The following is a 41,655-nucleotide window of genomic DNA, read 5'->3' as shown; positions in this document are numbered from 1 at the left end:
GCTGTCCTTAGTACGAGAGGACCGGGATGGACGTACCGCTGGTGCACCAGTTGTTCCGCCAGGAGCATGGCTGGGTAGCTACGTACGGAAGGGATAAGCGCTGAAAGCATCTAAGCGTGAAGCCCCCCTCAAGATGAGATTTCCCAATTMGTAAGACCCCTTGAAGACCACGAGGTAGATAGGTTGGAGGTGGAAGTGCAGCAATGCATGGAGCTGACCAATACTAATCGGTCGAGGGCTTATCCAAAACATATTTCAATGTGCTGCAARTTCGTTTCGTATCTAGTTTTCAGGTGATCAAGCATCTGAGCCGTTTGGTGGCGATGGCGGAAGGGTTCCACGCGTTCCCATACCGAACACGACCGTTAAGCCTTCCAGCGCCGATGGTACTTGGACCGAAGGGTCCCGGGAGAGTAGGACGTCGCCAAGCGGTACATATTCCCTGATAGCTCAGTTGGTAGAGCACTCGACTGTTAATCGAGTTGTCACAGGTTCGAGTCCTGTTCGGGGAGCCACTTGCTTCCATAGCTCAGTAGGTAGAGTGCATCCATGGTAAGGATGAGGTCACCGGTTCGATCCCGGTTGGAAGCTCCAGATTCGCTTTTGAATTGGACATGTATCATGAAATTGTGGCCCGTTGGTCAAGGGGTTAAGACACCTCCCTTTCACGGAGGTAACAGGGGTTCGAATCCCCTACGGGTCACCACTATCTTTAATGCATCAGGGGATGAGAATCCCGTGAGTTTATACGGAGGCTTAGCTCAGCTGGGAGAGCATCTGCCTTACAAGCAGAGGGTCGGGGGTTCGATCCCCTCAGCCTCCACCATTTAATGCATGATTCTAACGAGAATCGGCAAGATAAAAGTACTCATCGATTTTGGGGATTAGCCAAGCGGTAAGGCAACGGACTTTGACTCCGTCATGCATAGGTTCGAATCCTATATCCCCAGCCACTTCATCCTAAAAAGTGAAGTTAAGCTTTGAAGGTGATTCCGAATACTTTTCGGAGGCCTGAAATGCGAGCCATTAGCTCAGTTGGTAGAGCACCTGACTTTTAATCAGGGTGTCGAAGGTTCGAGTCCTTCATGGCTCACCATTGTTTCATCTTGTGCGCGTGTGGCGGAATTGGCAGACGCACTAGACTTAGGATCTAGCGTCTTTGACGTGGGGGTTCAAGTCCCTCCACGCGCACCATTATTTGCGGACGTGGCTCAGCGGTAGAGCATCGCCTTGCCAAGGCGAGGGTCGCGGGTTCGATTCCCGTCGTCCGCTCCATTTGCGCCCTTAGCTCAGCTGGATAGAGCGTTTGACTACGAATCAAAAGGTCGGGAGTTCGAATCTCTCAGGGCGTGCCATTTTTCAAAAAAGATTAATATCGGGATGTAGCTCAGCTTGGTAGAGCACCTGGTTTGGGACCAGGGGGTCGCATGTTCAAATCGTGTCATCCCGATTTGTTTAAGAGTAGGACTCCACAAAAGTAATCGGAATATGCTCCAAAGCATAGCGTCACTTTTGTGGCTTCATATGCGGGTGTAGTTCAATGGTAGAACTCCAGCCTTCCAAGCTGGTAGCGTGGGTTCGATTCCCATCACCCGCTCCATACATAAGCAGGACATCACCGTGTGTGATGTTTTTTTACATATTCACACGACTCTCCTGCGAAGTGTTAATGTACTAAAGAACATAGTTGGGTCAAGGTTTATAGGACTAATGTCCATGGTATATGGGTATATCAATATCATTAGTTTTGTCGATTTGGCTAATTTTTTCGCCTGGAAAATGCAGATTTTCATGCGCTTTTATTGTATGATGTTAGGAAGGCGTTACGTCCTATAGACAAACTGCTGAAACGGGTTGAGATGGGAGGAGTAGCATGACTGAACTTACAGTAACCGCAAAGAGCAATTCCAACAATCTGCTGCGGCGGGATGTACGGTTCCTTGGCAATATTCTTGGAGAAGTTCTGGTCCACCAAGGTGGCAATGAGCTTTTAGATATAGTTGAGAAAATTCGTGAAACGAGTAAATCGTTGCGATCCGTATTCCTGCCAGAATTGTTTGCAGATTTCAAAAGGATCATCAGCACATTGGAGCCCGACATTCGCCATCAGGTGATTCGCGCGTTTGCCATTTATTTTCAATTGGTTAATATCGCGGAACAGAATCATCGCATTCGTCGCAAACGCGATTACGAGCGTTCCGCCGGGGAGAGTGTTCAACCAGGTTCCATTGAAAGTGCGGTCCAGGATTTGAAAGAGCGCAATATTACGTTTGAAGAAGTTCAAGAAATTCTCGAAAGTCTATCCCTTGAGCTGGTAATGACAGCTCATCCAACAGAAGCGATGCGTCGGGCTATTCTGGATATTCATAAACGGATAGCGGACGATGTGATGCAACTGGACAACCCGACACTGACATTCCGCGAACGAGAGCAGCTTCGGGAGAAACTACTGAATGAAGTGATTACGCTGTGGCAAACCGACGAGCTTCGTGACCGTAAGCCGACGGTTCTTGATGAGGTTAGAAACGGTATGTATTATTTTCACGAGACCCTGTTTCACATTCTGCCAGAGGTTTATCAAGAACTGGAGCGCTGCCTAAGTAAATATTATCCGGGTCACCATTGGCACGTTCCAACCTATTTGCGTTTCGGTTCGTGGATCGGTGGCGATCGGGACGGAAATCCTTCAGTGACGGCGGACGTAACATGGAGAACGCTTGAAATGCAGCGGAAGCTAGCGATTCGTGAATACCAGCGGATTTTGCGTGAATTCATGAAATACCTCAGCTTCAGCTCATCCATCGTGAGCGTTTCGGATGAATTGCTTCAATCCATTGAAAAAGACCGCGAGCATGTAACACTGAAGAAGATGGAAATTTGGCACAATGAGAAAGAGCCTTATCGTGTAAAACTGGTATATATGTTGGCTAAAATGAGTCATATTCTTGATGAGAACATGACTGGTGGCGAGCGTTATCAGTCCCCTGAGGAATTTATCGAAGACTTGAATATCATTGATCGAAGCTTGCGTTTCCATTTTGCTGACTATGTTGCAGACACGTATATTCAAAAACTGATTCGTCAGGCGGAGTTGTTTGGTTTCCATACAGCAACGCTGGATATCAGACAGCATAGCCAAGAGCATGAAAATGCCATGGCCGAAATTCTTCGTAAAATGAACGTGACTCAGGATTATGCCCAATTAAGTGAAGATGAGAAGATCGAGCTGCTTAATAACTTGCTTAACGATCCTCGTCCGTTGACTACGCCTTATCAAGAGTACAGCGACAGCACCGAAGAATGCCTTGAAGTATACCGTACCGTCTTCCGTGCGCAGCAGGAGTTCGGCGTGAAATGTATTTCAAGTTATTTGATCAGTATGTCCGAGGGCGCAAGCGACATTCTGGAAGTGATGGTATTTGCTAAAGAAGTCGGACTTTTCCGCAAGGACAATGACGGTTCTGTAATAGCTACTTTGCAGGCTGCGCCATTGTTTGAGACGATCGAGGACCTGCATGCCGCACCTGATATTATGCGTAAGCTCTTCAGCCTGCCGATCTACCGAGAAGCGGTTAGCGCCATGAATGAGCTTCAGGAAATTATGCTGGGTTACTCTGACAGCAATAAGGACGGCGGAGCCATTACAGCGAACTGGGAGCTCCAGGTAGCACTCAAAGATATTACGGCTGCAGCCAATGAGTATGGCATCAAGGTGAAATACTTCCATGGACGCGGCGGATCGCTTGGGCGCGGTGGTATGCCTCTGAACCGCAGCATTTTGGCTCAACCGGCATCAACCATTGCGGGTGGCATCAAAATCACGGAGCAAGGCGAAGTTATTTCTTCCCGTTACTCCTTGAAGGGAATCGCCTACCGCAGTTTGGACCAGGCGACTTCAGCACTTATAACGGCTTCTCTTAATGCCCGTTACCTTGAAAAAGAATCGACTGAAAAAGAGTGGGAAGAGATTTCCTCGAGGATCTCGGCCGCTTCACAGAAAAAATATCAGGATCTGATCTTCCGTGATCCGGATTTCCTGAGCTTCTTCAAGGAATCCACGCCGCTTCCTGAGGTGGGAGAGCTGAATATTGGCTCCCGACCATCCAAGCGTAAGAACAGTGACCGTTTTGAGGACCTCAGAGCCATCCCTTGGGTGTTTGCGTGGACTCAGAGCCGTTACCTGCTTCCTGCATGGTACGCGGCTGGTACGGGCTTACAGAGCTTCTACCAGGGCAAGGAAGAGAATATGAAGGTGCTTCAGAAGATGTACACGAGCTATCCGTTCTTTACGTCGCTGATCGATACCCTTCAGATGGCTCTTGCCAAGGCTGATCTGATCATCGCCAAAGAGTATTCTTTGATGACGAAGGATGATCAAGCCCGCGAACGTATCTTCGGTCTGATTCAGGAAGAATTCAACCTGACGAAAGAGCTTGTTCTTAAGATTACGGGACAGCAGGATATTCTGGATAACCAGCCAGTCCTACAGGAATCGATTCGACTCCGTAACCCTTACGTGGATCCGCTCAGTTATTTGCAAGTCCAACTGCTTAACGAGCTGCGCGAGCTGAGGGAGCAGGAGCAGGACGATCCGGATCTGCTTCGGGAAGTGCTGCTGACCATCAACGGTATTGCAGCAGGGCTTCGTAATACAGGTTGATCCTTGCAGGATAACAAAGCTGTTAGAAAGGGATAGTATAAGGCGAGGTTCCCTAAAGGAGCCTCGTTTTTTTCATCTATGAGCAGCATAACCTCTGATGATTAGAGTATCGGCTGCAACGTGATGGTCTTTGATAGGGAAAAGGGATTCTTTTTGAATTATTGTTGATTTTTAGAAACAGTTGAATTACGATTTGAATGATGCTTTTTTAGACGTTACCCATCAGACCATTCTGGGGGAATTATGGTGGACAATTTGGATGTAAGACTGGCGAAGCTGGCCCGAAAAGGGGACCAAAGAGCTTTTGCTGAAATCGTAGAACTTTATAAAGATAAGATTTTTCATTTGGCTTACCGGATGCTGAGTAACCGTCATGAGGCGGAGGATGTCGTACAAGAGACTTTTTTGCGTGTATATAAAAACCTTGATCGATACGACGAGAATCAGAAGTTCTCCACTTGGATATACCGAATTGGTACAAATCTTAGCATTGATCGGCTGCGCAAACGCAAGCCGTCTTTCTCGCTGGACGCCGACCTGAATGAAAGCGAAGGAATGGACGGCTACTCCCTGATCCCGAGCGATAACCGTACACCTGAGAGTGAAATGCTGCTATCCGAGACACAGCGCATCATTCATACGGCGATTGACGGACTTCCTGCCAAGTACAAGACAATCATGATTCTAAGGTACATCCAGGATTTATCCCTGCAGGAGATCAGCGAGATTTTGGACTTGCCTGTAACAACGATCAAAACGCGAGTACATCGTGGACGCGAATTTTTGCGTAAAAAATTAGAGTACAAATTGTGAGGAAAAAACGCCTATCGCCGTTCTTTGAGGAAGAGAGACCGCGTTTAAGGGCGCTTTTTTCTTGCGATGCCAAAAAGTCAGTATCCGCAGTTTTTTTCTGATTTTCTTTAAAAAAAGTTGAAACATCCCCGATTCCGGCACGTATGAACAATAAGCAAGTCTTATGCCCCTACGTGGGAATAGACCCAGCAAAGAGATTGAATGAAAGGATTGGCTCACAAATGGATTGCAAATTAGCCGTCTCTTTGATGCATGATTATCTGGATAATGACTTGTCCGACCCACAACAGCTGGAATTGCAGAAGCATTTGCTGGATTGTGCTGACTGTCGGAATTACTTCGAGAAGCTGGAGCATACCGATATGCTTCTTTATTCCTTAACTCATCATGCGACCAAGCCATCCGATGATTTAACGGAACGTATAATGGGTATGCTGCCGCAGCCCAAGAGACAAAAGGCTTGGGTCAAATGGGTTAGGAATCATCCTGCGCTCACGGCTGCAGCTTTGTTTTTGGTTGTCATGCTCTTTAGCACAATCAGTTTCTGGAGTCAGGATACTCAGCTGGTTGTAAAGAGTGATGAATTCGAAAAGCTGGTGATTGAAGGAGATACCGTCATTATTCCTCCGGATCAAATCATCACGGGAGATATTACAGTCGAGAATGGAAAGACTAAGGTCTACGGTCAAGTGAATGGCAATGTGACCGTCATTGACGGAGAATTATTTCAGGCTTCCACCTCACATATAGCAGGTCAAGTGAAGGACATAGATCGGGCGATGGATTGGATATGGTACAAGATCTCCACTCTGTTTACAGATGCCGCTTACCGCTAGGTGAAACCTGAAGCCTACTGATAAAAGCGCCTCTTTTCAGTGAAAAGATGGCGCTTCTTTTGTTGATTTATGATCTTTTTCATGGAAAGCAGAGAGCGTCCGCTTGCATCGGAAAGATTAACGTTATAACCTAGAGAGTGTAGAGCACATACTACATATATGAGTCGCATGCGTTATTAAAAAGGAAGTTCAAAAAGTTCCCGTGTGATCAGAAGGAAAATGAAGAGCTGGTTCGGTAGTCGAATCGTTAAGCGTTCATTTTCGAGGAACCGGATTTTTTGGGCCCGCACTTAAAGGAAATGACGGGGGTTGCTGTATGGAGTATTTCACAGATATGACCTGGGGTGAAACCATTAAAGATATCATCGATATCCTTATCGTTACTTATATAATATACCAGATGATACTGCTCGTCCGCGGTACGCGGGCGGTCCAGCTCCTCAAAGGGATTTTGGTGCTGGTGGTCATCTGGGCGCTTAGCACCTGGTTTGATCTGTACACGCTAAAGTGGCTGATGAATCAGATTTTTACATTCGGGGTGTTGGCGGTCTTTATCATCTTCCAGCCGGAGCTCAGACGTGGTCTGGAGCAGCTCGGACGAGGTAAGCTGTTTGGGCGGACATCGGATATTGACGAGGAGACCAATAAGTTAATCAGCGAAACCATTAAGGCGGTTAATTATTTATCGCGGCGCAAAATAGGGGCTCTGATTGTCTTTGAGCGGACGACGGGACTGAATGAGTATGTAGAATCAGGAATTCCGATGAGATCAGTGATCAGCTCGGAATTGTTTATTAATATTTTTATACCGAACACACCGCTCCATGACGGAGCCGTCATTATTCAGAACGCTCAAATTGCAGCTGCCGGCTGTTATTTGCCGCTATCAGAGAACCCTTTTATCAGTAAGGAACTGGGAACAAGACACCGTGCCGCTATCGGAATCAGTGAGGTGGGGGATGCGATTTCAGTTGTCGTATCCGAGGAGACTGGGCAAGTATCGCTGGCCCTGAATGGACAAGTGGTTCGAGATATTAAGGAAGAGTCTCTCATCTCCAAATTGTATGAGGAGCTCAGGCCTGCCGCGTCCATCAAGGAGAAACGCACGTTCTTCTGGAAACGGAAGGGGGACGGCAGCAATGGATAAATGGATCAAGAACAACACGGCAAGCAAGCTCATTGCACTAGCTGTCAGTATTTTATTGTGGGCGATGGTTCATATGGACAGCGGAGCGCCTGCCCCGCCAACCACTTTTTATGATACCAAAGTCATTGCAGGCGTTAAGATTCAGACTTATGGATTTGATGACAGCGAATATGCGTTAACGGGTATTGATAAGGACCGCGTAAATCTCGAAGTTCGGGGAAAGAAATCCAATATCTCGCTTTTGACCGACGATTATAAGGTGAAGCTTGATTTGAGCAACGTCAGAGAACCCGGTACACACACACTTCCGCTAACTTACTCCATCCCGAGTGGCATAGAGATGGTATCGATGGAGCCATCTGCGGTTACGGTGACGGTTGAACCGAGAGTGTCGAAATCCGTGACGGTAAGTATTGGAACCAAAGGCGAGCCTGCTAAAGATTACCGTGCCGGAACACCCGTGCTGATTGACCCAAGGCAAGTCACGGTTACCCTGCCTGAATCGTCAATGGCGAATCTGGGGCAGGTCAAAGGTAATGTGGAGCTTGATGGTGCCAAAGAGAAGATTACGGAGAAACGAGTCAAACTTACAGCATATGATAAAGAAGGCAACGCCATGGAAGACGCTGTCATTGAGCCTGCTACAGTAGCAGCTGAAGTGCCGATTGAGCCTGCATTTGTCACCCTACCGCTGGAGCTTCAATACACGGGACGGCTGCCAGAAGGGTTTGTCCTATCCAAGGTGGAGCAGAAGGTAAAAGAAGTGAAGCTGTTTGGCAGTAAAGAGGCGCTGGCAGGAGCTGAGACCTATATCGAAGCTACGATCAATCTGGGAGAAGTTAGAAATTCGGGAACAACAGTGCTTACGGCCGACTTGACGCCGCCTGAAGGTTTTGAGAAAATCGAGCCGAGCTCTGTAACGGTGGATGTTACGGCTGTATCGCATGGTGAACGGTTGATTACAGGTATTCCGATAACGTTAAAAGGGGTTGCCTCCGGCCTGGATGCTGTTATTACGGATCCAAAGACGCAGACAATATCTTTAACGCTCACCGGAGCGCCTGACTTGCTTAATAGTCTGGAACCTACAGATATCGGAGCAGAAGCGAATGCAACTGGTATGAAAGCTGGCGTTCACGAAATTCCGCTGCAGATCACACTACCTAATTTTATTAGCCGTACGGATCAGGAACGTCCCGTTATTAAGGTAGAGCTCAAGGATAACTCCAAGCCGGTGACAACGGAGCCGGACAGCTCGAAGAATGAGGGAACGGACACAGACAAGCCTGTTTCACCAGGAACGGGATCCGGAACAGGAACAGGCACTGATCAGGGGGAGACTCCGGAAACGCCTCCTACTCATGAGGAAACGGATAACACCGGATCAGGAGAAAACCCATCACATCCGCCGGGAGACGGATCGAATGATGGAGCAACGGGATCAGAAACGTCCAATGATGGATAATAACGAAGAGTAGATAAAGGAGTATATAAAACATGGGGAAATATTTTGGTACAGATGGAGTAAGAGGAGTTGCGAATCAAGAACTGACAGCGGAAATGGCTTATAGCATCGGCCGCTGCGGCGGCTATGTGCTCACTGGCGATAAAGAGAAGCCAACCGTCATTATCGGTATGGATACCCGCGTATCGGGGGCTATGCTGGAGTCGGCTTTGGTTGCAGGCCTGCTGTCCATCGGTGCACACGTCATTCGTCTGGGTGTCGTAAGTACACCAGCGGTGGCGTACATCACAAGACTATTGAAGGCTGATGCGGGTGTTATGATCTCGGCTTCACATAACCCGGTACAAGATAACGGTATCAAGTTCTTCGGTGGAGACGGCTTCAAGCTGTCGGATGAGACAGAGCTCAAGATTGAAGAGCTGATGGATGCGGAAACAGATAATCTGCCGCGACCAATCGGGGCTGATTTAGGTGAATTGTTGATTGATAACGAATCTAAATATAAATACCTGGAATATTTGAAAACGACGGTCGATAACCGGTTTGACGGTCTGAAAATCGTACTGGATTGCGCAAATGGCGCAGCTTATGAGCTGGCTCCGAAGCTTTTCCGTGAATTGGGTGCGGATGTGATCACCATCGGCGCTGAGCCGAATGGCCTGAATATCAATGATCACTGTGGATCGACTCATCCGGAGAAACTCGTTGAGGCTGTACTCCAGCATGGCGCTGACCTCGGTCTGGCATTTGACGGAGATGCGGATCGCCTGATTGCGATTGACGCAAAAGGCGAGGAAGTGGACGGCGATTTCATTCTGTGCATTTGCGGTGATGCCATGAACCGTGCCGGCAAGCTGAAGGCAGGTACGATCGTTTCGACCGTTATGAGTAACATCGGTTTCTATAAAGCGTGTGACAGCTTGAAGCTGAAAACGGCCAAAACCGCAGTTGGCGACCGCTATGTCATGGAAGAAATGCGCCGTGGCGGATATAACCTGGGTGGAGAGCAATCGGGACATGTGATTTTCCTGGATCACAACACCACAGGGGATGGAATTCTCACAGGGATTCAATTGGTGGATACGTTGGTAGCTTCCGGCAAGGCACTGCATGAGCTGAAGAGCAGCATGCGCAAGTATCCGCAAGTGCTGGTTAATGTTCGTGTTGGCGATAAGAGCAAATACCAAGGTAATACCGTTATTGAGTCTGCGATTGCTGAAGTTGAAGGCATTCTGGGTGATAACGGACGTGTCCTGGTTCGCCCATCGGGAACGGAATCCCTCATTCGCGTCATGGCGGAAGGCCCGGACAAAGAAGAGCTCGACCGTTATGTAACGCAGATTGCAGACGTGGTGAAACGGGAATTGGCGTAAGACTAAGGGTGTATTTTTCAAGGAAAGCAGACTAATTTTTGTCAGGGCCAGTGAACTATGCGGATGCGGTTCACTGGCCTGCTGCTTTTCATGAAGCCAGCCGAATGAAAGCGCAATACCCCTTGTCCTGCCAGAAAAGAGGGTGGTTTACGGCATCGCTTGAGAAGATAGGTCATTCGATGTCATTCATGGGGTTAATTATACGCCGGGCTTGGATCCCCTAAGAAGCAGCCGAGTTGCCAAAGTGATAAGGCATGAATATAATAAAGGATGTCATTCAAGAATAGAAAGCGAGGATTGTGAGGTTACTTCAAGCTTCATAAGCGCCAGAGCTTGTACCTGCGCGGGGATTGGTTATTGCTACGATAGGGATAACCAAACGGCAGAACGCAAGTTGACGAGGTAGAGGTGTTCGGATTATTCGGCGGGGACCTCTCGGTTATGCACCAACCGTAAGCGAATTACGGAAAAGGAATGGGCGACCGTTCTTACAACGTATCCGCAGGTGCTTACTAATTACAAAACATGAATGTGCGATTTAGAATGCGACAGCGCGGTGGAAGAAGAGTGCATTCATGTCTGTTCAACTGAGCAGCCTATATCATGCTGGATTTTTTGAACGTTGATAATTGAATAGATCATTCTTCTTTCCTGATACCGCACAGATGCTGCCGTGTTCTATTTCCGCCTACTATTATAGGGAAATCGAACGGAGGAATCATACTATGTGTGGTATTGTCGGATATATTGGAAATCAGAAAACGCAAGCGGTGTTGATCGAGGGATTGAGAAAGCTGGAGTATCGCGGATACGATTCAGCGGGGATTGCCGTCTTTACGAATGAAGGTCTGCGTGTGGCCAAGGCGCAGGGGCGTCTTGCCAATCTGGAGGAGAGACTGGAGTCTGCCCCACTTGTGGGAACTGCAGGCATCGGTCATACCCGCTGGGCTACGCATGGCCGGCCGTCGGACGTGAATTCGCATCCGCATACGGACGAAAGCCAGAAGTTCTCTGTTGTTCACAACGGGATCGTTGAGAACTATCTAGAGCTGAAGGAAGAGCTGATCAGCCAAGGACACCAATTTGCTTCGGAGACCGATACGGAAGTTATTTCCCATCTCATTGCCCGCGAATATGAAGGAGATATCGTTAAGGCTGTGCAGAAGGCGATCTCTTACATGAGAGGCGCATTCGCCCTTGGCGTCTTGACTGAGTATGAGCCGGATCGATTGGTGGCTGTGCGTCAAGCAAGCCCGCTTATTATCGGTCTTGGCGAAGGAGAGAACTTCATCGGTTCTGATATTCCGGCTATTTTGAAATATACGCGTAACGTTTATATTCTCAACGATGGAGAGATGGCGCTGCTGACGGCAGATGCTGTCGAATTAATGACTATTGAGGGGAACTTTATTTCTCGGGAAATGATTCGTGTGAATTGGGATGCCGTTACAGCGGAAAAGGGCGGATTCGATCATTTCATGCTGAAGGAGATCCACGAGCAGCCTAAAGCATACCGCGATACGATGCTGGGCCGTGTGGATGAGAGCGGACGCAAAGTCGTTCTGCCTGAGCTGAAACTGACACATGAACAGATTAAGAACATTCGCAATGTGCAGATTGTGGCCTGCGGTACGGCTTACCATGCCGGACTTGTGGGACGCAGCGTGATCGAAGAGATGGTACGCATACCGGTTGAAAATGACGTAGCGTCCGAGTATCGTTACCGTTCGCCGATCGTTACACCCGAGACTCTTGTCATCGTTGTAAGCCAGTCCGGTGAGACAGCAGATACCCTGGCTGCGCTTCGTGAAGCACAGAGCCATGGCGCTCATGTCCTGGCCATCACGAATGTGGTGGGCAGCTCGATTGCCCGTGAAGCCAACGATGTGCTCGGCACTCTGGCTGGTCCGGAAATTGCCGTAGCTTCCACGAAGGCTTACACCTCGCAGTTGATTGCATTCTATCTGTTTGGTCTGTACCTGGCTCAAGTACGAGGTACGATGACAGAAGAAGCTGTTGCTGAAGTGATTGCTGCGATGGAAGCACTGCCTGAGCAAGTAGAGTCCATGCTGACCAATGCGGAATCGATCAAGGGATATGCCGAGCAAATCGCGGAGCATGAGAACCTGTTCTTTATCGGCCGTGGTCAAGACTACGCTGTAGCCCAGGAAGGCTCTCTTAAGCTGAAGGAGATCTCTTACATTCATTCCGAGGCCTACGCTGCCGGCGAATTGAAGCATGGCACGCTAGCCCTGATTGAAGAGGGAATTCCCGTTATTGCCTTGGCAACCCAGGAAGCAGTTCTGGAGAAAACGGTGAGCAACATCAAGGAAGTGAAGGCCCGCGGCGCCGAAGTAATGGCCATTACGCATGAAGAGCAAGTGGCCGGCCTGCTGAAATCCGTGGATCAAGCCTTCGCCATTCCGAAGACCTTGCCGATTTTGACGGCAGCTTTGTCTGTCGTACCGCTGCAACTGCTTGCCTACTACGCATCGCTTGCCCGTGGCAACGACGTGGATAAGCCACGTAACCTGGCGAAGAGTGTGACGGTGGAGTAAGGTAGGGAGCGGGGAAATAAGCTTAATGTAGATTTGAGATAAAGTTGCACCGTTTTACCCCTTTAGATGTGATTATCTAAAGGGGTTTTTTTATGTCGAAAAGAAAAAGAACATCCGAGATTGAACAGTGGAATAAACAAGGTCGAGGGACCGGTATTGCAGTAAGGCGTGAAGTGAAAAGAGATAAAATGATTTCACTTTGGATATTATCGGAAATAATTCTTATTGATGACTTAAAGTAGAATCGAAGGTTAATTACAGCTCATGAAACAGGAGTAGAAATAAGATTGCAAAAACTTTATAAATATAATAGTTTTAGGAGTATTTGAAAAAACAATCGACCGAATAGAACGAATGATGAGAGGGATGGGGAAATGAGCGATACAAGGGCCAAATTGATGCTGGATTTGCAAAGAATTGAGAAGGATGAGTATCAGTTACGCGAAGGTGAGCAGCATCAAGATTTCTTACCTTTGTTACTTCAATATATTGGCGATCCTCAGCCAGAATTACGGGATAACCTGATCTATCCGATGTTTTATATGTGGATTAAGGAGGAGAATAGGTTCAGTGGAGAGGAGTTGCGTAGCCTCTTAACTGTTCTGACTGATGAGAACCATTTGTTCTATAATATTGGCAGCGAGGATGATCAGTCCGTTTTTACAAGGACGTTCTCTGCTTTGCCTATCGCTTTGATTGTGCAACGCCACAGACGGAATCCATTTTTCAATCAAGTGGAAATTGAGCAATTAATGCATGCCATGCTCCGTTATTATAAAGAGGAGAAGGATCTGCGAGGTTACCTTTCAGTAGGAGGCTGGGCTCATGGCGCGTCTCACGGTGCGGATGTTTTTGTCGAGCTGGTGCAGTGCGAGGAGAGCAGCGTCGCACTGCTGCATGAGGTTCTTATTGCTATTTCTGGCATGCTTCATAATGGTAGATACATTTTTAGCGATGAGGATGATGAGCGGTTGGTCAACATCGTGGATATGATGATTGACAAAGAGTTACTTCCACATCAAGAAATCGGTGATTGGATTAGCGGCTTAGCGCAATGCTGCAATTTGCCGAGAAGTCGCAGTCAGGTGATTGCTCGCGTGAACAGCAAGAATTTCTTACGCAGTCTCTATTTCAGAAGGGGACAAGATAGCCGAGGGAATGAGCTTACCACTGTTATGCTTGGTACTGAGGCAAAATTGAACAGGTTTTCTATCAGTTAAAGGATTAGAGGGGCTGTCCCAAAAGCCATTCCGATCTCGGTGTTAATGAACCAGTCTATCAGCGAAATAGATTCAGATTTCACGATTTCGGAAAAATAGAAAGGCTACGCCCCTGGTGATAAGGGGCGTAGCCTTTCGTTATACTTACTCGATCGATTCCACCTGAACAACTGGCACCTGCGTGAGCTGACTGGATCCGCTACTGTCGCTTTTCTCGCTATTGTCTTGTTGGACATCCTCAGGGGTGAGCTCTTCGCCAGTCACGGGGTCACTTGGGTTATCTGTCTCATCCATGATATCTCCACCAACTTGTCGGGTCTCCGGTTCGGCAGGGTCTGGAGCCTCAGGAGGCTGGCTGCTTCCCGGTATCTCCAGCTGCTGATACTCGCCGCTGAATGTTCCGATTAGGATCGCGCTCCCAGCAGGGAGATCCAGGTCTCCTTTTAAGATAACATGGTATCCATTGCGTTCAGCTAAGACCTCACCATAGCCACCTTCCGGGATATGGACTGAGAAGCGTACCTTCTCATTCGGATATCTCTCGATATTAGCAATATCGATGTCGGTATACTGGACCTGATACCCTGTGAATCCATATTGGTCTCCCTGACGCTCGAAGATGGCGATCTCTTTCGGGCTTACTCCTTCCAGATTGGTGACCAGTATAGACTTATCCGGCTGCACCTGATAGTCTTTGGCCGTAAACTGGAATAGCGGCGTCAGGTTGGCATCTCTGGCTTCATAGCCTGAATACAATATCAGACCGGTCCCCGCGTCGCCCTCCACTAGGATAACCGGATTCATCGCGGTGCTAAGCGATTCCTCGACTGAAACCTGTTGGATGGCGATATCGGACGGGTAATCACGGTTTTGGAATAATTGCACCGTTTCATCATTCTTTAAGACCGCTAAATAGATGATATTCCCCTCATCGACTCCAATGGCATACGCCAAGCCTCCGAAACGATTCCCGCCTCCGCTCACGTAGCTGAAGCTGCCTTTCAGACCAGCGGTTTGGAACAAACGAATCGGATCGTGGATCGTCCAGGCCAGTTTGGCAGCTTGCAGTTTACCGTTCATATCCTGGTACTCCGACAGCGCTTCATAAAGTGCTACCGCTTCCTCATAGTTCTGGCTCTGTACCATTCCATCAGCTGTCGCGATCCACCGCTTTATCTGATTCTGAATATATTCCATGATTGTAGCGTTCTTCAGACCGCTTCGGTCCAGATAGTCTCTATACCCCATGGCGTGCGAAACAAAATCGGAGGGCCGTTCTCGCTGGACATCCTTTTGCAGCATGGTATACACAAGTTCATCTGTCTTGACATTCAACCAGGGAGCCGGCAGCGATCGGCTGGCATACTCGGAACTCATGGCATGTGACCAATTCAGCAGATCCGTATACTGTCCGGCTCCTGCCAGACGAGTCAGGACCATTTCGTCATAACGCTGGAACAGACGGAGCAGCTTCTCATTCTTCTGTTTCTCCCCGCCATAGAATGTATCCGGAATGCGGAGCAAATTCCATTTGAAGCTGTTGTCGTCATACTGCAACTCTTCAAGCAGCTCATCGGCCCGGCGGTTAAACAAACCAATGAATTGCAGGAATATCCGGTTCACATCGTCGGGGATTCCGTAGAACGCAGCAATTTCATCGTAGTAGGAAGCATAAACTCCTTGTTGACCCGCCAGTTTCTGTTCTGTATCAAGCAATTCAGCATATACGTTCATGAAGCCGGAGAAATCGCCTGCTTCCCCGACACGGCTCAATCGATGATCAAGCGAGGAAAGGCTCTGCTTCATGGAAGTGATGGGTTCAAGCTCTTGCAGTCTTGAGGCAAGCAGCTCTTCTTTATATAGAAGGGAACGGTTATTTCGCGCCTTCTGATACCATTCTTCTGCCTGAACAAGCTTCTTCTGAGCATACAATAATTCTGCTTGTGCCATCGATTCGATTTTCTGATAGATATGAATTCCCTTATACCCGATCAGCAGCAGAAGGACTATACATAAAAAAAGATACAAATTACGCAGGGTTAGCGTGTTTCTCATCGTCATAACGGTATAGCCCCTCTAATCCCATTTTTGAAAATCAGGGTCCGAGCGGTAGTGTTCATTATAAATGGCCGATACCCGGTCCCGTAGTCCGTTCCATGACAAGCCGGGATTGCGGCGTACGATCTGATACAAGCGGAGGAAGCGATATCTCGGCAATCCATCCGCATAGCGGCTAATAAAATCAGGGAACGTATCGATATATTTTTTCTTCCGTACCGCTGCCCCGGCGGCGTCGATCATAATCTGCCTGCCTTGCTCCATCCGTAAAATGCTGGATTCATGGTCGAGCAGGTATTGGATCGCTTTGCTGTTAATCAACTCGCGTTTAATCTTGGCGATTTCACCGATATAGGCAGCCAGGTCCGGATCAAACTCATCCAGTAATAGCGGTTCGAGTTCAAGCTCCATATCCTTGCGCAAGCTGAAGCTTTGCAAGAGAACGATCTGCTGCAGACGGATGCGGTCATTCCGGACCAAGGAGGCAATTTCCCTGACGATTTCATACCCTAGTTGGGCATCTTCCTTGATGGCGGCAGAAGCCGTTGCTTTGTTCAGATCCAGGCCCTCATGAATCTGTTTTTGATGAGATCTTATAAGCTTGTTCAGAGCGTGCAGGGTCTCGGAATGCAGCACTCGCCGCTGGATCAGCCATAACCATGCGAGCAGGACCACCATACAAGCAAAGGAGATCACGATCTGCAAGAAGGTCTGACTAAGAAGTACGGCAGAGAGCCCTATAATGTAGAAGAGAAGTCGGTCACACTGCATGGAACGCTTGGCCATTTTCTCTGCAAGTTCCATCACAGGGACAAGGGCGTTCCGTTTACAGTAAGCGCAGCTGTCTTCCCAAAGAATCGTGAAATTGTGGCAATGTTTGCAAACCCTTAACTTTTGGTAGACATATCTCGTTTTATTATAGGGACGAAGTTGTACGGGCTTTTTCTTATCCATGCTGTTCCCTCTCTGAGTTGGCAACTTCAAGCAGAGTCTGATGCAGCTGCTCCGGTGTCGGGGCGTTCTTCTTACGCTTGAAGTAGGCCGTGATCTTAATGATGACAAAAAGAAACAAAATCCCGAGACATCCGTATGTAATCATATATCTATTCCTCTCGGCATCGTATTTGTTCGAAAATGGCGGGTGAGCCTTGTGTCCTAAGTCCGGGTGATACGACTGATGATGTTGAACTTTGGCAGGTATAATTATATCATATGGACATAGTGCTGGTATATTTTAGTGATTAGTATGGTATTTTCTATATAAATACACCAGAGAAATGGATGCTCCCGTTACTGTTTTTTAAGCTTTCTTTCATGTAATTTTAAGACTTATTGCCTACAGTTAGACTAATGGTCTGACCAATGAACCGAGGCATCCACCTGATGCTAGACTAAATGGATGAAGGAGTAATTCAATGTTACGTAAAAATAAATGGCTGCTATCTTTGATGGCAGCGGTACTGCTGATTCTGACCTGGAGCGGAGGAACCATGCCTCAGGCAGTGGCTGCCTCGCAAGGCTCCAAGATTGATGCCATACTGGTGATGGATGCCAGCAACTCGATGAAAAACAGTGATCCGGAGAGGATCAGCAGCGAAGCGATGAAGATGTTTATCGACATGCTGGCCACCACCGGCGACAAGGTCGGCGTCGTTTCCTATACCGACCGGATTCAGCGGGAGAAAGCCCTGCTTGAAATTCAGTCGGAGGCAGACAAGACCGCGCTGAAGCAGTTTATTGATCAGCTGGATCGCGGTCCGTACACGGATATGTCCGTAGGTCTCGATGAAGCCGTAAAAGTGCTGAAGCAGGGAATGGACCCGGCGCATGCGCCGATGATCGTTGTTCTGGCCGACGGTAACAATGACCTGGATCCTAACACAGGCAAGACGAGCCAGAAGGCTTCAGAAGATTTAGCCCAAGCCGTCAAGGAGGCTAAGGGAAGCGGCATCCCGATCTATACGATTGGGCTGAATGCCGACGGGAAGCTAAATAAAGAATCGTTGGCTGAATTGGCCAACCAAACGGGGGGCAAATCCTTTACGACCAGTTCGGCGGATGACCTTCCGCAAATATTAAGCGAGATTTTTGCCAGCCACCAGCAGCTTAAGATCGTTCCGGTACAATCGATTACCGGCAACGGAACCTATCAGGAAGTTACGGTTCATGTGCCGAATGCGAACGTGCTGGAGGCGAATATTTCCATTATGTCCTCCAGCCCCGTCGACGTGAAGCTTGTCGATCCCGCCGGAGCTGAGCAAACGATTCCTTCGGCCAATGTACTGCGATCCACTTCCAATTCCTATTCGCTGCTCAAGCTGCTGAAGCCGCAGCAAGGCGATTGGAAGCTGCACGTAAAAGGCGTATCTAAAGACAAAATCGACATTAACCTCGTATTCAACTACGATCTGGAGCTGGCCATGGATCCTCCCCCATCTTCTAAGGTAAAGGCAGGGGATACGATTGACATTAACGCGTACCTTGTCAGCAATGGACAAAAGCTGCAGGACCAGGAACAGTACGGCAATATGACGGCCAAGCTGTTGGTTAAGGACTTGGACACCGGGGACGAGTCGGAGGTCGACCTTGAGAACAAAGGCGGCAGCTTTGAAGGGAAATACAAGATTCCGCAGAAGCACGACTACGAGCTGAGGGTACGGGCGGAGGAGCAGAGCTTTTACCGCGAAAGCCCGCCTGTGAAGATTAGTGCGAAGGCGGCAGCCTCCGGCTCCGGAAGCGGCGGGAAGGAGATGACCGCGGGCGAGGAAACGAAACCTTTTCCATTATGGCCCGTAATCATTGGCATCGCGGCACTGCTCATTGTTGGAGCGGCTGCATATTTCATACTCGGCGCGATTAAGAAAGCGAATAAAGGGTTTGTCGGTCAGATCGTGATCGAGATCAGGGATGAGTACACCGGCGAGAAGACCTTTCCGCAATACAAGAAGCTGGCTTCGTTCAAAGGGAAGTTTAATCTGCATCAGCTTCTGCAGCTTGCTCCGGAGCTGAAGGAGACCGAGAAAATCCTGTTCATGCCAGGCAAGAACGACCGCATTATACTTAAGAACAATTCTTCAGCTGTAATCGAAAAGTCCGGACGCGCTCTGGATGCAACGAATGGGACCGAGCTGAAGAACGGAGACCGGCTGAGAGTTTCCCTGCAGCAGGCGGACAAAACGATATTATTTGAATATTTGGCTTAAAGCCGAGACCTATCAGGAGGGGAAGTTATGAAACCGGTAGTTAGAGAACATATACAACAGCTTGACGTTTCACTCGGAGGCGGGATTGTCAGCGAGAAAATACGGGTGGATACGATTGACAATCCGATCCTTATTATCGGACTTGGAGGGACGGGAATCGATGCGCTGCTGCGCTTGAAATATCAGATTAACCGCCGTTTCAAGCTGCCAGAGGATCCTTTGTCCAAGAAGAGAATGGACAAGCCGGATAATGTGGAGTTTCTGGCGTTTGAGACCAACGAGCAGGATAAGAATAAACGTTATAAAGGCATCGGGCTTGATCCGATCAATGAATTCGTGCTTCTCTCCAATGCCGAGATCGGAGGGCTTCTCCAGAACCGCAGCATCTTGGAGCCGTACATTACAGATTGGCTGTCGCCCGAGCTGAGTATTACCGATGGCATGAACGGAGCAGCGGGTGTGCGCCAAGCGGGCCGCCTGCTATTGTTTACGAAAATTACGCAAGTGGTGCAGGCGATCGACAAGAAGATCAAAACGCTGTCGGTCGGCACGAACAAAAAGCTGATGGTCTTTCTGCTGACGGGGCTGTCGGGCGGTACAGGCAGCGGCTGCTTCTTGGACATTGCCTATATCGTTCGTGGCATTATTGAGCGCGACCACGGCTCTGCCGGGATCGACCGCGTGAACACGCTTGGCTATCTGTTTACGCCGGATATCAATCTGGCGAACAAAAGCTTGAGCGAACATACGCGCGAATACATCAAGAAGAACGGTTACGCCGCGCTCAAAGAGCTCGACTACTGGATGAACGTGGATGCCAGAGGCGAGCGGTTCAAGCAGCAGTACGGCAACATTCTGACCGTGAACTCTCCGCTGCCTCCGTTTAATCTGTGTCATCTGATTTCCGCTACGAATACGGAAGGCAAACTGCTGGAGAACGCCTATGATTACTGCATGAACGTCACCGCTGAGAATATCACGAACTTCATGGCCAGCGAGGAAAAACAGTCCGGCGAAGAGTTTGCGATCCATGACTATATCAGCAACATCCGTACCAATATCGCTCAGATGAACAAGGCGTATCCTGCCAATTACGACTACAACATCATCGGCGCATCTTCAGCTGTGCTACCCATTGAAGAGATGACCACATATCTGGCGTACCGCGTCTTCGGCAAAATGCAAACCATGTTCGAGAAAGCGCCGAGCCAGGAGGACGTTGAGAAATTCGCAAGCAAGCTGGGCATCGACCTGGACTCGATGATGAAGAACTTCGAGTCTCGCGTACCGGAACCGCTACCTGGATACCAGAATAGCGAACGGCTCAGCTATGCGAACGTCGTGAAGAACCAGGTTATCAATATGGACACGGAGCTGGAGCAGAATTTCCTGGCGAGAGCCCGCGAGGAGTATATCAAAGCGAAGAAGCAGCTGCCGGGCGAGATCGTGGCTCAGTTCAGCGATCAAATCCGCCGCATGTTCCTGCATCCACAGCAAGGACCGTTCTATGTGTCCCGGTTGATCTATACGGAGAAGGGCTTCAGCCTGCTGAAAATGCTTCTGTCCTACATCGAAGCGCTGCGCGAGAATCTGACCCGCATTCCTCGTGACATCGAGTCGGCCAGAGAACAGGCGATCGATCGTCTGGGTGATGCGAAGAGCGCTTTTGTCTCGAAGGACAAGAAGAAAAACATCTATATCGAAGCCAAAATCAACGAATATTGGCTGGAAGCGGATGTGGAACGCACCGAGCAGATGATTGAGTTCTATGAGGATTTATACGATCTGCTGAACCAGGAGAACAACCGGATTTATAGCGTATATACGGAAATTCTGAATGCCCTGAATTCGATCTTCGCCAAGAACGGCGACATTCTCGTGAACGGGGAAGAACAGCAGGATCATAAAGGGAATAAGACGTATTACTGGAACCTGGTCAGCGTGCCCGATATTTCCGACGTCATCAACAAAATCATGGATCAGAAGGATGTGGACGATCTCATCCGCGATTTCGCGCAGGAGCTGCTGAGCCATGCTAATCGTTGGACGCGTGAGCAGGAGATCGATATCGTCCGATCCATTTCGGAGTTTCTTACCGATAAATTCGGCGATTTGATTACCCGCTCGATGGAAGATTTCCTCGTCATGAAATTCGGGCAGGAGGATTCCATCGAAAAATTTGTCGAGCGCAACATCGCCAGCAAGCTGGACGATGAAGCCGTGCCGGTCTTCCATCTGAGCAACAGCGCAGGCAATTTGTACTTCCCTTCGTGGGGCTTTGTGTCCGTGCCTGTACAGGCACCAAGCATTCTGAAAGGGATTCGCAATTATCAGAATAATTCGGTCGGGAAGTCTCACTTCACCGTGAAGGAGAGCGAAGTGAAGAACCGGATCTTCTGGCTGAATACAAAGAACGGCGTGCCGTTGTTCGTTTATACGCCGCTTAAGGTTTATGAGGAGAGCTACGAACGCACGATCATGGACAAGGAAGGCGTTGGACGTCACTTAGTGCAGACGGATCGTAACAATTGGACGTACCTGCCATCGCCGATTCCCGAGAAATCCTGGGGGGATACCTACGTCAATCCGCGGGTTCAGGATTATAACGCCCGGGTACGTGCTGAATTTAACCAGGCGCTTGAGTTTAAGATCGTCATCCAGAAGGATGTTGACCAGAACACGAGCAGCCGCTATGCGGTCGTGTTTACGAAGCCATTTGATCTGAACGAGCTGCTTCGTGCTTATGACTTGCAGCTGGATAGTCCCAAGCCTAACCTTGGCGAAGTCAAGCGGGCATGGACCGAGCTGAAGCGTCTACTGAACGAGGGGCTGGAGCCGGCGGGCTCCAAGGATATTTTCAACAGCATCAACGAGGAGATGGCCAAGGAAAATCTGATTCGTTCGCCGGAAATGATCCGCAGCGTGCGGGAAGAGCTGAAGAAATATGCCGCCATCGCGGCCAAAGTCACGGAGTTCGAGCTCCTGATCAGCGATAATCAGAATGAGGAGAAATGGCTTGATCAATTTATTGAGGCGTTGTATACCGGAACCATCACGAAGAAGGGGGCGCTCTTCGTTTATGATCGCGATCCGGAAGAGGACTCTTGGGAGCCGTTTGCCAATCTGCTGAAAAGCGTGAATGACGTGGAGTATGAAGTCTACAAGCACTTCCGTCAGCTGGACGAGAAAAGCCGGAGCACGCTGCTGCGCAAATCCTCCCGCCGCGATCAGGAGCTGACCGCTTCCGAGGACATTACGCCGCTGCTTACCAAGCTGGAAGAATTGGCTGAGCGGTTCCTGGAAACGCGCGACCGGCTTGAATACGAGAAGGTGGAGCTTGCGGACGGCGAAGAGCGTTATCAGTTCTACAGACAGGTTTCTTCGAAATTAAATGACATCCGAAGAAGGTTGAAATAGACGATGAGGGAGATTCTTCGCCAGTATGCTGCCGGCTATGCCAAATCGGAAGAGCAGCTTACCTTGATGGAGGATGATCAGAGCAGCATCCACTACCCGGAGGTATACTTGTTCATCGGTGATAAGACGGCGTCCGCAATCGAACCGATTATGGAGATACATGACCGCAAATGGGACAACAGCGCAAGTGTCATCTATTTGCATGTGGGAACGGACCAGGATGGAGGGGGGGAGCCGAAAGGCTCCGAATCCTCCGGTCGCCTTCACCGTTATCATCTTCATTTACCGGAGTCAGACGGCGCATCCAAGTCCGTACGCAAGGAACTATACCAGGGATTCTATCGGGACCCGCATCACCTGGCCGGGTTGAATAAAGCGATTCGGAAGCTGAGCCACCACATCGCAGACTATGGACGCAGCTATTCATCCTTTGACCGGATTCATCTGTCTGTCATTACACGGGTCGACGACCCGTTTAATGTGTTTATACCGGAAATTTCATTACTGGCCGAATCGATTTTCCAGCAGTCATTCAAGTCGGTGCAAATGGATTTGTATGCGCTCATTAATGAAAGGGAGCAGATTGAATCTTATGGCTATGCGAGCTCCGTGGGTGTTGCCTTCTTGCGGGAGTTGGAGCTGATGCAGAGCCGGGAATACAGCTTCTCCGCACCGCTGCAGGTCACGGAAGATGGGCTGACGATTCCGGTCGTTCACCCGGCCTCGCCGTTGTTTGATCTCGTCTATGTGCTGTCCGATAAGAATGAACGCGGCATATCAGGTTACGCCGGGATGCAGGATATCTATGATATCATCTGCCATCTGGGTTTGCTTAAGAACCGGAAGCAGAAGGATGCAACCTATGACGGAATCAGGGGCATTTACAACAATACGTCTTTCAAAAGCAATATCATGACGGAATCCGGCCGCCAAGGCTTTGTCTCCGCTGGCTTTGCCCGGGTGAAGAGGCCCAATGAGCCGATTGCGCTAACGGTCCTCTATCATCTGTGCCGCGGACTGCTGCTTCGCATGAAGAGTGGGACGGAACCGGAGGCTCATGAATGCCTGACCTACTTTGGTCTCGATGCGGAGGCCGTAGCGGCAAGAGCGGACCGGATGCTGCCGGACGCAGAGCATCTGGATGGGCTAAAGGGGATGATGTCACACCCCGTCAGTTATGCCGGGCTGAAGCGGATGAACATTCGTGAAGCTGAAGAGGCATTGTTCGGGGATGGCTGCAGGCAATTTTTTCATAGCAATTACGAGCTGGAGGTCCAAAAGAGACTTAGCGATATGAGCACCGCTGAAGAGCTTCATAGTGCGCTTCGTCGCACTTTGGCGGATCATCCGCAAATCGGTTGTTATCAAATCGTGGAGTGGACGAGTGACAAGGCGGGAGAGGGGATACTGCTTGAAGCGGTCCGCTCTCGAATCCGGGATCTCGGCAGCCTCCTGAAGACCGAGCAAGACGGACTGAACCGCTATTATGAGGAAAGCGTGGAAAGTCAGCCGTTCAAGAAGCTTCCTTTTAGGGATAAACAGAATGTGCGCCATTTCATTCGTTATTTCGTTGGCGAGCTCTATCGACGCAAGTATGAGCTTTTATTACTGGAAACGGAGCTTGCGCTGTACAGGCTCTATGAGGTGGAGCTCGAACGGATTCACCGTCATTACAAGCAGCAGGCGAACATGCTGGACCAGCTTGAAACGGAATTGTTGGAAGCAGCCCAGTTGAGCATCCGTACCGCAGACGATTATATCGGCCAGAACCTGATGGAGTATTATGGCCTTGTAACGGAAGAACTGATGCTGGAATTGGAGAGTAAGCGCGGCCAGGGAGTATTCTTTGAAGAACGGTATGTCGGCAATCTCTCCATCGTTACGCATGAAGGGATCGAACCGATTCTGTCGAGCATGATCCGGGTCTGTCTTAGAGATTTATTGACGGCAGAGCCGTTCGTGCAGACCTTCGAGGAAGAATTGCTGCGGCGAGCGAACGTAACCATCGACTACAATAATAAGCAGGTGCTTGCCAAGGAAGATCTGTTTAAGGTGCTTTACCGGATGCTGGAGGAGAACTCCGTTACGTTAGTCAGGCTGCTTGACTATACGCAGGAGCATCGATACGAGGAGAAATATTTCTTCGGCGATGCCGACAGCGAATTTGTCCGCTATGCGATCCATGCCGATGAAGCTTTACGGGTATACAAGCTTGGCATCGTGCACGAGAAGCGCTCCAGCGGAGTCGAGAAGCTGAACCTGATGGGAGGTTTCCATTTGGAGGATCTGATGTACTACCGGAATGGCAGAACCTACTACGAGACCTATACGGCAAACGGTTATGAATTTCATGGAATGGAACCGGCGCAACTTCCTGAGCTGCGCTAGCGTTCTTAAATTCTGATACAGAGAGTAGGCGTGTATTGTGCAACGAAAAATAAACCCTCTCCTGCTGCTGTTTAGTCTAGTCGGTGGGGGAATCGGATTTACCATTGGGGAATTTTTGCTCCGCCAATGGGGGACAGGGCTTCCCGTCATCGTAGTTACAGGGATCTATTTCGGAATTTTGGCCTTGTGCATCGGATTGGCCTGCTTAATCGCAGAACTGATCTCCCCTCGTTTGAACGGGAGCTCATGGAGACAGCGATACACAGGCACATCATGGAAGCTGCTGATTCCATCCACGTTGGTGGCACTGTTCTTGCTTGGCATGCTGTTTGAGTGGGTGTACCAGTTGAACCCGGGCAGCGCCAAGCCGGTGAAGGATATCGTGCTGGTCATTGACAATTCGGGCAGCATGAAAGACACGGACCCGAATCAGGACCGATATACGGCGGCCAAAAATCTGATTAACCGCATGGACGAGGATAACCGTGTATCGGTGATGCTGTTTGATCATGCGACAACGTTGCTGCAGCCTTTTACGCGTGTGAAGAACCAGGAAGCCAAGGATGAGATCATCGCTGAGATCGACAGTTTGGAAACGAATGATGGCGGTACGGACATTAGTCTCGCGCTGGAGGATACCATGACGCATATCCAAGAGAGCCATGATGCCCGCCGAAGCGCCATGGTCATTATGCTGTCGGACGGCTTTAGCGAAACCGATCATGCGCGTGTGCTTGCCGACTACAAACAGCAGCAAATCGCGGTGAATACGATTGGCCTCAGCCTTGTCTACAAGGATGGCGCCCAGCTGCTTCAGACGATAGCGGCCGAAACGGGCGGGCAATATTACGACGTGCAGAATGCGGCAGATTTGTCTTTTGTCTTCCAGAAAATCTATGATGACGTCGGGGATCGTTCCCTGTTGACGAAACGTACAGGCGCTATGGAAGATAGCGTTTATTATCAGATTATAAGAGTCGTTGCGATGCTGCTCATTGGCGCTGCCACGGGCCTGGCCCTCGGCATTGTGTTTGATAACCGTCATCTCGCGCTTAGCTTCAGCATCGGCGGTGCGGTATCCGGCGTGCTCGCAGGCGTTGTTCTGGAATATGGCCTATCCGGGGGAGAGGTCAGGGATGCCTTCGTTCGTCTGCTGGCCTGCTTCATCCTCGCAGGGATCATCGCCTTGTTCACGTTGGTGATTCCGGTTAAGGAGAACAGCAAGATCATTCGAAACGAGCAGCGGCCAGGCCGAACGGGACGAGGGCAACGGTCGAATGATTCAACAAGCCGAGGATTTTAAAGCAGGGGGCGTTCGATATGCGTTTTAAAAATGCGGAGCCCGGAGAATGGGTCATTCAGGGATTAAGCTATCAATTAGACGAGGGCTACTGTACGCTCCGATGGAGCTGGCCGCCAGGTCTTCAGGCGGTATATATTCACCGCGCGATGGATGATGGATTTGGTCTGCCTGCTGGAACTATAGAGCCTGGCAGCCTGCGCCTGTATACCCGAGACGAGTACAAGGCGAACAATGGGTATCGGGACCGGGTGGACGGAATTGGCCAGATCACGTATACGGTATACGCCATGTCTTCCGAAGATGGAGAGATGGCCTTAATCAGGCAGCCGGATGAAGCGAACAGCATTCAGTTCAGCATCGGCAAAGCTAAACTGGTCTACTCCATTCGTGAAAAGAGCCGCTGGTTGCAGCCTTATAAGACGATTGAAATTCAGGTGACGGCGGAAGTGCCGGTACCCAAGGACGTTTTATGCTACGTAAAGAAGCAGGGGGCTTACCCGGTAAACAAGGAAGACGGCATCTTGTACCCTTTCGTTACGGATTTTGCAGCGGGACGCAACGAATTGCCTGCGATTGAGGTAGGCAAGAACGATTATATTCGCCTGTTTTTTACGGATGGTAAGAAGTATGGACAACGGTATGAGCTCGTTTATAGATAGAGAGAGAACACACTGTAACCACGATGAACGCATCAGTGTGTAATTCATAGGGTTCAGAGGGAGGTACAAAGGATGGGCATTTTTGATATTTTCAAGAAAAAACCGGAGCCGGAGCCAAAGCCGCTGTTCTATGATATTGTGTGCCCTTACTGTTTCAGTAAGTTTGCTCCGAAGGAGGTTGTCTTCCGGGCTGCGCACGATCGAGAGGATGACGAGGACTATGCGCTTGGGGAAGATGATGAGCTGAATCGGTACCGGGAACGCTTTGGGCTGGATTCCGTTTATGATATTGAAGCGATTATCCGGCCGAGCGACATACCGGAGGAGCATCACATTTATTCCGATCACGTGCTGGTTGGATTGAATGACCGTTACGGTGTCGTTACGCGCAGACGGTTATGCCCGAAATGCCATAATGAGCTTCCGGTGACCGCAGGAAAGGTGCCGAACAACATTATCTCGATTATCGGTGCTTCGCAAGTGGGCAAGTCGGTCTATATGACTTCGCTCATTCATACGCTGCAGCATACGACGGCGGATCATTTCGATGCAGCTTGCATGCCGCTAAATGCCGAGATCAGCCGTAAGTTCCGTACGGGCTATGAGGAGCCGTTATTTGAGCGCGGAGATTTGCTGGCGTCCACGCAGAAGGAGAAGATGCAGGAGCCTTTCATTTTCCAATTCGTGTTCAAGGATGAGTCCAAGCCGCCGTTAACCCTCGTATTTTTTGACGTAGCGGGTGAGGGCATGGTGGACGAGGATTACTTGGGACTTCACGGACAGCATATCAAGAATTCCGCGGGTATTCTGTTTATGGTGGATCCGCTCCAAATCCGCTCCATTCGGGAGAAAATCCGCCTGAAATTCGGTGACCAGCCCGGTGAATGGGTGTCCCAGTATGATGAGCCGCGGGATGTCGTGCTGACGATGTTCGGCGATTTCATCGCTTATGAGGACAAGGGCAAGACGGATATTCCGACAGCCGTCGTCTTAACCAAGAGCGACATGCTTCATGCGCTTAAGGATGAGGATGGCGAATACGTGAAGCTGAACAGCAACATCTTTAACAATGTGGTGCACCGCAAGTTTATGAATTTGACCGAATTTGAAAATATTGACGGCGAAATCCGCCGTTTTATCGAGAAGGTCGACCGTCCGTTCAAGGGAACGATGGATGTATACTTTTCCAATACAGCGTATTTTGCCGTGTCGGCTCTAGGCAGCAACCCTGTCGATCAGAAGCTGCAAAGCGTTGTCAGCCCGATTCGGGTCGATGAGCCGTTCATCTGGCTTCTGTACAAGCTGAAGTATATTCAGGGGAGGGAAGACTAGTGCCGGATTTCCCATCCCGAACCATACAGCAGCAAATGTACACGCGGGAGCGCCGGGGCATATTCCGTTCAGCCGAAGGCTTTGATACGGTGGCTCGTTCGTCCGGATTGGAGGCTTCCTTTATCAAAAAGGTGCTGCATCCCTTTTGCCAATACGAAGCTCCAGCCGAGCTGACAGCACGCAGCGAGAGGGAAGCGGCGGCTTATCCGGCCGCCCTTCATCTGTTCCATACGGAAACAGGGGACACGGTGCTAGGGCGAAGCGTGTTTCAGCCTGCGGACTTTACGGGGCTTCGCAGTGCCTTTTTTACGCATCATTATGTCATTCCCGACGGTTTTCTTGAAGATGAGCATTCCGCTTATCAAACTTGGCTCCAGGCCTCCTTTGCCGATCATTACGATATCGAAGAAGGCGTAGATCTTCCGCAGCTTCCTGCCATTCCGGTTCAGGCGGACTCTCAAGCCGCCATCTCATCCAAGGAGACGCCAGCCTTATTGCAGGAGCTTGGGATCGACGAGAAGATATTCAAGCAGCTGCTCTATGCATGCATATCCGCGGCTGCAGGGAAGAAAAAGGTATATATCGTTCTGGATGTCCCGGTGGAACAGTTGTCCGCGAAGGCGGAGCAGCTGCTCTTTGTGTTGTTTGGCCGATTGCCCTATGCGCTGCGCCGGGTGCTTGGGTTCGTAACCTATGCCAAAGAGCCGCAGAGCAAGAAGGGACTTCACCTCATGTTCGTAGAGAAGGGCAGCCTGCGCCTAGGCGACCGGAGCATTGAGAAGGACTATTTGTTTGAGCTCGCTGCCGGCAGGGTCATTAATGTCGATCTGAAATGGTCCGAGCAACCTTATCTTGATTTTGCATGGGAGACGCTATTGGACCCCGATCGCTTAGGGCGCTTTTTTACCTTCGCCGAGCAGATGCTTGCGGATATGGAGCCGGGTCTTGGGATCTTGCTGGATAGCTACGACGATTTATGTGTGCTGTTCCAGATTGAAGAAGGCCAAGAGGGCTTGTACCATGAGCATAAACATACTGTGCTGCGTGCTTTGCTGCTTTATTTGAAGCCGACAGGCGCCCTGGATTCTAAGGGACGGTTGGATCAGCTGTTCCACGCCCTGTTTGCCCAGGAATTCGAGCTTATCAAAGGCGGACAGGTTCCGGATGCAGCGATTGCCGGATTCGTTAAGGATTATCACGGCATCAATCCCCGGCAGCATCAGGATCTGATTGTGGAATATTTTATCCGTTCATTAAATAATGCCTTATCGAAGCAACGCCAGGATGTGACCGAGGCGATTTACGACTTGCTGGAGGGCAGCCCGGCCTTAAGCCGAGCCTTCTATGCCAGGGTGTTGACCAGTCCGGGGCTGCCGGCGTTGATGTTCGATCCATATATGAAAACGCGCATGCAGCAAGCAGCGTCGCCTACGGATTTGGTAGATCTGATCGGCTTGTGGGTTCGGAATCACCCTCTCCTGCTGGAGCAGGAGAATTATATCAGGTTAGCGGAAGCCCAGCTTGTCGATAAGCTTAAGCAAGATCCGGACCCGGTGAGAGCGGTCAACGCCGTGCTGGATCAATTGGATTCGCTGGAGCACCATCCTCAGAAGGGAATGGGTCGTTACCAAGGCGGAACTGCATTTGCAGACCGTTTGATTTATGCGGCAAATCTCTTTCTTTTGCGTGAGTTGGAGCCCGAGCAATTAAGCCAGAAACAGCTGCTGGATATCGGGTTTCTGCAAATGCCGAAGGAGTTCAAGGGTTGGGTAGAGCGTTTTGACTCCCGGATTCGGTCCAAGGCGGAAGTCATGCTCGCCCTTTACCAGTGGTCCAGCCATGAAGAGGTTCAAGCGGAGGTGCTGGCAGATCTGTCAGCCGAGGAGCGGGAACGAACCCAACAAATCATGCGAAAGTGGCTGCAGAACCATGTGATGCCATCCAGATTTGATAGCATTACCTTGGCCTTCTGCACGGAGATTCGTTCCAGTGCCGTAGACTACCGGGGCTTGCTTGATTATTTGTACAGATACGGCAACAGTCCGGAAGTGGTATACCAGTATATTAAGTGGTCTGCCGAGCAGCCGGTATTCGTTAGACCGCGGGGACTTGTTCCGGCTTATGCCGCCGCTATCGTTCATTATTTCAAATCCTATGACCGTGAAGCCTTCAAGAATAAGGATTATGCGAAAACGTATTTCAATTCGCCTGCGCCCATCCTCAAACCGGTGTATACGAAGGTCAGGGCCGAATTGGCTTCACCGTTGGTGCGATGGTTTCGACAGCATTCGCGGTTCGTAAAAATCACTTCTTCCTTGCTTGTGGTGATCGTTATTGCTGGTGCTGCCTTCATGATGATCCAAAACGGCAAAGGACCTGCGGACGGTAATGCTGATCCGAATCCGGTCATCACGCCCCCGGTTACCGCACCTCCGGCTTCTTCTGATATCGTCCCTGAAAAGCCGTTATTGACGGCGACGGTGGTGGAGGAAGGCGAGCAGGAGGGCAAGACCGAACTGACTTTCCATTTTAAACAGCCGGCGGCTTGCCGGGAGTTCAGTGTGGATAAACTACAGGTTGTAGGCAAAGACGCAAGCACGCTGTTTGAGGCCGCCAGCCCTGAATTATCGCGGGTTTGCGCCGATGACACAACGGGCGAAGCGGATACCGACCCATCAGGGACAGAGACTGATTCAACCGGGAATCAAGCGGAGCCGAATACCGGGACAACAGAAGGGGAAGGCTCGTCTGATACAGCCAAGGACGAAGACGTTCCGTCTTCTGAAGGTGCTGGTGACACTCAGGAAAACCAGACTTACGCGAGTCAGGTCACCCTGAAGCTGGATCAACCACTTGACGTGTCCCTAGTCGAGAAGGTCGTAGTGGATGGCGTCTCCTATGAGCTGTCCGACGAAAGCGCGCTTTCGGAAGAGCAAGAGCAGGCTCCGGAGAATGAGACGAATGAAGGAGTTTAACAAATAGATAACGAGCAGACGATCATTCGTCTGCTCGTTTTTTTTTCGCGCCTCTTATGCACCACCTATTTATGCTGGCTACAGATTTGTTCTTCTCTTTCGAGGTTTTGTACGATTGCATAGGTGTTGCCCCATTCACACATTGTATTTAATACAGGGACGAAGGATTGGCCCAGCTCAGTTAAACTGTATTCTACCTTAGGCGGTACTTCTTTAAATACTTCTCTTCGGACAAGCTCATCTTTTTCCAGCTGCTTTAATTGATCGGTTAAGACTTTCTGCGTTATGGTCGGCATGAGCTGATAGAACTCCTTGGTTCTCCTTGGTTTTTGACTCAGGAAAAAGAGGATTAAACATTTCCACTTTCCTCCTACCGTATTCATAAAAATATTGATTCCCGTATTGAGACTGTTCATTATGTATTCCTCCTGAATAGGCACATAAAGGTGGCTAACCCACTTTATTGTGCGTTATTTTCTGCCACTTTACGGTCCATTATAATCGGAATATGGAGTAAATAAAACATTTGGAGTGAGCACAATGAGTGTGAGAGAGATATTAGAACAAAGACGTTCTGTCAGGCATTATGATCCCCATTATAAAGTGGAATCGGAAACGTTGGCGGCTTTGATTGAAGGAGCCAGTAAATCGCCCAACGGAAACAATATTCAAGCAACACGGTACCTGGTTATCGACGAACCGGATTTAAAGAACATGTTACTCCCCATTGCCTTTCATCAGCAACAGGTAATAGAAGCATCCGTACTAATCGTTGTACTAGGCGATTATGAAGCATTTGAAAAAGAAAATATTATCAATATTCATGAAGATGGATTCCAAAAGGGGTATTTTGACGCATCATTAAGAGACTATTTAGCCAACGCGGCAATCCAGTATTATCTAAATAAATCCAAAGAAGATTTAAAACTCGAATTAGTAAGAGACGCAAGCCTGGCGTCTATGTCGTTAGTTTTACTGGCGAACGAGGCGGGTCTTCATACGATTACCATGTCCGGGTATGATTCCGAACAATTAAAGTCGGCCTTACAGATTTCTGACAGGTATGAAGATGTGATGCTGATAGCCATTGGAAAAGGAATTAAACAAGGCCATAAAACCGTTAGACACGATGTGGACAAAGTCATTTATAAAAACAAAATATAATTCATGGAATGAAATATTAGTTTATGTGAAACCAAGGGAGCCGATCACAATGACCGGCTCCCTTTTTCTTTTTGATTGAGTTTTTCGTTAGCTTAACAAGCTTTAGAGTTTTCGATTATTGATCCTTTAACAGTAAGCTTCTATATAAACTTGCGGTTTGAGTCTGATGTTATTTTGAAGAAAGAATGGTGAATCGATTACGGATAATGGTTACCTCCAAAATGTAATCTTGTCAGAACCTAATCGAACAGACTCATGCCCATCCTCTTTGGCTTTTCCTATTGAAATCATCATGACTGGAGCATAGCGTTCTTCATCTAAATCAAATGCTTTTGCTAACTGATCAACTTCAAAGCCTGCCATTGGATTCGTATCGTACCCATGTGCACGAGCTACTAACATGAACTGCATTGCAAAGAGGCTGCTATCGACTTTTGCAATTTCAACTTTCATTTCTTTTGATAGGGTCGGAAACATGGATAGAATGGTTTCGAGTTGACGATCTCGTACTTCAGCTGGCATTTTTCCTTGTTCCACGGCTGTATTGTAAATTTCTTCAGCATATAAATAGCTTTGGGTGTCACCAAAAATTAATAACATAGCTGATGAAGTATCATTTTGTAATGTATTGAAACGCACAAGAGGTCTTAGCTTTTCTTTTCCTTCTGGAGTATCGACCACAATTACACGCCAAGGCTGCATATTTGCAGAGGATGGAGCCAGACTGGCTTCAGAAATCATTTCGCTTATCTCTTCCTTCGATATTTTAAAATTCTCATCATAATTACGGACAGAACGTCGGCCCATAACGATATTGGCGAAATCATTGTTTTGAATATGGTTAAACATAGAACCTCTCCTCTTGATAACATTAGATTTTTTTGACATTGTGTATGTCGTGCGTTATCATATTTCGTATTATGAACTATGAACCTAGGTTTATAGCAAGAAATAAAGAGGTCCTATTATGAAAATAAACGATGTTTCAAAATTAACGGGTCTGCCCATATCAACATTAAGATTCTATGAACGTAAAAACCTAATTCCAGACAGTTATGTTAAAAGAGATGTTAATAATTATCGTGTTTATTCTGAAGAGGTTGTTGAGTTTCTAGATGATGTGAAGGCACTTTTATCCGTAGACTTTTCTATAGAAGAATTAAGTTTGCTAGTAAATCAACAACTTAATTTATCATACGAGGCAAAGACAAAAATGGTTGAACAAAAAATCAAAGAAATTGAAGAGATCCAGAAGCGATTGAAAAAGTCAAAGAAATTCTTGAATGCAGTCTTGGAAGGAAAGGCAAATTTTCAAACAAAATGTTAAGGACATTAACATAAACACAGATATATGAAAGTTAACCAGGAAAGATCCGTCATTGAACAAAATTGTACTATACTTTGTTTATTAACTTATATGCCTATTTGAGGGATGGGAGGTGTGGAACGATGTCATATCATAAGGCACTTGAGGCATACATAGCGGCTACGAATACGCATAATTTTGACAATGTAGCCCGGTTGCTCGACGGAGAAGCGGTCTATTGGTTTTCGGATCGGAGCTGTCATACGTTGGATGAGATCCGGGCATATTTCGAACATGCCTGGAATGTTATTCGGGATGAGGTATACCGGGCGGAGGATATAGAGTGGATAGCGAGTGATGCTCATTCGGCGGTATGTATTTATACCTATCACTTTGAGGGTTATCATCAGGGGACATATACGGCCGGAAGCGGGAGAGCAACGAATGTGTTCGTTCGCGATGCCGATGGCTTATGGAAATTAAAGCATGAGCATTTAAGTTCGATTCGATGAATCGGTTTGATATCATTGCATAAATAAAAGAAAAAGAGCTCTTGAAGGGCTCTTTTTCCATCATAGTAAAAACGGGGTGCGGTTGGTCTATGAATGACCGCCGGGTCCCGTTCTTTTTTATTAATACAATGTTTTCTTTTTCTGACTAATGGCCTGTATGTATTTAATTGTAAGTTTCCATAATACTTTCCCGAGCCAAAACATCAACACACCAATGACAATAGAAATGGGTAAGAACAGCATTGGGCTTGGTGTATATGCTCCCATTTCGATTGTTATTCCGGCAATATCATATCCCATAAGATGCCCAACAAATTTAATAATTCCGCCTATTGGTGTAATAACTCCACTAATCATTAAAGCAATGGAAAGAGTACTGAGAAGAGGCAGAAGAAACATACCGCTGATGCCTGCAAAGCTGCTACAAAATGCAAATACAGCGCCGAATTTACGCCAACTGAATTTACTGTTCTTTGAAATGGCTTCACCTAAATATGCTCTCGCTAATTCTTTTGGGTTTCCTAGCCGCTCGATGATTTGCTCAGAAGATAGACCATTATTTTGCAATTCAAGCATTACACTTTTGATTTCTTTTACAATGTCCATACGTTCGGAATCGGACATGGATTTCAAATACTTTTCAATCTTTTCAAGATAGTCATTCGTAATTTTATCCAAAATTTCACACTCCTTTAATTTCTGCTATAGCAATTAATAAATTATCCCATTCTAAGGACATAGCGTTTAAGTATTCATTTCCTTTGTCTGTAATGGAATAATATTTTCTCGGTGGCAAACCCTCTGTACTTTCTTGCCAAGATGAAGATACATATTCTTCTTTCAATAATCTTCTAAGCAGAGGATAAATTGTATTTTCTTTTGCAGCAACAATAGGATGCTGTTCTAACTTACTTATGATTTCATACCCATAATAGGGTCGCTGCTTTATTAGCAATAGAATACAAAATTCGAGTGTTCCTCTCTTGATTTGTGATTTCCAATCTTCCACATTCATGATATTGTACCTCCTGCGGATACATCGTACAACACAGTACATCAAATATCAATAGTACATCAGTTTTTTTTATTCAACGTAATAGAGGGAATCGCTTGCTACGTTTTTCCTTTTTGCCTACTTGCTAAATTCAGCAAGCAAAATGTTTTTAAAAGGATTAGGACTGTTATCTCTACCCAAGCTGTTCAAACTGACGACCAACGTATGCTTGCCTCCAAGTGTACCTCCAGCAATAGTGGAAAACCCTAGAATGCCACCGGTGTGTCCCCATATCGAGGCACCGTTTGGAAGCTTAGTTTCAAAGATTCCAAGACCATATCCATCGATTCCTGCTCTTCCTGTAGGAACTGTAGTAAGCATTTGTTTTAGTTGCTGTTCCTTCAGTAATTTGCCGCCGAGCAAGGAAGAGAAGAATTTATTTAAGTCATCAGCAGTAGAAATCATATCTCCAGCTGAGCTACCTGCACTTGGGTTATAGTAAGTAACGTCTTTTATCTCACTTGCTTCGTCTGGTTGGGAATATCCCCGAGCATGCTTGGTGCCTGGAATAACGCTTGAATTGCCAGGTAGGAATGTATCCGACAATTTAAGCGGTTCAATAATCCGATTTTCAATCTCTTCCGCGTAGCTGTTTCCGGTTACTTTTTCAATAAGAATACCCAGTAATACGTATCCTGTGTTTGAATAAGACCAGCCCTTACCTGGGGCAAAGTCTGGGGGCAGAGAAATGCCCATCTTCACTATCTCTTCAGCCGAATACGATTTTTTTGTATCCATAAAATCAACGTCTTTTGACCTTGAGTATTCAGCGATACCACTTGTATGGTTCAATATCTGCCGGATGGTAATCTGTTTACCATTATACCCGTTTCCTTGAATGACACCAGGCAGCCATTTTTCAATGGAGTCGTCTAGATTCAAGCGGTTCTCTCCAGCTAATTGAAGTACCACCGTTGCAGTGAACGTCTTCGTCACGCTGCCAATGCGAAAGCGAAAATCTGTTTCCATTGGTTTCTTGGTGCTCAGATTCGCTACCCCAGCCGCATAACCCCACGTTTTTCCACCCTCAAAAGTTTTAGCAAGTATCCCCGGGAATCCAAGTTGCAACGTATCCCGCATGGCTTGCTTGACGGAATTATGATCTCGTTGAGTGCTTGTTTGTAACGAACTAGATACATTTTGAGTGGGCTTTGCTTTTACAATTGAGGTTGGCGATGTGTATAGCAGGGCACTTCCAGTTATTAAAAGGGCCAGACTTGCAGATGTAATTTGATTACGTATTTTCATAAGGGATTCCTCTTCTCTATTAATATTGTATGGTTTACCAACGCGATTCTGTCCTAACAAGCAGTAAATTCCTCTTTTTTCACATGTATGTTAACCCCCTAAATGAATTGTTTTTCTCGAAATACCCTTGTTAACTGGTTGTTTTCCATATATACGTCATATTCGTTCCGTCTTTCACACCTGCCTTCCGCATATACATCGTACAACACAGTACCTCAATTAACAATAGTATATCAGAATTTATTAATTCCAACGTAATAGAGATATTTATTTGAAGGCATTATGCGTGTTGCTTTCACCGGTAGATTAGATCCATGTTGAATTTATTAACAGAATATAAAATTACAAGAATTTACCCCATGTTTATGGAAATGTATCCCTTCTCAATCGATGGTGTAGGTTCCATGATACAAATATATGAATATTTATTGAACACCTTTGAATTCAAGAAAGGAGGCTGTAGTAGAGCGTACGGACAGTGATTCAATCATGAGTAGAGAGAGGGGGGGACTGAACTCTACATAATTGAGCTGGGAAAATTAGTAACCGCTTTCAATACAAGTTGGATTTGAGCGATATGCGAAAATAGGCAAGTCATCAAAGAAACACTCGATGACACCGAGGGACAGACATTCATTGAAATGCTGTATCATTTGCAATCGAAATTTAATCAACAGAGGTGAAAACGGTGACATCATTTATAACGAAAAAGCACCCGAAACGGGTGATATGCTTTTTGGCCCTTATTCTTATTTTTACGCCACTCTTTAATGCGCCTGCATCCTATGCAGCAGAAAGTGCTCCTCCTACAGACATTTCTACTGACATTTCCACAGTTAACTCCGTCCTAGAGCCCGCGACAGTAACGAACTCAACGTATAAAGCCCAGACCAATGAAGCCCAGGATCCGCTGGCACCGCAGAATCTTCGTATTGAAAGTGTCTCTCATAATATGGCGATATTTCAATGGGATTTCAAACCCGTCGAAGGTGAAAACAATATACAGGTGTGGGACGCGGATTCAGGCAAGTGGCTGGCATGGGGCAATTATTGGACCCGCGCCGTGACCGGATTGACACCTGAAACGACCTACAGAATCTATATTACGTGGGACGGCGACGTGAAAAAAGAACACAAAAGCAATGTATTGGAATTCACCACAACCAAAGACGAAGCTGAATATAAAGATGCACCGTTGACTCCTCCAAGCCATCTTAAAATTGACGATGTAACGGAAGATACGGTTACGCTGAGTTGGGGTTCGAGTCCTGGAGCCGAAGCTTATGACATTTATATTAATGGAGCATGGAAAGGCGGCACTTGGGAAAACTCCGTTACCACGGCTACTTATGGACCTTTGGAAGCAGGAGAGACTTATACTTTTAAAGTAGGCGCGCAGAGAAGCGTAAATGGAGCTTTGGAAGCATCCGCCAATAGTAATGCCGTTACCCTTAAGTGGGGGAAACTGGCTCAACCTCAAGGGTTACAGGTAGTGACGGCTACACGATCTACGGTTTCACTGGGCTGGGCACCGGTGCCTGGGGCCACAAGCTATGATATTTATCAGGATGGAGTAAAGGTTGGTTCGAGTAGCGGGAGTCGGTATGTAGCTGCTGGACTGGAAGAAGGAAAGACCTATTCGTATAAGGTAGTGGGCCATAACGGCCTATGGACTTCGCCTGAAAGCGAAGCAGTGTCGGTAGTTCCTGGCAGCAATTATAACAATATTACGTACTACACTTCTTGGTCAGCTAGTACCGAAGGACGTAATTTTCATCCTGGTGACTTGGATGTATCACAGATCACCCACATTAACTATGCCTTTGCCGATATATGTTGGAAAAAATACGGGAGCGGGCCGAGAGCCTGCGAAGATCCTAATATTCCTGCACAGGATCGATACGTCCATGACGGAGAAATTGTGATTGGAGATCCGACATTTGATTTTCAGAATTTCGCAGCATTCGAATCCGTCAAGGCATCGAACCCTCAATTGAAGCTTATGGTTTCAGTAGGCGGCTGGTCCTGGTCTGATAATTTTTCTAATGTAGCCATGACGGAAGAAACCCGTCGTACGTTTGCTAACTCTGCTGTAAAATTCCTCCGAGACTACAAGTTTGATGGTTTGGATATCGATTGGGAGTATCCGGTCGAAGACGGGGAAGAGTCGAATTCCAGAGCACCGGAGGATAAAGAAAACTTCACATTGTTAATGAAAACCGTTCGCGAGGCGTTGGATGCAGCCGGTTCAGAGGACGGGAAATATTATTTGCTGACGATTGCTTCAGGGCAGGGAGACAATTTTACCGTAAACGCAGACTTTACTAACTCTGTGCAGTATCTCGATTTTGTCAATATTATGACCTATGATTACAGCGGTAAATCTGATTCATTTGGTCATCATAATGCACCATTATTTTATGATAAAGCTCTTCCAACATCATCCGCTCCAAGAAATCATGTGCTTGGCGGTTTGTTAGGCCATTTGAATGGCGGAGTGCCGACACATAAGTTGATCGTGGGCGTTCCTTACTACGGCAAGGGCTGGGATGGTTGTGGTTCACTTGGTCAATATCAGGCATGCAATAAGGATGGATCTAGTTTTGGAACATGGGAGCCTGCCATTTTCGATTTTAGCGATCTCGAGAATAACTACATCAACAAGAACGGCTATAAAAGATATTGGAACGAATCCGCTAAGGTTCCTTACCTGTACAACGATCAAAATAAAGCGTTCATCACCTACAACGATAAGAACACCATGAAGTACACCGCTTCCATCGTGAAATCGCTGGATATTGCAGGCGTCATGAGCTGGGATATCAGCGGCGACCGTAATAAGACTCTGACGACTCAACTCATTCACGACTTGCCGATCGATGGCAAAGTCAATGCTTCAGCACTTCCGGCTCCGGCGAATCTCTCGAAGGTAAGTGCCAGCGCAAGCTCCATTCAGGTGAAATGGGATGCTGTGGCAGGCGCAACGGGATATGAAGTATATGTAAATAATGCTTTGTCAGGCTCGGTTACAGATAATAGTTATACCGTGAATGGCCTTAGCTCTCTTACGAACTACAAGATTCATGTGCTTGCGGTAGATCGAACGGGAGATGAGATTAACCGCGTCTCCAGCGCTTCGAATCTGCTTAGTGTAACGACTTCAAGCAGCGGTTCCGGTGGATCTGACGGTTCCGGCGGATCAGGAGGATCGGGAGGCTCTGGTTCACCAACGCCTTCGACGCCACAACCGCCTAAAGCCAAAGATCAGCTAGAGGCAAACGTCACGCTTCATGGCGATAAAGCTGTGGTGACCCTACCTACGGCTGCAGCTGTTAACAGCATTAACCTTTCGGATTCCTCCAACTTCCAGATCCATGCGGGTGCGGGTGCGAAGCAGGCTGAGGTTGAGATTCCGCAAGAAATCATCGCAGCCGTTGCGAAAAAAGGAGCCAAGGCCAGTCTTTCCATTATCGTGAACGGGACAGAATACCGGATTCCGACTTCGCTGATTACGGTTTCCGGTCCTGTAAAAGTTTCGATTGTTTCTCCAGGGGCTGCCGATGCAGCAAGCATGGAGACACTGCTTAAGGGAAGAGAGGTACTAGCCAATCCGCTATCGTTCAAGCTTGAGCAAATAAACGCGGATAAGACAACGACCGAACTGAAGCATTTCGGCAAAACCCATGTCAGCGAATTTATGACCGTCGATGCGAAAAAGATAAATGTAAAACGTGCTACCGGAGTGGTTTATATACCAGGTACCCAGGAGCTTCGATCCGTTCCGACCTTGTTTAAAGTTAACGCGGATGGCACGGTAACTGTTGAAATCAAGAAAACCGGCAGCGGTATTTATGCTCTGGTTCAGCAAGATATCCGGTTTAGTGACGCGATCCCTTCTTGGGCACGGGAAGACGTGGCGCAGGCTGCTGCCAAGCTGATCGTTACTGGAGAAAGTAACGGATCTTTCGGCGGTAATAAACAAATTACCCGTGCCGAGATTATATCCATTGTGGTGAAGGCGCTGGGCATTCTGCCTGACGACAGTGATGCCAATTTCAAGGATGTAGATCCGAAATCCCAGTATGCTAAAGAGATTGCAGCTGCGAAAGCGGCAGGGTTAGTGAAGGGACGCTCAGGCGATATCTTTGATCCAAACAGCTTGATTACGCGTGAGGAATTGGCCGTCATGCTGAGTAATGTGCTGAATTATGCCGGCAAGAAGAACGAAGCTAACCAAGGATTGTTAAACAAATTTAAAGACCACGCCAAGGTTTCGTCTTATGCTAAGTCGTCCGTCGCTTTCGTCGTGGAGCAGAAGATTATGCAAGGCGTATCCGCCTCCAAGCTGGATCCACAATCTCATGTAACCAAAGCTCAGACGGTGGTAACCGTCATGAGATTGCTGCGTGCAGTGGGTTTATCTAACTAATAAAGTCGGATGTCTCCCAGGCGAGTTTTAATACGGCCTGGAGGCATCCTTTTTTTCGGGTAAGAGTTATAAGCTACAGCCGACTGAATCGCTGCTGCGTTTTGTTTAGCATTTGGATCCCAAAAAGACAGGATCGAGAGGATCCTGAATATGCTTCGCAAGCTGGATTCCCGTAGCTTGGATTGAACATAGCAAATGAAGAGAAATGTCGTGCTGCAGCTCATGCTAAGATGAATCTATCAAATAGAAGAGGTGATTCGGAATGGCTTTAAGATGTGATAGTATTTTTGTGAACCTACCTGTGAAGGACTTGGAGAAAACGAAGGACTTCTTCTCGAAAATTGGTTTTGATTTTAACGCGCAATTTACAGACAAAAACGCGGCCTGCCTGGTCATAGGCGATAACATCTTTGCCATGCTCCTCACCGAGGATTATTTCAAGACGTTCACCAAGAAAGATCTGTCGAATGCCGCGAACACAACGGAAGTGATTCTGGCACTTTCAGCCGAAAGTCGGGAACAGGTGGACGAAATC

28 protein-coding genes, 11 tRNA genes and 2 rRNA genes (1 of these 41 running past the window's edge) are annotated in these 41,655 nt (G+C 47.9%); 33 read left to right on the top strand and 8 right to left on the bottom strand.

Translation table 11 applies throughout. The features are described from left to right. The 21 genes from AB4124_RS25310 to AB4124_RS25210 form a co-directional block, all read left to right on the top strand. Window positions 1–247 (top strand): 23S ribosomal RNA (locus AB4124_RS25310); the annotation flags it as partial. 66 nt (window positions 248–313) lie between these two features. Next, window positions 314–430: ribosomal RNA gene (gene rrf / locus AB4124_RS25305) — 5S ribosomal RNA — on the top strand. 9 nt (window positions 431–439) lie between these two features. Further along, window positions 440–515 (top strand) — tRNA-Asn (locus AB4124_RS25300). A 3-nt stretch (window positions 516–518) separates the two neighbouring features. Next, window positions 519–594: transfer RNA gene (locus AB4124_RS25295), tRNA-Thr, on the top strand. A gap of 37 nt (window positions 595–631) precedes the next feature. Continuing rightward, a tRNA-Glu gene (locus AB4124_RS25290) sits at window positions 632–706 on the top strand. 44 nt (window positions 707–750) lie between these two features. After that, window positions 751–826: transfer RNA gene (locus AB4124_RS25285), tRNA-Val, on the top strand. Window positions 827–878: 52 nt separating this feature from the next. Further along, window positions 879–953, top strand: a tRNA-Gln gene (locus tag AB4124_RS25280). 67 nt (window positions 954–1,020) lie between these two features. Continuing rightward, window positions 1,021–1,096, top strand: a tRNA-Lys gene (locus AB4124_RS25275). Window positions 1,097–1,110: 14 nt separating this feature from the next. Further along, window positions 1,111–1,194: transfer RNA gene (locus AB4124_RS25270), tRNA-Leu, on the top strand. 6 nt (window positions 1,195–1,200) lie between these two features. Continuing rightward, window positions 1,201–1,275: transfer RNA gene (locus AB4124_RS25265), tRNA-Gly, on the top strand. A gap of 3 nt (window positions 1,276–1,278) precedes the next feature. After that, window positions 1,279–1,355, top strand: a tRNA-Arg gene (locus AB4124_RS25260). Between the two features lie 21 nt (window positions 1,356–1,376). Further along, window positions 1,377–1,450 (top strand) — tRNA-Pro (locus AB4124_RS25255). 76 nt (window positions 1,451–1,526) lie between these two features. Continuing rightward, window positions 1,527–1,600 (top strand) — tRNA-Gly (locus tag AB4124_RS25250). Window positions 1,601–1,873: 273 nt separating this feature from the next. Beyond that, complete coding sequence (gene ppc, locus AB4124_RS25245; RefSeq protein WP_441974553.1) at window positions 1,874–4,660, top strand: phosphoenolpyruvate carboxylase; 2,787 nt, start codon at window positions 1,874–1,876, stop codon at window positions 4,658–4,660. A gap of 243 nt (window positions 4,661–4,903) precedes the next feature. Next, window positions 4,904–5,473, top strand: a complete 570-nt coding sequence (gene sigW / locus AB4124_RS25240) for an RNA polymerase sigma factor SigW (RefSeq protein ID WP_076325274.1) — start codon at window positions 4,904–4,906, stop codon at window positions 5,471–5,473. A 221-nt stretch (window positions 5,474–5,694) separates the two neighbouring features. Further along, window positions 5,695–6,309 (top strand): zf-HC2 domain-containing protein, encoded by a 615-nt coding sequence (locus AB4124_RS25235; protein ID WP_076325275.1) that lies wholly within the window; start codon window positions 5,695–5,697, stop codon window positions 6,307–6,309. Between the two features lie 316 nt (window positions 6,310–6,625). Further along, entirely contained in the window at window positions 6,626–7,456 is an 831-nt protein-coding gene (cdaA, locus tag AB4124_RS25230) for a diadenylate cyclase CdaA (protein ID WP_076325276.1), read from the top strand. Beyond that, window positions 7,449–8,921, top strand: a complete 1,473-nt coding sequence (locus AB4124_RS25225; RefSeq protein WP_441974552.1) for a CdaR family protein — start codon at window positions 7,449–7,451, stop codon at window positions 8,919–8,921. Before cdaA ends, AB4124_RS25225 begins: the two co-directional genes overlap by 8 nt. A gap of 32 nt (window positions 8,922–8,953) precedes the next feature. Next, window positions 8,954–10,294: a phosphoglucosamine mutase gene (glmM, locus tag AB4124_RS25220; RefSeq protein ID WP_076325278.1), complete on the top strand. Its 1,341-nt coding sequence runs from the start codon at window positions 8,954–8,956 to the stop codon at window positions 10,292–10,294. Between the two features lie 725 nt (window positions 10,295–11,019). After that, the gene (gene glmS / locus AB4124_RS25215; protein ID WP_441974551.1) at window positions 11,020–12,852 is read left to right on the top strand and encodes a glutamine--fructose-6-phosphate transaminase (isomerizing); all 1,833 of its coding nucleotides are present in this window, start codon (window positions 11,020–11,022) and stop codon (window positions 12,850–12,852) included. A gap of 374 nt (window positions 12,853–13,226) precedes the next feature. Then, complete coding sequence (locus tag AB4124_RS25210; RefSeq protein ID WP_430109541.1) at window positions 13,227–14,072, top strand: DUF2785 domain-containing protein; 846 nt, start codon at window positions 13,227–13,229, stop codon at window positions 14,070–14,072. A gap of 144 nt (window positions 14,073–14,216) precedes the next feature. On the opposite strand, the gene AB4124_RS25205 is transcribed toward AB4124_RS25210, so the two are convergent. The 3 genes from AB4124_RS25205 to AB4124_RS25195 are packed head-to-tail and all read right to left on the bottom strand — an operon-like array spanning window position 14,217 to window position 17,229. Next, on the bottom strand, window positions 14,217–16,133 hold the full coding sequence (locus tag AB4124_RS25205; protein ID WP_430109544.1) for a hypothetical protein: 1,917 nt from the start codon (window positions 16,131–16,133) through the stop codon (window positions 14,217–14,219). A 15-nt stretch (window positions 16,134–16,148) separates the two neighbouring features. Beyond that, the gene (locus AB4124_RS25200) at window positions 16,149–17,084 is read right to left on the bottom strand and encodes a hypothetical protein (protein WP_441974550.1); all 936 of its coding nucleotides are present in this window, start codon (window positions 17,082–17,084) and stop codon (window positions 16,149–16,151) included. After that, window positions 17,077–17,229, bottom strand: a complete 153-nt coding sequence (locus AB4124_RS25195; protein ID WP_179090714.1) for a hypothetical protein — start codon at window positions 17,227–17,229, stop codon at window positions 17,077–17,079. Before AB4124_RS25195 ends, AB4124_RS25200 begins: the two co-directional genes overlap by 8 nt. A gap of 316 nt (window positions 17,230–17,545) precedes the next feature. Between AB4124_RS25195 and AB4124_RS25190 the strand changes: the two genes are divergently transcribed. The 7 genes from AB4124_RS25190 to AB4124_RS25160 all read left to right on the top strand — a co-directional run bounded on the left by AB4124_RS25190 (window position 17,546) and on the right by AB4124_RS25160 (window position 31,407). Next, window positions 17,546–19,333: a vWA domain-containing protein gene (locus AB4124_RS25190; protein ID WP_441974549.1), complete on the top strand. Its 1,788-nt coding sequence runs from the start codon at window positions 17,546–17,548 to the stop codon at window positions 19,331–19,333. A 27-nt stretch (window positions 19,334–19,360) separates the two neighbouring features. Beyond that, window positions 19,361–22,750 carry a tubulin-like doman-containing protein gene (locus AB4124_RS25185; protein WP_441974548.1) on the top strand — a complete coding sequence of 1,130 codons (3,390 nt, stop codon included), beginning with the start codon at window positions 19,361–19,363 and terminating at the stop codon, window positions 22,748–22,750. A gap of 3 nt (window positions 22,751–22,753) precedes the next feature. Next, entirely contained in the window at window positions 22,754–25,138 is a 2,385-nt protein-coding gene (locus AB4124_RS25180) for a transcription initiation factor TFIID (protein WP_441974547.1), read from the top strand. Between the two features lie 37 nt (window positions 25,139–25,175). Beyond that, window positions 25,176–26,441, top strand: a complete 1,266-nt coding sequence (locus AB4124_RS25175) for a vWA domain-containing protein (protein WP_441974546.1) — start codon at window positions 25,176–25,178, stop codon at window positions 26,439–26,441. Between the two features lie 17 nt (window positions 26,442–26,458). Continuing rightward, window positions 26,459–27,100, top strand: a complete 642-nt coding sequence (locus tag AB4124_RS25170) for a beta-mannanase (RefSeq protein WP_441974545.1) — start codon at window positions 26,459–26,461, stop codon at window positions 27,098–27,100. A gap of 72 nt (window positions 27,101–27,172) precedes the next feature. After that, the gene (locus AB4124_RS25165; RefSeq protein ID WP_441974544.1) at window positions 27,173–28,432 is read left to right on the top strand and encodes a hypothetical protein; all 1,260 of its coding nucleotides are present in this window, start codon (window positions 27,173–27,175) and stop codon (window positions 28,430–28,432) included. Then, entirely contained in the window at window positions 28,432–31,407 is a 2,976-nt protein-coding gene (locus AB4124_RS25160) for a GAP1-N2 domain-containing protein (RefSeq protein WP_430109557.1), read from the top strand. Before AB4124_RS25165 ends, AB4124_RS25160 begins: the two co-directional genes overlap by 1 nt. Before the next feature lie 65 nt (window positions 31,408–31,472). Here the strand turns inward: AB4124_RS25160 and AB4124_RS25155 are convergent, their stop codons facing one another. Next, window positions 31,473–31,823 carry a winged helix-turn-helix transcriptional regulator gene (locus AB4124_RS25155; protein WP_430109559.1) on the bottom strand — a complete coding sequence of 117 codons (351 nt, stop codon included), beginning with the start codon at window positions 31,821–31,823 and terminating at the stop codon, window positions 31,473–31,475. Window positions 31,824–31,947: 124 nt separating this feature from the next. Here AB4124_RS25155 and AB4124_RS25150 point away from each other — a divergent pair, with 124 nt between their 5' ends. Further along, window positions 31,948–32,571, top strand: a complete 624-nt coding sequence (locus AB4124_RS25150) for a nitroreductase family protein (RefSeq protein WP_430109561.1) — start codon at window positions 31,948–31,950, stop codon at window positions 32,569–32,571. 210 nt (window positions 32,572–32,781) lie between these two features. Here AB4124_RS25150 and AB4124_RS25145 read toward each other — a convergent pair whose 3' ends face one another. Then, on the bottom strand, window positions 32,782–33,420 hold the full coding sequence (locus tag AB4124_RS25145; RefSeq protein ID WP_430109562.1) for a nitroreductase family protein: 639 nt from the start codon (window positions 33,418–33,420) through the stop codon (window positions 32,782–32,784). A 118-nt stretch (window positions 33,421–33,538) separates the two neighbouring features. Between AB4124_RS25145 and AB4124_RS25140 the strand changes: the two genes are divergently transcribed. Both AB4124_RS25140 and AB4124_RS25135 read left to right on the top strand, forming a co-directional pair. After that, a complete protein-coding gene (locus AB4124_RS25140) occupies window positions 33,539–33,898 on the top strand; it encodes a MerR family transcriptional regulator (protein ID WP_100541392.1) in 360 nt (119 codons plus the stop codon). A gap of 122 nt (window positions 33,899–34,020) precedes the next feature. After that, the gene (locus AB4124_RS25135) at window positions 34,021–34,389 is read left to right on the top strand and encodes a YybH family protein (RefSeq protein WP_076325295.1); all 369 of its coding nucleotides are present in this window, start codon (window positions 34,021–34,023) and stop codon (window positions 34,387–34,389) included. Window positions 34,390–34,509: 120 nt separating this feature from the next. On the opposite strand, the gene AB4124_RS25130 is transcribed toward AB4124_RS25135, so the two are convergent. The 3 genes from AB4124_RS25130 to AB4124_RS25120 form a co-directional block, all read right to left on the bottom strand. After that, entirely contained in the window at window positions 34,510–35,067 is a 558-nt protein-coding gene (locus tag AB4124_RS25130) for a DUF1700 domain-containing protein (protein ID WP_441974543.1), read from the bottom strand. Window positions 35,068–35,071: 4 nt separating this feature from the next. Then, window positions 35,072–35,404: a PadR family transcriptional regulator gene (locus AB4124_RS25125; RefSeq protein ID WP_441974542.1), complete on the bottom strand. Its 333-nt coding sequence runs from the start codon at window positions 35,402–35,404 to the stop codon at window positions 35,072–35,074. A 117-nt stretch (window positions 35,405–35,521) separates the two neighbouring features. Next, entirely contained in the window at window positions 35,522–36,691 is a 1,170-nt protein-coding gene (locus AB4124_RS25120; protein ID WP_441974541.1) for a serine hydrolase domain-containing protein, read from the bottom strand. A 736-nt stretch (window positions 36,692–37,427) separates the two neighbouring features. Here AB4124_RS25120 and AB4124_RS25115 point away from each other — a divergent pair. Together AB4124_RS25115 and AB4124_RS25110 are read left to right on the top strand one after the other, a co-directional pair. Then, complete coding sequence (locus AB4124_RS25115; RefSeq protein ID WP_441974540.1) at window positions 37,428–41,120, top strand: glycosyl hydrolase family 18 protein; 3,693 nt, start codon at window positions 37,428–37,430, stop codon at window positions 41,118–41,120. Window positions 41,121–41,382: 262 nt separating this feature from the next. Next, a protein-coding gene (locus AB4124_RS25110) for a VOC family protein (protein WP_441974539.1) crosses the window boundary here: on the top strand, window positions 41,383–41,655 show its 5' portion. Its footprint extends 138 nt past the window's final position; only the first 273 of its 411 coding nucleotides appear in the window; the start codon lies at window positions 41,383–41,385; its stop codon lies beyond the right edge, outside the window.

The organism is Paenibacillus sp. 2KB_20 (assembly GCF_052115765.1).
Classification (GTDB): domain Bacteria; phylum Bacillota; class Bacilli; order Paenibacillales; family Paenibacillaceae; genus Paenibacillus_AQ.
This window is presented reverse-complemented; position numbering and strand designations above follow the sequence as displayed.

What these genes read in the sequence shown, in the direction of transcription:
- AB4124_RS25205 (WP_430109544.1), bottom strand. Translation starts at nt 16,133, where the DNA reads ATGACGATGAGAAACACGCTAACCCTGCGTAATTTGTATCTTTTTTTA.
- AB4124_RS25195 (WP_179090714.1), bottom strand. Translation starts at nt 17,229, where the DNA reads ATGATTACATACGGATGTCTCGGGATTTTGTTTCTTTTTGTCATCATT.
- AB4124_RS25125 (WP_441974542.1), bottom strand. Translation starts at nt 35,404, where the DNA reads ATGAATGTGGAAGATTGGAAATCACAAATCAAGAGAGGAACACTCGAA.
- AB4124_RS25180 (WP_441974547.1), top strand. Translation starts at nt 22,754, where the DNA reads ATGAGGGAGATTCTTCGCCAGTATGCTGCCGGCTATGCCAAATCGGAA.
- AB4124_RS25170 (WP_441974545.1), top strand. Translation starts at nt 26,459, where the DNA reads ATGCGTTTTAAAAATGCGGAGCCCGGAGAATGGGTCATTCAGGGATTA.
- AB4124_RS25135 (WP_076325295.1), top strand. Translation starts at nt 34,021, where the DNA reads ATGTCATATCATAAGGCACTTGAGGCATACATAGCGGCTACGAATACG.
- glmM (WP_076325278.1), top strand. Translation starts at nt 8,954, where the DNA reads ATGGGGAAATATTTTGGTACAGATGGAGTAAGAGGAGTTGCGAATCAA.
- AB4124_RS25120 (WP_441974541.1), bottom strand. Translation starts at nt 36,691, where the DNA reads ATGAAAATACGTAATCAAATTACATCTGCAAGTCTGGCCCTTTTAATA.
- AB4124_RS25185 (WP_441974548.1), top strand. Translation starts at nt 19,361, where the DNA reads ATGAAACCGGTAGTTAGAGAACATATACAACAGCTTGACGTTTCACTC.
- ppc (WP_441974553.1), top strand. Translation starts at nt 1,874, where the DNA reads ATGACTGAACTTACAGTAACCGCAAAGAGCAATTCCAACAATCTGCTG.
- glmS (WP_441974551.1), top strand. Translation starts at nt 11,020, where the DNA reads ATGTGTGGTATTGTCGGATATATTGGAAATCAGAAAACGCAAGCGGTG.
- AB4124_RS25225 (WP_441974552.1), top strand. Translation starts at nt 7,449, where the DNA reads ATGGATAAATGGATCAAGAACAACACGGCAAGCAAGCTCATTGCACTA.
- AB4124_RS25165 (WP_441974544.1), top strand. Translation starts at nt 27,173, where the DNA reads ATGGGCATTTTTGATATTTTCAAGAAAAAACCGGAGCCGGAGCCAAAG.
- AB4124_RS25145 (WP_430109562.1), bottom strand. Translation starts at nt 33,420, where the DNA reads ATGTTTAACCATATTCAAAACAATGATTTCGCCAATATCGTTATGGGC.
- AB4124_RS25155 (WP_430109559.1), bottom strand. Translation starts at nt 31,823, where the DNA reads ATGAACAGTCTCAATACGGGAATCAATATTTTTATGAATACGGTAGGA.
- AB4124_RS25140 (WP_100541392.1), top strand. Translation starts at nt 33,539, where the DNA reads ATGAAAATAAACGATGTTTCAAAATTAACGGGTCTGCCCATATCAACA.
- AB4124_RS25210 (WP_430109541.1), top strand. Translation starts at nt 13,227, where the DNA reads ATGAGCGATACAAGGGCCAAATTGATGCTGGATTTGCAAAGAATTGAG.
- AB4124_RS25235 (WP_076325275.1), top strand. Translation starts at nt 5,695, where the DNA reads ATGGATTGCAAATTAGCCGTCTCTTTGATGCATGATTATCTGGATAAT.
- AB4124_RS25150 (WP_430109561.1), top strand. Translation starts at nt 31,948, where the DNA reads ATGAGTGTGAGAGAGATATTAGAACAAAGACGTTCTGTCAGGCATTAT.
- sigW (WP_076325274.1), top strand. Translation starts at nt 4,904, where the DNA reads ATGGTGGACAATTTGGATGTAAGACTGGCGAAGCTGGCCCGAAAAGGG.
- AB4124_RS25190 (WP_441974549.1), top strand. Translation starts at nt 17,546, where the DNA reads ATGTTACGTAAAAATAAATGGCTGCTATCTTTGATGGCAGCGGTACTG.
- cdaA (WP_076325276.1), top strand. Translation starts at nt 6,626, where the DNA reads ATGGAGTATTTCACAGATATGACCTGGGGTGAAACCATTAAAGATATC.
- AB4124_RS25200 (WP_441974550.1), bottom strand. Translation starts at nt 17,084, where the DNA reads ATGGATAAGAAAAAGCCCGTACAACTTCGTCCCTATAATAAAACGAGA.